Source organism: Asticcacaulis sp. (genome assembly GCF_051956075.1).
GTDB lineage: Bacteria > Pseudomonadota > Alphaproteobacteria > Caulobacterales > Caulobacteraceae > Asticcacaulis.
On record NZ_JBQCGA010000033.1, the window covers coordinates 1 to 55,178 of the forward strand.

Consider the following 55,178-nt stretch of genomic DNA (forward strand, 5'->3'; position numbering starts at 1 on the left):
AACGACCCTACTTTCCGACGGTTCTTGGAACCCAACACGAAACGGTCCGAATCCTTCCGTCGTGACTGGGGTGGCTGCCCCGGTCACGACCGTTCATGTCTAGCCAAAATGAACACACAAACCATGAGACAAGCACGGAAATATAAATCTTCTGACGCCGCGGAGCGGCGTTTCCGTGTTTTCCGTGTTTTCCGTGGTTAAAAAAAGACGTCAGGTGACCAACAGACGATAAGGCGCTTCGCGCGGATTTCGCGTCTTTTCGCAGTCAAAAACCTATCCCCGCGCCCCAAACAGCGCCGACCCCACCCGGATCTCATTCGATCCAAAGGCCAGCGCCGTCTCGAAATCGTCGCTCATCCCCATGCTCAAATGCCCGATCCCATTCCGCTCCGCGATCTTACGCAACAGCGCAAAATACGGCCCGCGCGGCCCCTCAACCGGCGGAATGCACATCAGCCCGGCGATGTTCAGCCCGTAAACCTCGCGCGCCGTTTTCAAAAACCCGTCCGCCTCGCGCGGCATAACCCCCGACTTCTGCGCTTCCTCACCGATATTGACCTGCACATAAAGCTCAGGCGCGCGCCCCTGTTTCTGCATCTCGTCAGCCAGAACGCGCGCGATCTTGTCGCGATCCACGCTCTCGATCACGTCGAAAAAGCCGACCGCCTCCGCCGCCTTATTGCTCTGCAAAGGCCCGATCAGCCGCAGCTCCAGATCGGGATAAGCCGCCCGCACCGGCCCCCAGCGCTCCATCGCCTCCTGCACCCGGTTCTCGCCAAACCGCCGCTGTCCCGCCCGCAGCACCGGCTCGATCGCGTCCCACCTCTGGGTCTTGGACACCGCCGTCAGAAAGGCGGCGTCCGGCGCCCGCCCCGCCATTTTAAGCGCCTTGTGCATCTTCGCGATCAGCCTAAGATAAGCCTGAGGGGCGTCGTTTGAGTTTTCCGGCAATGACATATGCGACCCGCTATTCCTACCTGCTCGACAAGGCCCGCCTTTTAGCCCAGGCGCGCGCAGGTTTGAACCCGTCGCCCCTGCCGCCCTTGTTTTTCTTCACCGATCCAGAGCGCACGCCGCATCCCGAAGATATCGTCGCCCACCTGCCGCAAGGCTGCGGCGTCGTCTATCGCCATTTCGGCGACCCGCACGCCCCGCAACGCGCGCGCCTCTTACGCAAAATCGCCAGCGATAACGGCCTGACCTTCCTGATCGGCGAAGACGACGTGCTGGCCGCCGAGGTCGAAGCCGACGGCGTCCACTTGGCGCAACGCAGCCTTCCCCGCGCCGCCGCTTTACGCGCCGCAAGGCCGGACACCCTCCTCACCATCGCCTGCCACGACGTCCAAACCCTGCCAAAACTCAACGAAGACATTTTCGACGCCGCCTTCATTTCGCCGATCTTCGCCAGCCGCAGCCCGTCGGCGCAAACCGCGACCGCGCTCGGCCTCAAAGGCGTACAGGCCCTGACCGCGCAAACCGGCCTGCCGCTTTATGGCCTCGGCGGGATCACCTGCGACACGATCACGCAATTAGGCGGCTCAGGCCTTGCCGGAGTCGCCGCGGTCGATGCTTTCAAATTGGATTAGAACTTAAACGTGGTTTCCAGACGCACACGCGGCTGCTTGCGCGCGTCCTGCGCCACGGCGGCATTGGCCGCTTCGGTCTTCATCGGATCGGTCTTTTCGCCGAAACCGAGGCTGCCGCCGACGCGCAAAGAGGGGGTCAGCTTATAGAAGGCGCCCGCGTCGATGTCGTTGAGGCCCGACGGGCTGGTTTCCGGCTGGTTGACGTCGAACTTGACGCCCCACCTGTTGTTGAGGTCGAACTGATACGACTTGGAGCCGTTCTTGTTGAAGCTGGTCGTCGAGTCGCTGATATAGCTGTCCTGAGAAATGGGCGCCAGGTTCAGAGAGCTGGTCTGCGACGCGCCTTGCTGGGCGTGGACCGTCTTCTGCACCGGCGTGACGGCCAGGGCATGACCCGACGTTCCGGCCGCAGCCAGAATCGTCGCGCTCAGCAACAGGGACATCACAGGTTTCATCGTCTCAACTCTAAAACGCCGCCAAAACGGCGATTACGCGCAACATGACGCTTAAACACACAATAATGCACAAGCGTCAAAAAGCGATTAAGGGCAAAGCCCGCTCCGGTCAAACATATATAGGGATGAATCGCCCGGTTACGAATTTTCCCCTCACAGATGTGGTGATTCCGCCACGCCTTACCGCAACGGGCGGCTCGGCTTATGTCGTTTCCGAAGCAAATTCCGCGCCATGGCGGGCCGCTTCGCCGCATATCCGCCCAGATTTGCTGCTGAGTTGACAAACTTGTGAGCGCCCTCTTGTCACACCCCCTGACCCCCATGCTATAGAAGCCGGGAGCCAGGCCGGGGATTTGCAGGCAGGGTCGGAAAATCAAAGGCCTTGACGGGACCGGAACGGTCCTTGCGGGTTTGGACAATGTGCGGAGCGATCCCTTGATGACAATGATGCGTAAAACGGCCCTGGCGACGGTTGCGCTCGGCGTTTGCCTGAGCTTCACGGCCTGCGCCAGCCTGGGCGGCAAGCCCGGCGGTCCTTCGGCGCCTGCATCCGCGAACACCACCGAACCGGAACAGGATCAGAAGATTCCGCTGTCGCATCTGTTCGGCGGCGGTCACTCGAAAAAGAGCGACGAGAACGCTCAGGCCGGGATCGGCGTCAACGCCTATCTGTGGCGCGCCTCGCTCGAAACCATTTCCTTCATGCCGCTGGCCTCGGCCGATCCGTGGGGCGGCACCATCATCACCGACTGGTACGCCAATCCGCAAAAGCCGGATGAGCGCTTCAAGGTCACCGTCTATATTCTCGACTCGCGCCTGCGCGCCGACGCGCTCAGCGTCTCGGTCTATAAGCAGGTGCAGCAAAACGGCCAGTGGACCAATGCCGACGTGTCGCAGCAGACTCAGATCGACATGGAAAACGCCATCCTGTCCAAGGCGCGCGAACTGCGCCTGTCGGACGTGAAATAGGCCCTAACCTCAACTTTTTTACGGATCCTCCTGACCTTAAATGGCGCGCTACAATCCGAAAGAAGCCGAACCCCGCCAACTGGCGCGGTGGGCGGCGGCGAATACGTTCCTCACCAAGGCTGATCCGCAAAAACCCAAATATTATGTGCTTGAGATGTTCCCCTATCCGTCGGGGCGCATCCATATGGGCCATGTGCGCAACTACGCCATGGGCGATCTGGTCGCCCGTTTCAAACGCGCGCGTGGCTTCAACGTCCTGCACCCGATGGGCTGGGACGCCTTCGGCATGCCGGCGGAAAACGCCGCGATGGAGCGCAAGATCCACCCCAAGGGCTGGACCTATGACAACATCAATAATATGCGCGGCGAATTGCAGCGGCTCGGCCTCTCGATCGACTGGACGCGCGAATTCGCCACCTGCGATCCGGCCTATTATGGCCAGCAGCAGAAGTGGTTCCTGAACCTTCTCAAGCACGATCTCGTCTATCGCCGCGAATCCCAGGTCAACTGGGATCCGGTCGATATGACCGTTCTGGCCAATGAACAGGTGATCGACGGACGCGGCTGGCGCTCCGGCGTCCTGGTCGAAAAGAAGAAGCTGACCCAGTGGTTTATGCGCATTACGCGCTTTGCCGACGACCTGCTGGAAGGGCTTTCGACGCTTGAGCGCTGGCCCGACAAGGTCCGCACCATGCAGGCCAACTGGATCGGCAAGTCGCGCGGCCTGAAGATGCGCTGGCTGTTCGATGGCGCGGCCCCCGAAGGCTTTGCGGACGGCGTCGAAGTCTACACCACGCGCCCCGATACGCTTTACGGCGCCTCCTTTATCGCCCTGGCCGCCGACCATCCGCTGGCGCGCGCCGCGGCGGAACACAATCCGGCCCTGGCCGACTTTATCGCGGGTCTCAACCGCGGCGGCGTCTCGCAGGCCGATATCGACACCGCCGAAAAGCAGGGCTTCGACACCGGCCTGCGCGTGAAGCATCCGTTTATCGACGGTCAGACCCTGCCCGTCTGGGTCGCCAATTTCGTGCTGATGGATTACGGCACGGGCGCCATCTTCGGCTGCCCGGCCCACGATCAGCGCGACCTCGATTTTGCGCGCAAATACGACCTGCCGGTGCGCGAAGTCGTGCTGCCGCAAGGCGCGGACGCCGACAGCTTTACCGTGGGCAAGGACGCCTATACCGGCCCCGGCCATATTTTCCGCTCCGGCTTCCTCGACGGGCTGGAGATCGAAGCGGCCAAGGACGCCGCCATCGAACGCATCGAATCCATGGGTCTTGGCGAAGGCGCGACCGTGTTCCGCCTGCGCGACTGGGGCGTGTCGCGTCAGCGCTACTGGGGCTGCCCGATCCCGGTCATCCATTGCGAAACCTGCGGCGTCGTCCCCGTGCCCGACGATCAGTTGCCGGTGACCTTACCCGAAGACGTGACCTTCGACGTCCCCGGCAATCCGCTGGAGCGCCATCCGACCTGGAAGCACGTCTCCTGTCCGCATTGCGGCAAGGATGCGCGGCGCGAGACCGACACGCTCGACACCTTCGTCGATTCCTCGTGGTATTTCGCGCGCTTCACCGACCCCAAGGCCGCTGAACCGATCAACAAACAGGCCGCCGACTACTGGCTGCCGGTCGATCAGTATATTGGCGGCATCGAGCACGCGGTCCTGCATCTTCTTTATGCGCGCTTCATCACCCGCGCCCTGAACCATTGCGGCTATCTCGACGTCAAGGAACCGTTCGCGGGCCTGTTCACGCAAGGCATGCTGACGCACGAGACCTATAAGGACGGCAAGGGCCAGTGGGTCGAGCCGGGCGATGTCGAGGTCGAAACCGTCGATGGCCAGCGCGTCGCCAAACGCCTGTCCACTGGCGAAGCCCTGAGCATCGGCGATGTCGAAAAGATGTCGAAGTCGAAGAAGAACACTGTCGCGCCAGAAGATATTTTCGACGCCTATGGCGTTGATTCGGCACGCCTTTTCGTCCTGAGCGACTCGCCGCCCGAACGCGATGTGCAATGGTCCACCTCCGGCGTCGAAGGCTCGTGGCGCTTCACCCACCGCGTCTGGGATCTGTTCGACAGCCTGCCTGAGGTTGAGGTGCCGTGCGCCAATGAGGCCGTCGCGCTCGACCTGATGAAAGCCGCGCACAAGGCGGTCAAGGCGGTCACCGAGGGCTTCGAAGGCTTCCGCTTCAACGCCGCCATCGCCAAGCTGTATGAGCTGGTGACCACCATCCGCAGCAACGACATGTCCGTCGTCGGCTCGCAGGCGCGTCGCGACGCGCTGGAGCTGCTGGCCGGGCTGATCGCGCCGGTGACGCCGCACCTGGCCGAAGAATGCTGGGCGCGTCTGGGCAAGGACGGTTTGATCGCCGAAGCGCCGTGGCCGCAATTCGATCCGGCCCTGGCGCAGGACGACGCCTATGTCATGCCGGTGCAGGTCAATGGCAAGCGCCGCGGCGAACTCCTGATCCGCGTCGGCGCGACAGAAGACGAAATCCGCGACGCCGCGCTTGCGGACGAGGCGGTTAAGCGTCATCTTGAGGGCGTCGCGATCCGCAAGATCGTCTTCGTGCCGAACCGGATTCTCAACTTCGTCGTAGGATAAGCCAAATGCGCCAGACTGCCATGCGCCAGACTATCCGCGTTCTCGGCCTCGCCGCCTGTCTGGCCGCGCTTCCCCTGCTGGCGAACTGTGGCTTTGTCCCGCTGTACGCGCAAACCGGCGTCACCTCCGGCATGGCGGCGATCGAGGTCGATGCGCCGCAGACGCGCACCGGCTATTTCCTCGAACAGGATTTGCGCAACGGGCTGGAGACCGACGCCAGCCCCAATAAGCTCTACACGCTCAAGATCACGATGAAGGAGCAGCATTTCGCCGTCGGCTATCAGGTCGATGACACCTCGCTGCGCTCCGAAATCACCGCACAGGTGTCGTACAACCTCATCGACAAATCGACCGGCAAGAGTCTCTATAAAGACAATTTCAGCGATACCGTGACCTATGACACCACGCGCTCGCCCTTTACCGGCGTGGTGGCGCAGCAGGACGCGCAAAAACGCATCGCCACCGATATTTCCGGCAAGATTCAGACCGCGCTCGCCCTCTACTTCCACGGCGACGCGCCAAAAGCGCCCTGATTACGCATGAAACTCGCCAAACGGGCCGAGATCGACGCCTTTTTCGCCAAGCCCTCGCCAGCGGTCCTCGGCGCCCTGATCTACGGCAAGGACCGCAGCCAGGTCATCGAACGCGCCACGGGGCTGGCCAGACAGATCGTCGCTGACATCAATGACCCGTTCAATGTCTCGGTCCTGACCGACAGCGACATCGAGGCCGATCCGGCGAGGCTCGAAGGCGAATTGCAGGCCCTGTCGATGATGGGCGGTCGGCGGCTGGTGCGGCTGAAATTCTTTTCCGAAAAGGCCACGCTCGACAAGGCGGTCGCGGCGACCCTGAAGGCGCATGCGGCGGGCGAGTTCAACCGCGACGCCTTTATCGTCATCGAGGCGGGCGGTCTTGGCGGCGACTCCAGCTTACGCCGTCTGGCCGATTCCGACAAAAATCTGGTCAGCATTGCCTGCTATGAAGACGAGACCGGCGATGTGGTGCGCATGGCGCGCGAGACCCTGAGCGCCAATGGCGTGGCCCTGACCTCAGCGGCGATGGACATCTTTGCGCAGCGCCTGCCGAAGGAACGCGGCATAGCGCGGCAGGAGATCGAACGGCTGGTGCTGTTTATCGGCCCCGGTTCGCACAAGACGCTGAATGAAAACGAACTTCTCGATTTTCTCGGCGTCGAGCCCGAAGCCTCGCTGTTCAAGGCCGCGCAGGACGCCTTTGGCGGTCGGATGAAACCGGCGCAGGCAGGCTTACGCCGCGCTTTTGCCGAGGGTGAAGGCGGCGCCGACGCGATGCGCGCGCTCAGCCTGCATTACAACAAGCTGAAACTGCTCAAATCGCTGCTGCAAAAAGGCATGGGAACGAAAGAGGCCGCGCGCGCCGCCGGGGTCTTCTGGAAAGATGAGAACGACTTGTTGCGGCAGGCGCAGGCCTGGCATGTCGATACGCTCGACGCCCTGGCCGCCGATCTGATCGAAGCCGACAAGCTGTGCAAATCGACCGGCATGCCCGACGCGCTGATCTCGGAGCGCCTCTATCTGCAAATCGCCGGACGGGCGGCGCGGGCGGGATTATAAGGGTTTAAAAACGAGAAAACGCGGCCATAAATCGGCTATTTTCGCGCATTTACACCCATATCTGTACGGCGCGCCCACCCAAATGCGCGCAGGACGCCGTTCTCTGAAAATATATAATTATTTCATCAACTTACGACACAGCTCATCGAGCTGTTCCAGCGTCGCATAAGCAAGACGCAGTTCGCCCTTGCCGCCCTTGTCGTCCAGCCGCACTTTCAGACCGAGCGCCTCCTGCAAGTCCTGCTCCAGCGACAGGGTGTCGGCGTCGCCGCCGCGCGCCGCCGGTTTGGCCGACTTGGTCTCCAGCTTACCGCCATCGCGCGCCAGCGCTTCGGTCTGGCGCACCGACAGGCCCTTGTCGATCACGATCTGCGCCAGCCCTTCCGGGTCGTGCGCCGTGATCAGAGCGCGGGCGTGACCGGCGCTCAAACGGCCTTGCAACACATGGTCCTGCACCGCTTCCGGCAGGTTCAGCAGGCGCAAGGCGTTGGCGATATGGCTGCGGCTCTTGCCGACCGCCTGCGCCAAAGCGTCCTGGGTGCGGCCGAAACGCTCCATCAAGACGCGATAGGCGCGCGATTCTTCGATGGCGTTGAGGTCGGAACGCTGCACATTCTCGATAATGCCGATCTCCAGCACGTCGAGATCGTCCAGTTCGCGGATGATGACCGGCACGGTATGCAGGCCCGCTTTCTGCGCCGCGCGCCAGCGGCGCTCCCCGGCGATGATCTGGTAAGACCCAGCCTGACCGGGGGCCGGGCGAACGAGAATCGGCTGCAAGACCCCCTTTTCGCGGATCGACGCGGCCAGTTCCTCGATCTCCTCGTCGCGGAACAGACGGCGCGGCTGGTCGGGGTTGCGCACCAGCAGTTCGATGGGCTGCTCCAGCCCGCGCGTCGTCTCGCCTTGTGCTTTCGGCGCTTCGTTCACCGCCGCCGCCACACCCTGATCGCCCAGCAGGGCCGACAGGCCACGGCCCAGACCTCTTTGTTTTTCCGACATAATTTCTTTTCCGTAGGTCGTGATCAGGATCAGGCCGCTTCGGCCTTCTTACGCGCCCGCTCGCGCGCCACCAGTTCGCGCGCCAGCTTGATATAGGCCTGGCTGCCCGAACATTTCATATCGTAGATCAGCGCCGGCTTGCCGAAGGACGGCGCCTCGGACACGCGCACATTACGCGGTATGACCGTGGTATAGACAAGGTCGCCAAAGTGCGAACGCACGTCGCGCTCGACATGACCGGACAGGGCGTTACGACGGTCGAACATGGTCAGCACAATGCCTTGCAGACCCAGTTTTGGGTTCAGGCTACCGCGCACCAGGTCAATCGTGCGCATCAGTTGCGTCAGCCCTTCAAGCGCGAAAAACTCACATTGCAGTGGCACCAGCACGGCGTCCGCCGCGCTCATCGCGTTGACGGTCAGCAGGTTCAGCGACGGCGGGCAGTCGATGAGGATATAGTCATAACCGTCCTTCTTGCCCGTGCTGGCCGCTTCCAGACCGTCAAGCGCGTCGCGCAGACGGTAGGAGCGGCGCTCGGCCTGTCCCAGTTCAATCTCGACGCCCGACAGGTCGGGATCGGACGGCAGCAGCCACAGACCCGGCACCGCCGTTTGAACAGCCGTATCACCAATCGGTCTTTGATCCACGATCACGTCATAGAGCGAGGAGGCGCGTTGCGATTTCGGCACGCCAAGCCCGGTCGAGGCATTGCCCTGCGGGTCAAGGTCGATCAGCAACACGCGCTTGCCGATGGCCGCCAGAGCCGTGCCAAGATTGATCGCTGTCGTCGTCTTGCCGACGCCGCCCTTTTGGTTGGCGACCGCCAGAACGCGGGCTTTCCGTTCGATTGTAGCCGGAATTTCGGTAGCGTTATCGGGCACGGCGCAGCCTTTCAACGTGGATCACGCGACCGCGGGGATCGCTGACGGACTCGTAAACACTTACGTCAAAACGCCAGTTTTTACCAGCTTCCGCCAGTTCACTTTCCACGTTTTCCCCCTTTAAAAACCACGCATCAGCGCCCGCCTTGACGAAGGTTTCGGCAAAGCCCAGCAGCTTCGTCATCGGCGCCACGGCGCGCGCGGTTACGACATCGACCTTGAGTCTGACATTCTCGGCGCGGTCATTGATCACCTGCGCGGGCAGGTCGAGCGCGATCACGACCTCCTGAAGGAAACGGCAGCGCTTGGCTAGAGATTCGACCAGATAAACAGAGGGTTCCGGCCCGTCACTATGTTTGAGCAGGATTGCGAGAACCAGGCCGGGAAAGCCTGCGCCTGCGCCCAGATCGGCCCACTTACGCGCATCGGGCCGATGATCGAGCAGTTGCGCCGAATCCAATACGTGCCGCGACCAGTAGTCCGGCAAGGTGGCCGGGCCGACAAGGTTCATCACCTCGTTCTGCTTTGACAACATCGCATAAAAGCTTTGCAGGTCGGCGATCGCGTCGTGTTTCACGTGAAACACCAGCTTTGCTGCCATCTCTTCCGGCGTCATGTGGCTCATCAGGCGATACGCTTGCTCGCATTGCGCACATGGAACAACAGGGTCGAAAGCGCGCCCTGCGTAATGCCCTCAATCCGTCCCGCTTGACCCAGGGTCGCCGGACGGATACGGCTCAGCTTCTCACGCGCCTCGTTCGACAGGCCGCCAATCGCCGCATAGTCGAGATCGTCCGGCAGGGCCAGATTTTCATCGCGACGGAAGCTTTCGATCTCGGCTTTTTGCCGCGCCATATAACCGGCATAGAGGGCGTCGATTTCGATCTGCTCGAAAAGGCCTGCATCCCATGTGGCGACTTCAGGCCACAGCGCTTCGAGCCGCTCGCGGTTGCACGTATCGTAAGCCATCAATTGCATCAGATTACGCCGCTGACCGTCGCCATTGACCTGAATGCCCTGCGCCAGCGCCTCTTTCGGCGTCGCGTTCAATTCCGCCGCCCGCACGCGCATCGCCGCCAAGGCGTCGCGCTTCTGCGTCCATGTCGCCTTACGACGCGCGCCCACCACGCCAATCGCCAGTCCGCGATCCGTCAGGCGCTGATCGGCATTGTCGGCGCGCAAGGACAGGCGAAACTCCGCCCGCGAGGTGAACATGCGATAGGGTTCGGTGACGCCGCGCGTGACCAGATCGTCAATCATCACGCCGATATAGGCTTCGTCGCGGCCCAAAATGGTCGGGCTATAGCCCCCTGCCCGCGCCGCCGCATTGATGCCGGCCATCAAGCCTTGCGCGCCCGCCTCCTCATAGCCGGTCGTGCCGTTGATCTGACCCGCCAAGAACAGGCCTGGCAATTTTTTCAGCTCAAGCGTCGGATGCAGTTCACGCGGATCGACGTAATCGTATTCGATCGCATAGGCGTAGCGTTTGACGATCACGTCTTCCAGACCGACAATGGTGCGCAGGAAGGCGTCCTGCGTCGCCTCGCCCACACTGGTCGAAATGCCGTTTGGATAGACGGTGTCGTCATCATAGCCTTCCGGCTCCAGAAAAATCTGGTGCGAGGTCTTATCGGCGAAGCGCACCACCTTGTCCTCGATGGACGGGCAGTAGCGCGGCCCGCGCCCCGATAGACGCCCGCCATAGACGGCGGATTCCTCCAGCCGCGCGGCGATGATTTCATGCGTCTTTTCGTTGGTCGCCGTAACGCCGCAGGCGATCTGCTCGCGTTCAATCGACGGCGTCAGGGTTGAAAACGGCTGGATCACCGCATCGCCCAACTGCTTTTCGACGCGATCCCAGTGGATGGAGCGGCCATCGAGCCGCGCCGGCGTGCCGGTTTTCAGCCGACCCATATCGAGCTTGAGGTCGTAAAGCCTCTGCCCCAAACCATTGGCGGGCTGATCGCCCCAACGGCCTGCGGGCATGCGCTTATCGCCGATATGGATTTCGCCGCGCAAAAAGGTGCCGGTCGTCAGCACAACGGCGCGCCCGCGATAGCTTTGCCCATTCGCGTCGATGGCGCCCAGGACAACACCCTGCGCGACGATCAAATCTTCGACGGCGGCTTCAATAATCGTCAGGTTTTCGGTCTGCGACAGCTCGGTCTGCATGGCTTCGCGGTAAAGTTTGCGGTCGATCTGGGCGCGCGGACCGCGCACCGCCGGACCTTTTGAGGCGTTCAATACCTTGAACTGCATGCCCGCCGCATCGGCCATACGGCCCATGACGCCATCGAGCGCGTCGATCTCGCGCACCAGATGGCCCTTACCGAGGCCGCCTATGGCCGGATTGCACGACATTTCGCCCAGGGTCTCGAAGCGATGGGTCAGCAAAAGGGTCTGCGCGCCCAGACGCGCCGCCGCCGTCGCGGCCTCGCTGCCCGCATGGCCGCCGCCAACCACAATCACATCCCATAGCTTTTCGGTCATGACCCACTCGCACGAAAACTGAACCGCCGCCTATAGCAGATCGGCCCGCAGCGGTCGAATCGCAATCGGTCTATTTGCCGATGCAGAAGCTGGAAAAGATCAGGTCGAGCACGCCTTCGACGTCGTAGCGACCGAACAGGGCGTCAAAGCTGGCAATGGCCGAGCGGACATTCTCAGCGGACAGCTCCGGCGCGATGCGCATGGCGTCTCTGGCCTGGATCAACTGATCACGCGCCTCGTTCAGGCGGTCGATATGACGTTGCCGCGTCGCCGCCGGGAAGGTTATATTGGCCAGGGCCTCCCCGACCCGATTTTCGATCGCATGGATCAGCTCCGCCATGCCGTCACCGAGATTGACGCTGACGCCGAACACCGATGTTTCACGTGAAACACACAAACCCGCAACGGCGCGGCGCCCGTCTTCGTTCGCTTCATCGAGTTTGTTGAACACCATCAGGTCACCATCACGCCAGTCGTTTGGCAAGGCCGGATCGCCAGCATTGATCACCCAGATACGCAGATCGGCCTCATCCGCCTTGGCGCGGGCGCGGCGGATGCCCTCGGCCTCAACCAGCTCGGATGTTTCGCGCAGACCCGCCGTGTCGTACAGCAGCACAGAATATGGCCCGATGCGCAACTGCGCTTCGATCACATCCCGCGTGGTGCCAGCGATCGGCGTCACAATGGCGGTTTCGGCTTTGAGCAATGCGTTGAACAGGCTCGACTTGCCCGCATTAGGCTCGCCAAGGATGACGATGCGATAACCCTCACGTATCTGCCGACCACGTTGCGAATCCGCGATGGCCGCGTCCAAACGGTTCGCCAGATCGTCAATCCGCACGCGAATCGCCGCCGCCAGATCGTCGGGCAGGTCTTCATCAGGAAAGTCGATAAACACTTCCAGCCGCGCCAGCAGTTCCATCAGCTCGCCACGCCATTGCTCATACTGCGCGCGCAATCCGCCGCCGAGCTGGGTCAGGGCCTGCTGTCTTTGCGCCTCGGATTCGGCGTCGACCAGATCGGCGATGGCCTCGGCCTGGGTCAGGTCAAGCTTGCCGTTCTCCAGCGCGCGGCGCGAAAACTCGCCCGGCTGCGCCAGACGCAGACCCAACTCGCCCAGAATGGCGTAAAGCCGGTCCAGAATGGCGCGCGAACCATGCACATGCAGCTCCACGCAGTCTTCACCAGTGAAACTGTGCGGACCCGCAAAGGCGATCACCACCGCCTGATCAATCAGCTCACCCTGATAGATTAGCGACGCATAGGTGGCGTGACGCGGCTTCAGTTTTTTTTCGGTCAGACGCGCGGCGGCTTCAAATGCCTGCGCCCCCGATATGCGAATGACCGAAACCCCGGCCCGACCCTGCGCGCTGGCCAGGGCGAAAATCGTGTGTTTCACGTGAAACACCTACTTGTCGGTCTTGCCGCCGAAGGTGTTGAGGCTGGCCTGCGCCGCCGATTGCATCAGCTTGAAGAACTGATCCTGCGCCGTGACGCCGAGGCTCGACCAGTTCTTAAGCATCTCTTCCGGCTGCATGGAGTGGATGTTCTGCTCCAGACGCTGCTTCATCTGCTGCATGATATAGTCGTTCAACGGCTCGACATCGGGCAGGCCCAGAAAGGCGCGCGCTTCTTCGGGCGAGCACTCGACATTGACCGTGACCTTCATGATGTCTCCTGACGAATCAACCGTTTCATAAAGCAACAACCCGATATGAGCCTGTCATATCGGGTTGGCAAGGGTTTGCGTCAAACAGCGGGTGAACCCCCGCCATTATCACGTATTCATGGATTGGAAGAACTCGGCATTGTTCTTGGTCTGACGCAGCTTGTCGATCAGGAATTCGATCGCGTCCTGCGCGCCCATCGGGTTCAGGATGCGGCGCAGCACATAGGTCTTTTGCAGATTGACCTTGTCGGTGAGCAGATCCTCTTTGCGCGTGCCGGACTTGAGAATGTCCATAGCCGGGAAGACGCGCTTGTCGGCGACCTTGCGGTCCAGCACGATTTCCGAGTTGCCGGTGCCCTTGAACTCTTCGAAAATGACTTCGTCCATGCGCGAGCCGGTGTCGATCAGGGCGGTGGCGATGATGGTCAGCGAGCCGCCCTCCTCGATATTGCGCGCGGCGCCGAAGAAGCGTTTGGGGCGTTGCAGGGCGTTGGCGTCCACGCCGCCGGTCAGCACCTTGCCCGATGACGGCACGACGGTGTTGTAGGCGCGGCCGAGGCGGGTGATCGAGTCAAGCAGGATCACGACATCGCGCTTGTGTTCGACCAGGCGCTTGGCTTTTTCGATGACCATTTCGGCGACCTGAACGTGGCGGGTAGCCGGTTCGTCGAAGGTCGAGGAGATAACCTCGCCGCGCACCGTGCGCTGCATATCGGTCACTTCTTCCGGGCGTTCGTCGATCAACAGCACGATCAGATAGCAGTCCGGGTGATTGGCGGCGACCGACTTGGCGATGTTTTGCAGCATGACCGTCTTACCAACGCGCGGCGGGGCGACGATCAGGCAGCGCTGACCCTTGCCGAGCGGCGCGACGATGTCGATGATGCGGCCCGAACGGTCCTTGATCGTCGGGTCTTCGATCTCCATCCACAGGCGCTGTTCGGGATAAAGCGGCGTCAGGTTATCGAAATGGACCTTGTGGCGGATGGTTTCCGGGTCTTCGAAATTGATCGTCTGCACCTTGGTCAGAGCGAAATAGCGTTCGCCTTCGCGCGGTGAGCGGATCAGACCTTCAACCGTGTCGCCGGTGCGCAGGCCGTGGCGGCGGATCTGCTGCGGGCTGACATAGATGTCGTCGGGGCCGGGCAGGTAATTGGCTTCGGGCGAGCGCAGGAAGCCGAAGCCGTCCTGCAAGACTTCCATCACGCCGGAACCGGTGATTTCGACGCCGTCGTCCGCCAGGGCCTTGAGCACGGCGAACAGAAGATCCTGCTTGCGCAGGTTGGAGGCGTTCTCGATGCCGAGACCTTCGGCGAAGGTGACCAGGTCGGTCGGGGTCTTGTCCTTGAGGAATTGCAGGGACATTTTCTGCCCGCTCAACGGGCGTTCGTCTTCGTCCTCGCCTTCATCCTCATCGGCCTCTTCGGCGTCGTCGCTGATCAAGTCGTTTTCGGGCAATTCGTTTTCAGGGTTTTCCGCATCGGGCAGCTCGTGCTCGGGCGTGTCGTTTTCGGTATCGCTCATGGTGCTCACATACGTCAGGTGGCGCTGCGACCTTTCGGGTCCGGCGCGAAAAAGTTGGGCTGCCGCCGATACAAGGTCTCGTGCGGCTGGGAGGTTTTTGGCTGAGGCTCTGCCGCAGAACGCGGTGGCCTTGAACTTCCCGGTGCAGATCGGATCGCACACGGGTCAAGTCAAGATGTGTGTACAGGAATGGGCGTTGCGGTCAAATAAATTTATGGGGCGTGGGGTCAATTGACCCCACATCCTGCCTTTCTTTTCCCGCATCGCCCTAAAGGGCGGTGTGGGAAAAGAACAGGGAAGGCTTGGGGCCAACCGGCCCCAAACCCCAAAATCTTTACCGCGCGCCGTATTTCAACGTCACTGACAGCACGATCACTGCCGCCAGCACGAACGGAATCTCATTGATCATGCGCCAGAACTTTTCCGAGCCGATGTCCTCGCCCCGGTCCAGTTTCTTGAAGCGGTTGGCCAGAAAGCCGTGATAGCCGCTCAGGAGCAGGACCGCTGACAATTTGACCAGTATCCACGCGCTCAGCAGACCCGCCCAGTGCTGATGGAAATAGAGCCACAACAAGCTTAAGCCGAAAAGCCAGGTCGCGATCATCGCCGGGTTGATGATCAGGCGCAACAGCTTGCGCTCCATCACCCGGAACACGCTGGTGACCTCTGGCTTCTCCTTGTTCTGGATATGATAGACGAACAGGCGCGGCAGATAGAGCATGCCCGCCATCCAGGCGATCACCGCCAGAATATGCAGGCCTTTGAGCAGATTATACCAGTCCATCACCGTTTCCTCTTGGGGCAGAAGCTGTGGCAGGCGGCGCAGTCGTGATCGCCGATCACCGCCGCCTCCGTCCCGATGGCCTTCAGCACCTCGTCATTGAGCGCCTTGATATAGTCGGGATTGACGCCCAGGGCCGGCACACGCACATAGTCCGGCACGCCCGCCTCGCGCGCCAGATGCGCATATTCGATATCCAGCTCGACCAGGGTTTCGATATGCTCGGAGACAAAGGCGATGGGTATAAGGATCACCGACTTGCCATCGCGCCCGGCCTCGCGGATCGTGTCATCGGTCGAAGGCCCGATCCATTTCAGCGGCCCGACCCGGCTCTGGTAGCAGATCGTATATTCCATATCGCTGGCCAGGCTGTCCATGATGCGTCGGACGCTGGCCTCGACCTGCTCAGAGTAAGGGTCGCCGCGCTTGACGATGGCTTCGGGCAGGCCGTGGGCGGAAAACAACAGGCGATAGGTTTGCGGATCGGCTAAGTCCTTGATCCGGCTGGCGATCATGTCGGCGTGCGCCTTGATGAAATGCGCGTTTCCGGCATAGCAGCAAACCATGTGGACCTGTCCCGGTCCCCTATAGGCCTTTTTGAACGCCTCAAACCCTGACAGGGTGGTGGTCGAGGAGAACTGTGGATAAAGCGGCAGCACAACGACGTGATCGGGCCGGTATCCGGCAATCTCGCGCGCCACATCCTCGATATAGGGCCGCCAGTAGCGCATGCCGACGAAGACGCGCGCCTCCAGACCGGGGGAGCGCGCATCGATCAGGGCCTGCAAGGCGTCAGCCTGACTTTGCGTTTCCTTCAGGATCGGCGAGCCGCCGCCCATCAGGGCGTAATTCTTCTGCGCCATCGGCGCGCGCCGCGACGAAATCATCGCCGCCACGCCCTGACGCAATCCCCAGGGCAGGTTGATAATCCGCCTGTCCACAAACAGATTGTAGAGAAAACCCTGCACATCGGCGGACTTTTCTGGTCCGCCCAGATTAAACAGCAAGACAGCTATGCGCTTCGCCATTACCCCCTGATCCTTTTCAGCGCCTGTTCGACATGCGCAATCGGCGTGTCAGGAAAGATGCCGTGGCCCAGATTGAAGATCAAGGGCCCCTGCCCCCAGGCGTCCAGGATGGTGTCGATCTGCGCATCCAGCGCCTTGCCGCCGGAACGCAGGGCGACAGGATCGAGCGCGCCCTGAATCGGCTTTTTCTTTTGCAACTCGACCCCCAATTTGAGCGGCGTCGCTGTACCGAGCGCCATCGCCGTCACATCGACCGCGTCGATATAGTCATGACAGCGCGCCTCGGCGCCGCGTGGAAAACCGATAATCGGCAGGGTTACGCCCAAGGCCCGCACCCGGTTCACCAGCTTGATATGCGGCTCGATCACCAGTTGCTCGAATAAGGGGTCCGGGAATCCCTCAGCCCAGCTTTCAAAGATTTTCAGCACCTGCGCGCCGGACTCGGCCTGCATTTTCAGATAGTGGGCCGAGGCTTCGATGACGATGTCCACCACCTGCGCCACCAGTTCCGGCTGTTCATAGACGAAGGCGCGGATCAGGCTGCGGTCGTACGCCTTCCTGCCGTTGAGCATATAGGTCATCACCGTCCACGGCCCGCCGCAAAAGCCGATCAGCGTCGTCCTGGACGGATCGAGCGCAGCGCGGACGATCTTCAGGGTTTCACCGACGTTTTTCAACGCCTCGCCCGCCTGCGCCGCCTTGTCGCGCATAGAGGACACGTCCGGCAGATCGCCGAGGACCGGACCTTCGCCCGCCGCAAAGGTCAGATCTTGGCCGAGCGCCAGAGGGATCATCAATATGTCGGAAAACAGGATGGCGGCGTCGAAACCGAAGCGCCGGATCGGCTGTAGGGTCGCTTCAGCGGCCTTTTCCGGTGTCAGGCAAAAATCGACAAAGCCCGAGGTCGAGGCGCGTAACTCCCGATATTCCGGCAGGTAGCGTCCAGCCTGACGCATGAACCAGACCGGTGGACGTTTCTGCGCCTTGCCGGATAGAACGTCCAATATAGGGGCCATAGCCGTCTGCATGAGTCAACCTGTCTGAAAAGCTCCTCTCCTCATGACCCAAACCTAAAGAAAAGAAAAGAGATAGAAGGGGTTTTTAGAGGCGGGGACAGTGCGGAAAAACGCCGCAGAATCCGCGTGATTCACGGGTTTTTCACAGTCTGCGCAAGACGGGATACGCGTTCTTACACAGGCTGGGGATTTCAGGGATAATTAACCAAGTCTTAGGAAAGTTTAACAAATCCTTAAAGCCTGTCGGGATGCCGCTGTGAAAGGTTAATGAAGTCTTAACCTACTCACACAGACGGATTTCGCGTTTATACATTTTTAACTTTTTGGCCGCCGGCGGGATAAGAACCACAGTTGTCAACCGTCGTCCACAGATCGCAGGCTTAGATGCCGTTCCCCCGGACATTGTCCATAAACCGCCCACGCTTTTTCCACCGTTTCCGCCCACAGATTTTTTTTTCGCGGCGAAAATAGGCTATGAGACGAAGCAAATCCCGTTTACGAGGACGCCAAGACAATGCCAGCTTCCAGCGCCAGGATCGGCAGCTATTTTCATGTTCACCTTTTATCGGATTCCACCGGCGAGACGCTGAACGCCCTAGCCAAGGCGGCGGCGGCGCGCTTTGAGGGCATTTTGCCGATCGAGCACATCTATGTGCTGATCCGTTCGGAAAAGCAGCTTGAGCGCGCCTTGCAGGAGATCGAAAGTTTTCCGGGCATCGTCCTGCACACCATGGTCGATCCAGATTTGCGCAATATATTGGAAATGCGTTGCCGCGAACTGGACATGCCGGCGATTGGCGTGCTCGATCCTCTGGTGGTGGCGTTTTCCCGGCACTTAGGCGCGGCTGTGTCGAAACGCGTCGGCGCGCAGCATAATCTCGACAATGAGTATTTCGAGCGCATCGAGGCGCTGAACTATGCGATCGCCCATGATGACGGCGCGATGGCGGACAAGATAAGACAGGCGGATGTTGTGCTGGTTGGGGTGTCGCGCACCTCCAAGACGCCGACCTGCATCTATCTGGCGCACCGCGGCATCAAGGCGGCCAATATTCCAATGGTGCCGGGGCGGACCCTGCCCGAAGAACTGGAGGCGCCGGACGCGCCCCTTGTGGTCGGGCTGATCGCCTCGCCGGAAAGATTGATCCAGATTCGCCGCAACCGGCTACTGACCCTGAACGACGACCGGCCGTCCTCCTATACCGACCAGGAGGCGGTGCGCGAGGAGATCATCGCGGCGCGGCGTTTGTTCGAACGCAAGGGCTGGCCGGTGATTGACGTGACGCGGCGCTCGGTCGAGGAGACGTCGGCGAACATTATCAGTCTGCTGAATGAGAAGAGGTCGGGACGGCGTGGGGGGATTTGACGAAGGGAAGGGGGCTCTGCGCTCAAGCAGCACAGCGGTAGCGCGCCTTAATGCCCCCTGCACCCCGAAAATAGCTCGGCGCTTAATTACCTATATAATCTGAAATCAAGGCTCCCAAGGGCCTTGATTTCAGATTATTCAGGGAAGTAGTCACTGATCCATTCCGGGGTGCAGGGGGCAATTGCCCCCTTCCCTTTCCCTCCAAAGTCGCTCCATGACCCACCTGACCCTCGCCTCCGCCTCCGCCTCTCGCGCCGCACTTCTGACCGGCGCCGGTCTCGTCTTCGACAAGATTCCCGCCGATCTCGATGAAGACGCCCTCAAGGACGACGCCCTTGCCCGCGCCCTCAGCCCCAAGGCGGTTGCGCTCGAACTGGCCAGAGCCAAGGCGATCCATGTCTCCCTGCGTCACCCCGGCCTCGTGCTGGGCGGCGATCAGGTGCTGCAACTCGAACAGGATCTGATCAGCAAGTCGCCGGATCGCGCCGCCGCGCGCCGACTGTTGCAGCGCATGAGTGGCAAGACGCACTATTTGCATGCGGCGCAGGCTCTGGCGGAAAACGGCGCCATCGTCTGGTCGAACGTCGAAACCGCAGACATGACCGTGCGGACTTTGAGCGACGTCGCCATCGACGCCTATCTCGACGCAGCCGGCGATAAGATACTGTCCAGCGTCGGCGCCTATCAGCTTGAAGGCCTGGGCGTAAACCTGTTCGACTCCATCCGCGGCGACTATTTCACCGTGCTGGGCCTGCCCCTGCTGCCGCTGCTGGCGCAGCTCCGTCATATGAAGGTGATACAGTGACCGACCCGATGAACCATCTCCCGACCGGCGCGGCCCTCGTCGCCGGCGTGGTCGGCCAACCGATCCACCATTCGCTCAGCCCGTTCCTGCACACGGCCTGGCTGCGGCAGATGGGGTTGAACGGCGTCTATGCCCCGTTTGCGCCGAAGGATGAACATGGCTTCGACCGGCTGATCCTGTCGTGCCGCTCGAATGGCGTCAAAGGCCTGAACATCACCGCCCCGTTCAAGGCGCAGGCCCTGGCTTTGGCCGATACGGTCAGCGACACGGCGAAAAAAGCCGGTTCCTCCAACCTGCTGTCCTTTGACGAAGACGGCTATGTCCATGCCGACTCCACCGATGGCCACGGCCTGATCCGCGCGTTCGAGCTACAGGCGCCCGATTGCGATCTGTCCTCGGCGCCGGTCGCGATCCTCGGCGCGGGCGGCGCGGCACGGGCGGTGGTCGCCGCCCTGCTCGACAAGGGCTGCCCGGAAGTGCGCATCATCAACCGCACCCTGGCGCGCGCCGAGGAGTTGGTGTTCGCATTTCAGACCGGCGTGACCGCCTTTGACCTGACCCAGACCGAACGCGCCTTCGCAGGCGCCTGCGCGGTGATCAACGCCGCGTCCGGCGGGCCGCATCCGCCGCTTGACGCCCTGCCCGATACGGCTGCGGTCATGGACATGACCTACCGCCCGCTCAAAACCGCCTTTCTGCAAAGCGCCGAGCCGCGCGGCCTCGCCACGGTCGATGGCCTGAACATGCTGATCGAACAGGCGCGCCCGTCGTTTCAGGCCTTTTACGGCGTCGAGCCGTGGCCGGGCTTCGACATCCGCGACCTGGCGCTGCGCTTTCTGGGTGAAGCATGATCCGTCTGGGTCTGACCGGCTCGATAGGCATGGGCAAATCGACCATAGCGGCCATGTTCGCGGATGAGGGCGTTCCCGTCTGGGACGCCGACGCCGCCGTGCATCGCCTCTACGCCGAGGATGAGGCGCTGAAAGCGTCCTTGACGGCGGCGTTCGGCGATGTTCTGAGCGATAACCATGTCGATCGCGTCAAACTGTCCGCCGCCCTGCATCAGGATCCGAACGGCTTTGAGCGCCTGAACGCTCTGGTGCATCCGCGCGTCATCGCGGACCGTGTCGGGTTTTTTACCCGCCATGCCGACGCGGCGATGGTGCTGGCCGATATTCCGCTGCTGTATGAGACAGCGGCGGAGCGCCAGCTTGACAAGGTGGTGGTGGTCAGCGCGCCGCACGCACATCAGCGCGCGCGCGTACTGGCCCGGCCCGGCATGACCGAAGAGTAATTCGCCGCCATTCTGGCGCGCCAGATTCCAGATGCTGAAAAACGCCGCCGCGCTGACTATGTCATCGACACGTCACAAAGCCTTGACGCCTGCCGCGAACAGGTGCGTGACATCATTGCGGAGCTGAAGGGACGGGGCGACTGATATGGCTATCGAAATCGTTCTTGACACCGAAACCACGGGGATCGACCCGCGCAAGGGTCACCGCCTGATCGAAATCGGCTGTATCGAGATCGAAGACCTTTTGCCGACCGGGCGCACCTTTCATTACTATATCGACCCGGAACGCGAGATCGAGCCGGATGCGATACGGGTCCACGGTATCACCAACGAAAAGGTGCGCGGCCAGCCGAAATTCGCCGATGTGGTCGAGGCCATGCTCGACTTTATTGGCGACAGGCGCCTGATCGCGCACAATGCGCCGTTCGACCGCGGCTTCATCAATATGGAGTTGGAGCTGCACGGGCGGATGCCGACGCCCGACCATCAATGGCTCGACACGCTCGACATGGCGCGCAAACGCTTTCCCGGCGCCGCCAATTCGCTCGACGCCCTGTGCCGCCGCTTCAACATCTCGCTGGCGGAACGCGACCTGCACGGCGCGCTGATCGACGCCCGCCTTCTGGCCTCTGTGTATCTGGAGCTGCTGGGCGGCAAGGAGCGCGGTCTCAATCTCGAAATGGCCGCCGCCGTGGCCGCCGCCGCCGAAGCCGCGGCCCATACCGGCTACGGCCCGCGCCCGCGCCCGCTCAAACCGCGCATTCACCCCGAAGAAGCCGAGGCGCACGCGCAGTTCGTCGCCAAATATCTGAAGGACAAGGCGCTGTGGGCCTCGGCAAACCCGGCCTGAACTTCGCCATAATAGGTTGCGACGGTGACAGCCGCTTTGGTTTCAAAGGGGGCCCGCCATGCGCATCGTTGCCGCTTTCACCGGACTGATCGTCGTCGTTAGCCTGGTCGGTTGCGCCGATCTGGCCCGCGTCAGCCAGCCGGCGGACGCCTACACCACACCGGAGAAACCTCTGACCCTGCCCAAATGCGCGCCGCCGCAAGCCCCTGCAAAGGCTGAAGGTCCGAATACGCCTTCTCCGATGCAGCAGGAAGCCGCCAGCAATTGCCGATAAAAAAGCCCGCCGGATTACCAGCGGGCTTCTTTTCCAGGTTTTCAGGCGAAAGGCTCAGGCGTTCCCCGCCGCTTCGCCCGCCACGGCGGCGGCGCGCTGGGCTTCGATCTGGGCGCGCTGCTGCATATAAAGCGTCGCAAAGTCGATCGGATCGAGCTGGAACGGCGGGGTGAAGCCGCCGTCGGCGGTCGCGTCAGCGATGATGCGGCGCACGAACGGGAACAGATAGCGCGGGCATTCGATCAGCAGGGTCGGCTCGACCATGGCTTCGGGAATGCTGCCGAGCTGGAACAGGCCGCCATAGACCAGTTCGATGGCGAACATCGGACCGTCTGTCGTCGAGGCCTTGACGGTCAGCTTGATATCGACCTCGAACAGACCGTCGGGACGGCCCTTGGCGCTCATCTCGACGCCGAGATCGACATCGGGGCGCGCTTCCATGCGCAGGCTTTCCGGCGCGCGCGGATTCTCGAATGAGAAATCGCGGATGAACTGCGCCAGAACCTGCATCTGCGGTTGCGGCTGCTGCGGCATGCCTTCGGGCGCGTTGGTGTCAGGTGTGTCGGTCATGAACGCATAAGCTCCGGAATAGGTTTGATCGTCGCGCGCGCAGCGCGCAAAATGAGTGTGACAAGCCTGCTAACAGATAAGAAAATTTTAAGCAATCGAACGAAGAGTCGCCTTCCAAAACTTTCTTCCTATATATTGGGCGAAGCGCGGCAGATGTTAAGGCCGCATCGAAGCCATGTGAGTCCATCGTGAACAACGTCGCCGTCCTTGTCATTTTCGCCGTGGTCGCCCTGGTCATTCTGGTGAACCTCTATAACGTGCTGGGCCGCAAGGTCGGCTTCCGCGTCGAGGACAAGGCGCTAGGCGCGCAGAAGTCCGGCGAGATCGAAACGGCGGGGCGTCCTGAACGCCTGCTGGAATCGCGTAATCCCAGCCTCGACGCGCTCAAGACGCGCGACGCCAGCTTCAATGAGCTGAATTTTCTCGACAAGGCGCGCGAAACCTATGAGCAGGTGGTCATCGCCTTTCACAAGGGCGATCTGGCCGCCGTCAAGGAACGGCTGGGCGAGCGCGTCTATCAGAGCTTCGCCGACGCCATCACGGCGCGGCCTGAACCGGCCAAAGACACGCTGAGTTTTGTCGAGCCGCCCAAGGCCGATATCGACGCCATTGATTTCAAGGACGAAACCGCGCAGGTGCGCGTGCGCTTCCTGTCGGAAATGGCGTATGAGACGCCCCCCGCCGCAGAGGGCGACAAGCCGCACATTCTTTACCGTCGCGCCGCTGAATACTGGACCTTCCAGCGCGCCTATAAGGGCGCCGCCGGACCGTGGACCCTGACCCGCGTCGAGGCGGCCAAGGCGTGAGGCTGCGGCAGGTTCTGACACTGGCGCTCGGCGGCGCCGCTCTGCTGCTGGCCGCCTGTGCGCAGACGCCTGTATCGCCGGTGGTGACGCCGCCGTCCATGGGCGTTCAGACGCCGTCGCAGACCCCTGGCCAGAACCCCGGCCAGACGCCGCCATCTGAAACCGCGCCGACTGAGACGGGCTACAATCCGGTCGCCCTGTCGAAGCGGCTGGACACCCTGCCCGGCTGGGCCGACAGCGATCCGTTTATCGCGCTCGAAGCTCTGCGCGGCGCCTGCGCCTATAAGGGGGGACGGCAATATGCGGTGGTGTGCGCGGCCATGGCGCAGCAGGATTTTGAAAGCCCGGAACAGATCCGCGCCTTTTTGAACAGCCATTTGCAGGTCGAAACCGTCGATCCGGCGCAGCAGAAGACCGGCTTGCTGACCGGCTATTTCGTGCCGGATTACGACGCGCAACTGACGCCGAGCGCCGAGTTTTCGCAGCCCGTGCGCGGCAAACCCGCCGACCTTGTCTATGTCGACGGCGCGCAGATGACGCCGCGCCAGACCGGAACCCATATCGCCGCGCGCAAGCTTGGCGGCCTCTACCTGCCCTATTACACCCGCGCCGAGATTGAAGCCCTGCCGCCGGACCCCGCGACGCAATATTACATGCGCCCCGAAGACTATTTCTTCATGCAGTTGCAGGGCTCAGGGTTTCTCGATCTGCCTGACGGTTCGCGCGTCTATGCCGCCTACGCCGCCGATAACGGCCAGCCCTTTGTTGGCGTCGCCAAGGTGATGGTTCAGCAGGGCCTTCTGGCCAGCAACGAAACGTCCGGCGACACTATCCACGCCTGGCTGGCCGCGCATCGCGGCCCGGAGGCGCAGGCGGTGATGAACGCCAATCCGCGCTACGCCTTCTTTGTCATCAAGCCTGACCAGACCGAGCCTCTGGGCGCGACCGGCCTGCCCCTGCCGCCGGGCTCGGCCATTGCGGTCGATCCGGTCTATCATGACTATGGCGACCTGTTCTGGCTCGACGCCCACGCAGGCGTCAACGGCCTCGACGACGCCTTTCCGGCCTATCAGCGCCTGACGGCGGCGCTCGACACCGGCGGCGCCATCAAGGGCGATGTGCGCGCTGACCTCTATGTCGGCCACGGCCAGCGTGCGGGCGTCGAAGCCGGGCGCATCAAGCATAATTTGCGCATGTGGCGCATCGTTCCGGCGCAGTAACTATCTGAAAATCAACAGCAAGGCCCGCACGCACAAGACGCCCAACACGCCGGAGCTGGCCAGGAACAGGCAGAAACGGATCGTGGTGATGTTCCAGGTCGATTGCACGATGGAGTGCGTGACGCGCAGGGCGACGTACAGCCACGCCATATATTCCAAATCGAGATTGCTGACCCCGCAGACATGAATGCCCAGACACAGCGCATAGAACAGGGTCGGTTGCTGCATCAGATTGTTGTAATTGTCGGCGGGCCACTGCACCTGCGGCGGCAGACGGCGCACCGCGTCGGAGCTGTTCAGCCTCACCTCGTTCAGCGCATAGCGCACAAGCAGAGGCACGCGCCGGGCATAGAGCCAGACGAGCATGACCATCGACCAGGCGATCAGGGCGAGAACGGGTTGAATCATTAGAGCATTTCCCCAAAAAGTGCTTCCACTTTTTGGATAAGGAAGAGCGAGACAACAAAGACTTAGAGCGCCGATCTGATGCCATCAGATCGAAAAGCGCTTTAATCCGAATTATGGGCGTAAATGCTAAAATAAGGTTGAATTAACCGTAAAACTTAACCTTTCCGCCCACCCATCCGTCACGCAACTGTGAAGACGTGAAACTGGCGGCGGCTCGCGCATCATGATACCTTGTTGCGATCGAAACCTGTGCCTTCTGGCCAGGTTTCAGACCTCGCCGCGCCGTAGCCCGGGTGCGATGAGCGTTTTTCTGCCCACGGGGCCGTGGTCTTTTCCCCCATGGGACTGCCGCCCCGCCTTCCCCAAACCGCCGGTCGCCGATCCACGCGCCGGCGGTTTTTTCATAATCTCATTCCAAATTATCAAACTCCCAGCGTCGCCGCATTTGTTAGATATGCCGGACATCAAACCGCGCCATAAGCGGACGCATTCCAGGGCCAGCAGGAACCGAACATGGACGAACACACTCCCAAAGCCGCCAACGACCGCGAAGCCTTAAGCCGGGGTTTTGCGCAACGACTGGGGGCGCGCGACTGGCTGCGTCTGGGCGAGGTGGAGAAGGCCTATCTGTCGCAGATTCTGGAAGATTACGACCCGGAAGAATTGCCGGGCCTTGAGGCGGCGGATATGGAGGCGGTGATCGCCGACGCCTGGAGCTATGGCGAGCGGCGCGAAGGCGGCCGCACGAACCGGCGCATTCAGACCCTGTCCGGCTATGATGTTGTCGAGATCGTGCAGGCGGATTCGCCGTTTATCGTCGAGACCGTCATGGGCGAGCTGATCGATCAGGGCGCCTCGATCCGCTCGATGTTCCACCCGCTGGTCACGGTGCGCCGCGACGCGCAGGGGCTGCGCGTCTCAGACGAAGGCGAGGCGGTGAAGGAATCCATGATGCTGGTCTTTATCGACCGGCAGCCGTCTGAGCGCCACCAAACCATCCTGCAAGGTCTTGACGACAGCCTGAACGATCTGAAGCTGGCCGTGCATGACTTTTCGCGCATGCAGGCGCTGATGGCGCAGGAGATCGCCGCGCTGGAGGCGCTGAAGGCCAATCCGGCGCTCCATATGGACCCGCAGGTAATTGAGGAGAACCTCGCCTTTCTGCGCTGGATCGACGCCAACCATTTCGTCTTTCTCGGCGCCAGGGGCTACGCCTATCCGCGCAACGCCGACGGCTCCTACGCCCGGCAGGAGCCGTTGAGCCAGTTACAGGAAGGCTACGGCGTGCTGCGCGATGCGTCGCGTCAGGTGCTGCGCCGCACCTCCGAACCGGCGGTGCTGAGCGACCAGCTCCTTAACCAGCTTGAAAATTCCGAACCGGTGACGGTCGCCAAGGCCAATCTGAAATCGCGCGTCCATCGCCGCGTCTATATGGACTATGTCGGCGTCAAGCGGTACGGCGCCGACGGTCGGCCATCGGGCGAACTGCGCTTTGTCGGCCTGTTCACCTCCGAAGCCTATGACCGCCCCGCGTTTGAAGTGCCGCTGGCGCGGCGCAAATGCCGTCATGTGCTGCATGAGGCGGCGGCGCTGGGCTTGCAGGGCGGGTATAATGAGAACCGCCTGAAGAATATTCTGGAGACCTATCCGCGCGACGAACTGTTCCAGATGAGCGAGGCCGACCTGCTGCGCATCGCGCGCGGCGTCTTGCACCTGGCCGACCGTCCGCGCGTCAAGCTGTTCGCGCGCAACGATCCGTTCGACCGCTTCGTCTCGGTGCTGCTCTATATTCCGCGCGAGGTCTGGCAGGCCCAGATGCAGAAACAGGCGGGCGAGATTCTGGCCAGCGCCTATGGCGGGCGCGTCTCGGCCAGCTATCCCTATATCAGCGAATCCCTGCTGTCCTGCGTCCATTACATTATTGGCTTTACGCCGGGCGAACATCTCGATCCGGCCATCGCCGACATCGAAGCGCAGATCGAGGACATGACGCGCTCGTGGCCGCAGAAGGTGCAGGCCCATGCTCTGAACGCGAAAGCCGAAGCCGGGATCGACTGGCTGGACTGGGCGCGCGCCTTCCCGGCCAGCTATCCGGCGCGCTATGATGTCGATGAGGCCCTGCTCGACATCGCGCAACTGGCGGCCTTGAGCGAGGCCGAGCCTCTGGCCGTGCGCGCCTATCGCCGCGAAGGCGACGCCGATAACGTCTTCCGCTATAAGCTCTACACCCGCGCTGAGCGCGCCATCGCCCTGTCCGACATCCTGCCCGTGCTCGACAATATGGGCGTGAAGACGCTGGAGGAGTACGGCCATGCGGTGCGCGCGCCGGAACGGGGCGCCTATTGGGTGCATGAATTCATTCTGCGCGCGCCAAAAGCGCATATCCTCGGTTTCGACGCCTTCCGCGAGGTCTTCGAGGCGACCCTGATGGCGCTGCGCCACGGCCTGATTGAGGATGACGGCTTCAACGCCCTGGCCCTGGCCGGGATTGGCTGGCGCGAGGTCGCCCTGTTGCGCGCCCTGGCCCGTTATCGCGTCCAGTCCGGCCTCGACCCCAGCCCCGATATCCAGCAGGCGGCTCTGCGCGACAATCCCGATGTGACGCGCGCCCTGCTGGAGCTGTTCCGCGTCAAGTTCGACCCGATGCGCGACCAGGACCGCGAGGAGCGCATCGACTGGGCGCGCGCAGGCGTGGACGACCTGTTGCAGGCCGTGGCCAGCCTCGACCATGACCGCGTGCTGCGCCGTCTCGCCGCCGTGATCAGCGCGGTGCGGCGCACCAACTTCTATCAGACCGACGAAAACGGCCAGCCCAAGCCCTATATCTCGATCAAGATCGCCAGCCGTGAACTGGCCGACCTGCCCGAACCCAAGCCCTATCGCGAAATCTTCGTCTGGGCGCCGCATGTCGAGGGCGTGCATCTGCGCTTCGGTCCGGTGGCGCGCGGCGGCCTGCGCTGGTCCGACCGGCGCGAGGATTTCCGCACCGAGGTGCTGGGGTTGGTCAAGGCGCAGCAGGTCAAGAACGCCGTCATCGTGCCGGTCGGCTCCAAGGGCGGCTTCTATCCGAAGAAACTGCCGCGCGACGGCGGGCCGGACGCGGTGCGCGAGGCGGCGATCCGCGCCTACAAGACCTTTCTGCGCGGCCTCTTGGACCTGACCGACACGATCGACGCATCCGGCAAGGTGGTTCCGCCTGCGCAGGTCGTGCGCCACGAAGACGACGATCCTTATCTGGTCGTCGCCGCCGATAAGGGGACGGCGACCTTCTCCGATATCGCCAACGGCGTCTCCGCCGAGTACGGTTTCTGGCTTGGCGACGCCTTTGCGTCGGGCGGCAGCGTCGGCTATGACCACAAGGCGATGGGCATCACCGCGCGCGGCGCCTGGGAGGCGGTCAAGCGTCACTTCCGCGAAATCGGCCCAAACCTCAGCAAGGACATTCAGACGGAAACCTTCACCGTGGCGGGGGTCGGCGATATGTCGGGCGACGTGTTCGGCAACGGCATGTTGCTGTCCGAACAGACGAAGCTGGTCGCCGCCTTCGACCACCGCGACATCTTTATCGACCCCGATCCCGATCCGGCGACCTCGTTCCGCGAGCGTCAGCGCATGTTCGCCCTGCCGCGCTCAAGCTGGCAGGACTACGACAAGGCCCTGATCTCAAAGGGCGGCGGGGTGTTTTCACGCAGCCAGAAGTCGATCCCGCTGTCCGCCGAAATTCGCGCCCTGCTCGATCTCGACGCCGAGGCGGTGACGCCGTTCGAGTTGATGCAGGCCATATTGAAGATGCGCGTCGAGCTGCTCTATTTCGGCGGCATCGGCGCCTATATCAAGGCGGCGTCGCAATCCCATCTCGATGTCGGCGACAAGGCCAATGACGCGGTCCGCATCAATGGCGACGAGGTGCGCGCGCTGGTGATCGGCGAAGGCGCCAATCTGGGCGTTACGCAGGCCGGACGCATCGCCTGCGCCGAGGCGGGGGTGCGGCTCAATACCGACGCCATCGACAATTCGGCGGGCGTGGACTGCTCGGACCACGAGGTCAATATCAAGATCCTGCTCGGATCGCTGATCGCGTCGGGCGAACTGGAGGCGGAGAAACGCACCGCCCTGCTGGCCTCGATGACCGACGATGTTGCGCAGCATGTGCTGCGGCATAATTACGATCAGACCCTCGCCCTGTCCTTGCAGGAGATGCGCGCAGGCGAGGATAATGAGGCGATTCAGGCCTTTATGACCGGGCTGGAGAAACGCGGACGGCTCGATCGCAAGGTTGAGGGCCTGCCGTCCAACGCCCTGATGGCGACGCGGCGCGCGCAGGGGCTGGGTCTTTACCGGCCTGAGCTGGCGGTGGCGACCGCCTACGCCAAGCTGACCCTGTTCGACGACATGATCGCCTCGACCGCGCCCGACGACCCGGCCTTCGGCGACGTGCTGACCAACTATTTCCCGGCAGCCCTGCATGGCTACGGGCGCGCGATCCGCGAACACCGGCTGCACCGCGAGATCATCGCCACCGTGCTGGCCAACGAGATCGTCAATATGACGGGGGCCAGTTTCGCCAGCCGCCTGATGCGCGGCGCGGGCGTCGATGCGGGCGGGCTGACCCTGGCCTTCGAGGCGACGCGCCGCCTGTTCGGCGTCAAGGCCCTGTGGGCGCAGATTGACGCGCTCGACAACCGCGTTCCGGCCTCGGAGCAATTGTCGCTGTATGCGCGCCTCGCCCGCTTCGTGCGCCATCAGACCTGGTGGATGGCGCGGCGCTTTGCGGGCGGCGCGCTGACGCTCGACGCCATGATCGCGCCCTATGCCGAAGGGCTGCAAAGCCTGCTGACAGAGGAGGGCGACATTGCGGCGCGTCTGACCCAGCTTGAGGGTCTGCACCATGCGCCGGACATTATCGACCTGGCGCAGATGCGCGGCAAGCCGCTCGACAAGACGCGCGCGCTTTATGAGCTGACCGGCGCGCATTTCGGCTTTGACTCGTTGCGCGAAGGCGCGGGCGGGCTGTCCTCCGCCGATCCGTGGGACCGGCTGGCGACGCGCCGTCTGATCGAAGACGTGCTGGCCGAGCAGAAGACGGTGGTGAAGACCATGATGGCGCGCATGAGCCTGAACGATCAGCCGCAGGATATTATCGCGGCCTGGGAGGCGGACAATGCCGACCTGATCGAACCCTTGCGCGCCATGATGGCCGATATGCAGACAGGAGGCTGGAGCTTCGCCAAGCTCAGCATCGTCAATGCGCGCCTGCGCGAATGGGCCGGACGCCTTTGACAGCGTCCGGCCCACCGCCGCCAGGTTTAGCCTCCAACCTGAGCGGCGCGGCGCGCGCGGGGGGATGAGCGCGCCGATGGCGGCTAAGATCAGGCGGCGGAATACTGCTCGAACGCCATGATGGCGTCGGCGGCGTACATCAGCGAGGGGCCGCCGCCCATATAGATGGCCATGCCCAGGCATTCCTCGACCTCGGCCCGGCTGGCGCCCAGCCGGACCAGCGCCTCGACGTGAAAACCGATGCAGCCGTCGCAGCGCGTGGCGATGCCGATGGCCAGGGCGATCAGCTCCTTGGTCTTCTTGTCCAGCGCGCCGTCCTTGCCCGCCGCCTGCGCCATGGCGGAAAAGCCCGCCATGACGTCGGGAATATCCTTGCGCAGGGTTTTGATATTGGCCGAGATGCGCCGGGTGACGTCAGGATAGGATTTGCTCATGACGCGCCTATTTGAAGCTGACGCCCGGCTTGACGCCGAGCTTTTTGAAAATCATCGCCGCCGGGCAGAAGCCGGTGAAGGCCGCCTGAAACATATTGGCCCCGGCGAACGCCGTCAGCCAGTACCACAGCGGGTTGACGAAGTGGCCGAGCGCCAGGCTCAGCAGGACGACGAAGCCGGCGAAGGCCAGCACAGCCTTATCGAGGGTCATGATTATTCACCTTTCAGCTTGTGGGCGCCCATCATGTTCAGCGCCATTTTTTCAAAGAAGAGTTCGCTCTTGCCCGCCTTGACCTTGCCGATGAAGTAGCCTTCGAAGGCCTCCTTGGCGAGGTGGACCCATTTGCCGGAGCCGGACCAGTTGATGTTGCGCGGCGGGATCTGCGGCTGGGCGAAGAAGGCGACGCCGCCGTCGCCGAAATCGGCCAGGCAGATGGCGTTCCAGGTCGCTTCGTGCGTCGGGGCTTTACTGGCCAGTTCCTCTTTCAGGTTCTGCGCCACTGCGGTGACCATGGATTCGATCATGAAGCCGGTCTTAGGCACCCCGACCGGCACGGCGGTCTTGTAGGCGGGGGCGATGGCGACGCAGACGCCGAGGCTGTAGATATTGGTGAAGCTTGGATTGCGCTGATGCTTGTCGATCAGGATAAAGCCGCGCGGATTGGTCAGGCCCTCTATGCCGCGCACCGCCGGAACGCCGCGGAAGGCGGGCAGCATCATGGAAAAGCCGAAGGGCAGTTCGTGATCGGCCTTGTGCGCGCCGTCATCGCTCAGTTCCTCGACGAACATCTTGCCCGCCTCGACGCGGCTGACCTTGGCGTTCGTGATCCATTTGATATGGCGGTTGCGCATCTCGCTTTCGAGCAGGCCCTTGGTGTCGCCGACGCCGTCGAGGCCGAGATGGCCGACATAGGGTTCGGAGGTCACGAAGGTCATCGGCACGCGGTCGCGCACCTTCCTCTTTCTGAGTTCGGTATCGACGATCATGGCGAATTCGTAGGCCGGCCCGAAGCAGGAGGCGCCCTGCACAGCGCCGATCACCACCGGCTGCGGGTTGGCGGCCAGGGCGTCGAACACCTTGCTGGCGGCTTCGGCGTGATCGACCTGACAGACCGATTGCGTGAAGCCGGTGTGCGGGCCAAGGCCCTCGATCTCGTCAAAGGCCAGCTCCGGGCCGGTGGCGATGACCAGATAGTCGTAAGCCAGCTCGGCCCCGCCGGTCAGATGCACGATATTGCGGGCCGGATCGAGGCGCGTCGCGCCTTCGGCGTGCAGTGCGATCCCCTTCTTTTTGAAGACGGGGCGCAGATCGACCTCGATGGCCTCGCGCTTGCGCCAGCCGACGGCCACCCACGGATTGGACGGCACGAACTGGTAGGTGTGGCCCTTATTGACCACGATGATCTCGGCCCTGTCGCCGAGCGCTTCCTTGATTTCGTAGGCGGCGATGGAGCCGCCAAGGCCCGCGCCCAGGATGACGATGCGCGGCTTTTGCTGTGTGGCCATAGTTTCCTCCCTAAAGTTACTGGCCTAAAAGTTACTGGCCTAAAAAATTTCCGGCCTGAAATTTTCCCGGCTGGAAATTTCCGAAAAAAACCCGGTTGACCGAGGATGACGGCGACAGTATATTAGAAATGATGAATATGCAAATATTCTTTTATACAACCGGCCACACCATTCTGAATCAAGGCGCGTCTTCGGAAAATGATCCGGAACAAGGCGGCGTCGCAAGGAGCAAGCCATGTTCGGACTTTTCGGACCCAAACCTATCAATATGACCCCTGCGGAGGTGAAGGCCGGGCTTGATTCCGGTGAGCTGATCCTGGTCGATGTGCGCGAGCCGGATGAGCATCGCGCCGAGCGCATCAAGGGCGCGGTGAGCATGCCCCTGTCGCGCTTCGACCCGAAATCCCTGCCCGATGCGAAGGGCAAAACCCTTGTCCTGCATTGCGCTGGCGGCGTGCGCTCGGCGCGCGCCTTAGGCCTGTGCAAGCAGCATAATGTCAATGTCGAACGCCATCTGGCGGGCGGCCTCTCCGCCTGGAAGGCCCACGGCCTGCCGACCCAGCGCTAGAATATAAGAGATCCCGTCATGATCACCCGCCCCCTCCTCGCCACGGTTTTGATGTTAAGCGCCGGACTCTCGGCTTGCGGCGAAAAGCCGCACGCGCCGGCGCCTGTCGCTTCCAGCCAGCCGACGCTTGCTGTCGCCTCCGCCCAGGTCGATGACCTCAAGCCGGTGGCCGCCACCGTGACCAGCTACAAGATGGCGCAGGCCACGGCGCGGCTGGCGGGCGTGCTGACCACGCTCAGCGTCAAGGAGGGCGATGAGGTCAAGGCCGGACAGCGCATTGGCTTCGTGCAGGATTCGCGCATCGCGCCGCAGACCTCGGCCTATGCGGCGGCGGCGGCGGCGGCGGACGCTCAGGCCGTGCAGGCGCAGGCGCAATATAATCGCGTCAAGACGCTTTACGATAAGGGTATTTACGCCAAGGCCGCGCTTGATCAGGCCGAAGCCGCCTGGAAGGCCGCCGAGGCCAATACCAGGGCCGCGCGCGCCCAGACGGCGGCCAACGCCGCCTATGGCGATCAGGGCGCCATCTATGCGCCCGATTCCGGCAAGGTGCTGACCGTCGATGCGCCTAAGGGGGCTGTCGTCATGATGGGTCAGTCCATCGCCACCATCACGTCCGGCGCCCCTGTGGTGCGCATCGAACTGCCCGAAGGTCAGAGCCAGGCGCTACAGGTCGGACAGAGCGTGCGTCTCGAAGCCGATGGCCGCGAAGCCACTGGTTCGATCACGCGCATCTATCCGTCGGTCACGCAAGGTCAGGTCGAGGCCGATGTCACGCCCGCCGGGTTTGAATCCCTGCCGGTCGGCGCCAAGGTGACGGCCTTCGTGTCGCTGGGCAAGCGTCAGGCGATCCTGCTGCCGCGCAGCTATGTGACCACACGCTACGGCCTCGACTATGTGAAACTGGCGCAAAAGGAGGGCGGCGTCATGGAAACCACGGTCGAGACCGCGCCTTATGACGCGCAGCATGTGGAAATTCTCGGCGGCCTGAACCCCGGCGACCGCGTCGTCTCTTATGGAGCCCGCTAATGGAACCGGCATCGAAGACAGGCAGATTAGGCCTGTCAGGGCGTCTGACCAAGGCCACCCTGAACTCTCCCCTGACGCCTCTGTTCCTGCTGGTGGCGATCCTGCTCGGCCTTTTGGCCGTCATGTCGATCCCGCGCGAGGAGGAGCCGCAGATCAGCGTGCCGATGATCGACATTTCGGTGTCCGATCCGGGCGTGCGCGCCGCCGACGGCGTCGAACTGGTCGCCAAGCCGCTGGAAGCTATCGTCAAGAGCGTGTCCGGCGTCGATCACGTCTATAGTTTTGTCGATGACGACCATGTGCTGGTGACGGCGCGCTTCAAGGTCGGCACCGATCCCGACAACGCCGCCATCCGCATCCATGAGAAGATCTCGGCCAATATGGACCGGCTGCCTGCGGGCGTGGCCGAACCGCTGATTCAGGAGCGCGGCATCAATGACGTGCCCGCCCTGGTGCTGACCCTGTTCCCGAAACCGGGCGCGGGCGACCGCGTCACCGATCAGGCGCTTTACGATCTGGCGGTCAAGCTGCGCTCAGAGGTCGCCAAGGTCGATGAGGTCGGTCTGACCTTCATTGTCGGCGGCCGCCCGGAAGAGATCCGCATCGAACCCGATCCGGCGCTGATGCGCGCCCACGGCGTCTCGCTTGAGGCCCTGACCGGCGCGATCAAGGCCGCCAACACCGCCATGCCGCTCGGCGCTGTGCGCGCTGACAACCAATCGCTGCTGGTCGGGGCGGGTAAGACCCTGCAAACCGCGCAGGATGTCGGACGCATCACCGTGCCGTCGATTTCCGGCCAGCCCGTTCTGGTGCAGGATGTCGCAAACGTGGTCGAAGCGCCGCGTCAGGACCAGAGCCAGGTCTTCCGCTATACTGAACTGAAGGGCGGTCAGTGGTCGCAGGCCCCCGCCGTCTCTCTGGCCATCGCCAAGCGTCAGGGCGCCAACGCCGTCGTCGTCACCAAGGCGATTCTGGCCCGCGTCGAGGCGCTGAAAGGCCCGCTGATTCCGGCCAGCGTCAATGTCGCCGTCACGCGCGACTATGGCGAGAGCGCCAATGAAAAGGCCAATGAGCTGTTGTTCCATCTGGCGCTGGCGACCGTCTCCATCGTCATCCTGATCGGCTTCGCTATCGGCTGGCGCGAAGCGGGCGTCACGGCGGTGGTCATCCCGACCACCATTCTTCTGACCCTGTTCGCCTCCAACCTGATGGGCTACACGATCAACCGCGTCAGCCTGTTCGCGCTGATCTTCTCGATCGGGATTCTGGTCGATGACGCCATTGTCATGATCGAGAACATCTCGCGTCACTGGGCCATGTCCGATGTCGGAACCGAACACGGGCGCACACGCGTGCAGGCCACGATCGACGCCGTGGCCGAGGTCGGCAATCCGACCGTGATCGCCACCCTCACCGTGGTCGCCGCGCTTCTGCCCATGCTGTTCGTGTCCGGCCTGATGGGGCCGTACATGGCGCCGATCCCGGTCAACGCCTCGGCGGCGATGATCTTCTCCTTCTTCGTCGCCGTCATTCTGGCGCCGTGGCTGATGATCCGCTTTGCGCGCAAGGCCCTGCCGGGGCGGCATGATGACGTTGTCACCTCGCACCATGACAGCGAAGGCTTTATCGGCAAGTTGTATCGCCGCGTCGCCGAAAAGGTGATCAAGGATAAAAAGACCGCCTGGCGTTTTCTGATCGGAGTCGGGGTCGCGACCTTGGCCGCATGCGCCATGTTCGCCACCAAGACGGTGACGGTGAAGCTGCTGCCCTTCGACAACAAGTCGGAATTGCAGGTCATCGCCGACCTGCCGGAGGGGACGACGCTGGAAACCACCCAGCGCGTCTTAGGTCAGGCCGCACGCATCGCCACCCAGCTCAAGGAGGTCGAGGCGATCGATTCCTATGCCGGAACCGCCGCGCCGTTCAATTTCAATGGTCTGGTGCGGCACTACTATTTCCGCATGAACCCCGAACAGGGCGACCTGAACGTGCAGCTACTGCCCAAGGGCAAGCGTTCGCGCGCCAGCCACGCCATCGCCATCGACCTGCGCAATCGTCTCAAGGCGATTCCGCTGCCCGCGGGCGGCGTGCTGAAGGTGGTCGAAGCCCCGCCGGGACCGCCGGTCATGGCGACCCTGCTGGCCGAAGTCTATGGCCCCGATCTGGCCACACGACGCGCTGTCGCCGAAAAGGTCAAGGGCATCTTCAAGTCGATCCCCTATATTGTCGATGTCGATGATTCCTATGGCGTGCCGCAACCGCGCGTCGATATCAATGCCGACCGCACCAAGCTGGAGGCGCTCAATGTCTCCGACGGTCAGGTCTATGCCGCCGCCAACACGCTGATGAACGGTCAGGTGCTCGGCTATTCCAACCGCGGCCAGGGGAGAGAGCCGTTGCAGATCGCTCTGCGCCTGCCGCAGTCGCAACGCACCCTGACTTCAGGCCTTCTGTCCATGCCGGTAGCGACCTCGCAGACCGCGCAAGGCGCGCGCCTTGTTTCGCTGGATGAAGTGGCGGATGTGACCCATGATCAGTCTTCGACCCACCTCTATCGCCGCGACGGCCGTAATGTCGATATGATCATGGCCGAACTGGCGGGTAAGTACGAAGCGCCGATCTATGGCATCTTCGACGTCGACGATAAGATCAAGGCCGCGAACTGGGGCGCCATCGGAACCCCCGACATCCGCATGCACGGTCAGCCTGAGAATGAGCAACATGCGACGGTTTTGTGGGACGGCGAATGGGAGATCACCTGGGTGACCTTCCGCGACATGGGCGCCGCCTTCGGCGTGGCCCTGCTGGGCATTTACGCCCTTGTCGTGGCGCAGTTCAAATCGTTTAAGCTGCCCCTGGTCATCCTGACGCCGGTGCCTCTGACCCTGATCGGCATTGTCATCGGCCACATCCTGTTCCACGCCCCGTTCACGGCGACCTCGATGATCGGCTTTATCGCCCTGGCCGGGATCATCGTGCGCAACTCGATCCTGCTGGTCGATTTCATCCGGCATCACAAATTGCCGGACGGCAGCTATGACCGGCCGCTGAAAGAGGTGCTACTCGACGCCGGAGCCACGCGCTTCAAGCCGATCCTCCTGACCGCCGTGGCGGCCATGATCGGGGCGGCGGTGATTCTGACCGATCCGATCTTTCAGGGTCTGGCCATTTCGCTGCTGTTCGGGCTGCTGTCCTCGACCCTCCTGACCGTGCTGGTCATTCCGGCCATCTATGTCGCGCTGAAATCGGACGATGAGCGGTTAAAATCATGATCTCGAAACCCAAGGGCCGCGACGCCGAGGTTGACTCTGGCGCCGGGACTGGCAAAGTCCCGGACCTTGTCCACCTTCTGCATGAGTGTTCGCATTTGTCCGCCGCGCCCGCCACAATCTCGGAACTGGAAGAGAGCGCCCATTCCGCCGCCCGCCTGTTGAAGCTTCTGGCCAGCGAACAGCGCCTGTTGATCCTGTGCAAGCTGATCGATCAGGAATGCAGCGTCGGCGAGCTGTCCGAGCATATCCATCTGACCCAGTCGGCGACCTCGCAGCACTTGGCCAAGATGCGCGCCGAAGGGCTGGTCGATACGCGCCGCGACGCCCAGACCATCTATTACAGCCTGAAAGACCCCGCAGCGATCCGCATCATCAAGACCCTGTCGGAAATCTACTGCTGAACGGGTTTCAGGCGATAATGCCCGACCTGCCATGCGCGACCCTTATCGTGGCCGAACAGGCCCGCCGTGGCGAGAAAGAACAGCCGCCAGCGCCGCCGCCACAGTTCGGCGTCCGCGCCATAGACCTTGCGCAGAATCGGGCGGATAGCATCCATGCGGCTGTCGTAGTTTTTCAGCCAGTCGAGCGCGGTGAGCCGATACTGCGTCCCTGACCAGCGCCATTCGTCCTCGACCGCAAACAGGTCGGGGAAGCGGTGCGGCAGGTCCTGCGCAGGCATGACGCCGCCGGTGAAGAAATATTGCGCGATCCAGTCGTTCCGGTCGGTGTGATCGAAGCGGTAGGAGCCCATCGTGCTGACGAAAACGTGCAGGAAAAGGCGCCCGTCGGCCTTCAGCCAGCCGCGCGCGCGCTCCAGCAGGGCGCGCCAGTTCGACATATGCTCGAACATCTCGACCGAGACGATGCGGTCGAAACGCTGATCGGTGGTGAAATCGTTCATGTCGGCGGTGACGACGCTGAGATTGTCGAGCCCGCGCTTTTGCGCTTCCGACAGGATGAAGGCGCGCTGCGGCGCGGAGTTGGACACGCTGATGATGCGGCTGTTCGGATAATGCGCCGCCATCCACAGCGACAAAGACCCCCAGCCGCAGCCCAGCTCCAGCACGCTCTGGCCGTCACGCAGGTCCGCATGGGCGCAGGTTTCGCTCAAGGCGTGCGCCTCGGCCTCGGCCAGAGTCGCATCCTTGTGCGGATAGAGGCAGCACGAATATTTGCGGTGCGGCCCCAATATATGTGCGAAAAACTCCGGCGGCAGCTCGTAATGCTGGCGGTTGGCGGCGTCGGCGTGGGCGGCGATCGGGTAGTCGCGCATGGCGCTGACAAAGGCCGCCTCATCCGTCCCGGCCTTTTGCAGCGCCTTACGCGTCTGGCCGGTGAGGAGGTCGATTGCGCCCAAAGTTATGGCGTTGGGCAGGGGGGTGCGCTCGGCGGCGCTGACCAGAAGGCTCATGACGGTCTCCGTAACGGCAGGAAGGGGGGAACGCGGTTTTGGTAGGCGCGGAAGGCGTCGCCGCGCGTCGCCAGCATGTGCGCCTCCAGCGGCGGCACGCCGGAGGCGCGCGTCAAAAGCAGGTACATCATGACGGGCGCGATCAGGGCGCTCAGCGCCATCCAGGACATATCGAAGGCGATGATGGCGACGCCGCACCAGACCAGCCATTCGCACAGATAGTTGGGGTGGCGCGACCACGCCCACAGGCCCTGATCGCACACCCCGCCCTTATGGGTTTTGGCGAAGCGGCGCAGTTGCGCGTCGGCCAGATGCTCGCCCGCAATGGCCAGCAGAGTCACACATGCGCCGATCAGGTCGCTGACAGCCGGAAACGGCGCCGGGTTGAGCGCGGCCGAGCGCACCGAGACGGCCAGGGCGATAATCACGGCGGCCTGAATTTGCAGGAAGCCGAAGAGATAAAGCGGAAATTTATCGCCCCACTGACGCGCCAGCTCGGCGTAGCGCGGATCTTCGCCGCCGCCGTGGGTGCGTCCGGCGATATGCCCGGCCAGACGCAGCGACCAGATCAGGATCAACCCGGCCAGCAGCCAGCGGCGCGGCGTCATGGCGTCCAGCGGCCAGACCGCCGCCATAAGCCCGCACAGGCCGACGCCCAGCGACCAGATGGTGTCCACCCAGCCGCTCATGCCGGTCAGGCGCTGCGCCAGCCAGGCGCCGCTCATGATCAGGACGGCGACAAGCGCCAGAGTAAGAAGGAAGGCGACGGTCATGGGTCTTTTTCCACCAGCAACTGCAAAAGGTACGCCGGGCGCCGCCGTCTGGTTCAGCGGGCGGCGATATTGCGCGCGGCTGATCCGAAACCGGTTGGCGGGCGTAAGGCTTCTCGTTAGGGGACGTTTCGACAAGGATGACCGATGAAGCCGTTGCTCGCCTCCGCCGCCCTCACCCTTTTGCTATCCGCGCCTGCTGTGGCGCAGGACTCATCTGCCAGAAGCGTCGTCTCGCCGCAGGGCGTATGGATGCGCGGCGACGGCAAGGCGCGGGTGCGCATCGCGCCGTGCGGCGACGATCTGTGCGCGGTGAATCTGTGGATTCGCCCTGGGGTGAAGAATGAAAAGGTCGGCGACAAGCTGGTCATGAGCGTGCGTCAGGACAGCGACGCTCAGTGGACCGGCAAGGCCTATGATCCGCAGCGCAAACTCACCTACAAGCTCACCATGACGATTTCAGATGCGCGCCGCATGACCACCACCGGCTGCGTGCTGGGCGGTTTGATCTGCAAGGACGCGTACTGGACGCGGCTTGAGAATGACGGTCGCGGTCAGGGTTGACGGCCCGGAACCAGGCTGCCCGCCAGGCTGGCGACGGCGGTGATGACCATGCCCCAGCCCATGTCGAGCAGGCTTAAGGACAGCGGCCAGTCGCGGATCACCGCCAAGGCGGTCAGATCGTAGGTCGCATAGGCGACGAGCCCGAACAGCGCGCCTCTGAGCATGGTGGTCAGTCGCGACGCTCCCGGCAGGACGATCAGCACGGTGACGCCCAGCGCATAGAGCGCGTAAAAAGCGCCCGCGGCGGCGAAATTGACCCGCTCGGCCAGCAGGCTCGCCATGGCGTCATGGTAGATGGGCGAGGTGGTGGACAGCCACACCCCGTCCAGCGCCAGCAGGGCGGCCAGCACCGCCGCATAGGTCAGAACGCTTCGCATCAGATGCGCGCCAGCGGTTGCAGGATGCGGCCCAGCCAGGTTTTCGGGATGATGGTCCCGGCCTGCGCGACCAGACACAGGCAGTCCTCGGCGCTGGCTATGGCGGGCGAATGGCTGTCGTTTTCGTCGCGGATGGCCAGATCGCCGCGTTCATAGGTTCCGAAGGAATCGCTGAACGAACCTTTCAGCACCAGCGTCGCCTCAAAACCTCTGTGGCTGTGTTCGGGCATGACCATGCCGCCCTTGACGAACATCAGATAGGTCTTGACGTCGTCCTCCCCGCCGATGTCGATGGGCGCCATCCACACGCCGGGCGCCGCCCAGTAGCGGTTGCGGATCGCCGCGTCGCGTAAAGATTCGGGCAGTTCGAAGCCCTGCAGGAAGGCCCGATGGGGTTTCGCCTTCGCCGGCGCCCTCCCCGCTTCAGAGCGTTCGATGTCAGGGCGTTCGATGCGCGCCAGAGCCAGATCGAGCGCCGAAGACGACATATCGACGCCGTCAACCGTGCTGAGCAACGCGCCGCCGATGGCGTCATACAGGGCCAGGTCTTCGCGGCAACGCGCGCAGGCCTCGATATGGGCGCGGGCGACAAGCGCCATGCCTGCAGGCAGGCGACCGCGATGATAATCCCACAGAACCGCTTCATCGGGATGGTGATGCGGGGTCGTCATGAACGCTCTCCAGATACAGTCGCCGTGAACCCGTTACGCAGACGGGTCAGGCCTAGACGCAGCCGCGACTTCACGGTGCCCAGCGGAATCGACAGGGTGCGGGCGATGTCGCCATGCGACAGGTCTTCAAAAAAGGACAGGCGCAGAATCGTCTTCTGCTCGTCCGGTAAATCTTCGATCAAAGCCGCCAGCACGCCGGAGGACTGCGAGATGGCTATCTGCTCGTCCGCCGGTTTGTCGGCTTCGGGCGCCCACAGATCTTCGGGCAGATCCTTGGCGCGGCTGGCCTTGCGCGCGCGGTCGATGCGCAGATTGCGCGCAATCGAATAGAGCCAGGTCGCGCCCGACGCCTTGTCAGGGTTGAACAGGTGCGCCTTGCGCCACACGTTCAGCAGGGCGTCCTGCGCCAGATCCTCGGCCTCGGCGGCGTTCAGGCCCTGCCCCATGACGAAGGCTTTCAACCTCGGCGCATAAAGACTAAACAGGCGCGCATAGGCGTCGCGGTCGCGATGCTCCGCAATCCGCAGGATCAACGCCTCCGCCGAAATATCGGGTCGGCGGGCGATGGGGTCTGTCCTCTCGTCCATAAGCGCAGAAGACCTGATTGTCAGGGCGCGGTCAAAGGTCATTTTCCGTAACGGGCCGCTAGGCTGGAATGAAATATGCTTTGAATACGCGGCGGATGGCTTTGTGGATCACCGACAGGCGCAAGGCGCATGAGGTGATCCGCAGGCGGCGGGGTCGCGTACTCAATGGGTAAGCCGCCAACCGGGACGTATATAATGCACGACACCCCATCTTCGTCTCGCCGCCGTATCGCCGTGGTCGGAACCGGCATAGCCGGTCTGTCGGCGGCCTGGAGCCTGCGCGATCATGCCGAACTGACGGTGTTCGAGTCCGAGGCGTGCGTCGGCGGGCACAGCCACAGCGTCAATGTCGGGACCAAGGAAGCGCCTCTGTGGGTCGATATGGGCTTCATCGTGTTCAATGAGCCGTGCTACCCCAATCTGGTGCAGTTGTTCCGTGCGCTGGATGTCCCGCATCAATTGTCGGATATGTCCTTCGGCGTTTCGATCGACCGCGGGCGGCTGGAATATTCGTCTCTGGGTCTGCGCGGCCTGTTCGCCCAGACGCGCAACCTGTTCCGCCCGCGCTTTTTATCGCTGCTGCTCGACATTGTGCGCTTCTACCGCGAGGCGCCGCGCGACCTGGCAGCGCGCAGCCGCCCCGGCTACCGGCTCGGCGACTATCTGAAGGATCGTAACTATGGCCGCGCCTTTATCGACGACCATCTGCTGCCGCAGGCCGCGGCCATCTGGTCCACCTCGGCGGCGCAGATCATGGACTATCCGTTCCGCGCCTTTATCGCCTTTTTCGAGAATCACGGCCTGCTGAAAATCCTCGACCGCATCCTGTGGCGCAGCGTGATCGGCGGCGCTCAGGCCTATGTCGGGAAGCTGATCGCGCCTTTTAGCGACCGTATCCGCACCTCGACCGCCGTCGTCGCGGTCGAACGCCACGCCAGGGGCGTCACCCTGCGCGACAGCCATGGTCAGTCGTATGAGTTCGACGAGGTGATCTTCGCCACCCACGCCGACGTCGCTTTACGCATTCTCGGCGAGGCGGCGACCGCGCAGGAGCGCGCCGTTCTCGGCGCCTTCTCCTACACGCGCAACGAGGTCGTGCTGCACACCGATGCGAGCCTGATGCCGCGTCGCCGCGCCGCCTGGTCGAGTTGGAACTATATCGGCGAGCGCACCGGCGACGCGGACCGCCAGCTCTGCGTCACCTACTGGATGAACCTGTTGCAGGTCTTGCAGACGCAGCAGGACTATTTCGTCACGCTCAATCCGACCCATGCGCCCGATCCGGCTAAGGTGATCAAGCGCATCGACTTCGAGCATCCTTTGTTCGACGCCGCCGCCATCGCCGCGCAAGGCGCTCTGGCCGATTTGCAGGGCCAGCGTCATAGCTGGTTCTGCGGCGCCTATTTCGGCTCCGGCTTCCATGAGGACGGGCTTCAGGCCGGTCTGGCGGTCGCCGAGGCGATTTCAGGCGTGCGCCGTCCGTGGGATTTCGACTGGTCGCTGAGCCGCATCCGTTACAATCCGTGGGAGGCCGCAGACGCCTTCGCCGTGGCGGCGGAATAGGCATGGATCAGGCGCTCTATGTCGGTGAGGTCGTGCATCAGCGCTTTGCGCCGAAGCGGCACCGGCTGGCCTATCGCGTCTTTCAGACCCTGCTTGATCTCGACGCGCCGCAAAGCCTCGACCGGTTGCGGTTTTTTTCGCGCAACCACTTCAATCTGTTCAGCTTCTATGACCGCGATCATGGGCCGGACAAGGCGGATACGGCCTCGCCGCTACGCGAGCGCATGACGGCTCTGCTGCGCCGCCACGGTCTTTATGAGCCGGGCGACCATTTGTTTCTCATGGCCATGCCGCGCGTGCTGGGCTTTGTGTTCAATCCAATCAGCCTCTATTTCGCGCAAGCGCAAGACGGTTCGATGCGCGCTGTTATCTATGAGGTCAACAACACCTTTGGCGATCGCCATTCCTATGTCTTGCCGGTGCGGGTGAGCGAACCGCATATCCGCCAGAGCAGCGACAAGCGGCTGCATGTCTCGCCCTTTATGGATATGGACATGGCCTATCGCTTCGACCTGACCGCGCCGGAGGAGCGTTTTGTGTTGCAGATCCGGCTGAATCGCGCCGAGACGCCGATGCTGTTCGCCGGGTTTACCGCGCAGCGACGGACGCTTGACGACGCGCAGCTTCTGCGTCTGTTTTTCGTCATGCCGTTTCTGACCCTGAAGGTGGTGCTGGGCATCCACTGGGAGGCGCTGCTGTTGTTCGCCAAGGGGCTGCGGCTGAAGCCGAAGCCGCCGACGCAGAAGTCGAGCGTCAGCGCCGCATCATGAGCGGGCTGAACCTGATAAGCCTGTTCAATCGTCTGACGCCGAAAGAGGCGTCGGTGCGCCGCGTGGCGCACGACGTCGCCTATGGCGCGCATGAACGCCATCATTATGACGTTTATGCGCCGAGGGCGGCGACCGATCCTCTGCCGGTGCTGATCTTCTTCTATGGCGGCGGCTGGTATTCCGGGTCGAAGGACGACTATGTCTGGATGGGGCATGCGCTGGCGGCGATGGGCTATGTCGTCGCCATACCCGACTACCGCGTCGCGCCGGAAGCGGTCTATCCGACCTTTTTGCAGGACAACGCCGCCGCCATCGCGCACCTGATCGCGCATGTCGGCGGCTGGGGCGGCGATGCGGCGCGGCTGGGCGTATGCGGCCATTCGGCGGGCGGCTATGCGGCGGCGATGATGGCGCTGGATCGGCTCTATTTCGGCCCCATACGGGGAAGCTCCGTGATCCGCGCCTGCGCCGGCATTTCCGGTCCCTATGACTTTTATCCGTTCGATGTGCCGGAATCGCGCAACGCCTTCGGCCACTGGCCGCGCCCGGTCGAAACCCAGCCGGTCAGCCATGTTGCGCGCACCAACACCGCCTTTTTGCTGCAACAGAGCCGCGCCGATACGGTGGTGGGGACGCACAATGCTGTCAATCTCAAGGCCTGTCTCGATGTCGCCAGGGCCGATGTGACGCTGAAACTCTATGACGGTCTCAGCCATCAGGACATGGCGGCGGCCCTGTCGATCCCGTTCCGCTGGAAGGGGTCGGTCTATCGTGATCTGCGGGCGTTTCTGAAGCGGGCTCTGTAACGGGGGACGCCAGGCGGCCTTAAGCGGAGTGATGCGCCGCGATTTACGCGGCTTAACCCTTCGGGGCGGCTTCGCCGTTGCGGGCCCTTTCGGGTCGCGCCGAACCTGCGGTTCGACACATAATACCCACCATTAAAAAACCCCACCTTACGGCGGGGTTTTTTAATGGTGGAGCTAAGCGGAGTCGAACCGCTGACCTCTTGAATGCCATTCAAGCGCTCTACCAACTGAGCTATAGCCCCATCTTTAGAACTTCATGCCAAAAAGTGGACGCCACTTTTTGGAAATACATGAGGTGTCGTAAATTCAGAGCGCGTCGCGCTCTGAGATGGTCCCGGAGGCCGTGGCCCGCCGAGGCCGCGACTTCTATTTCAAGGCTTGATCGTGCGCAAGTCCTTTTGCGCACTTTTTCGCACTTTTTCGCGACACGCTCAAAAGCCCAATTGTAACGGGCGGTTATCGCCAAGAAAAAAGCCGCCGGAGCGTTCCGGCGGCTGATTTTTAGATATTGTCCTCATCGTCATCGTCGGGCAGGCCCTCGATGTCGTCTTCGAAATCGTCATCATCATCGTCTTCGAGGAACGGCACATCGTCGCCGTCGTCATCGTCAAGATCGGCGTCTTCGATATCCATATCGACATTGTCGCCGCCGCCGCCAACGCGGGCCGGGTCGGCGGGGTCGAGGTCTTCGTCCTCGTCGATGACGATCGGATCGTCCGCGACCACTTCGTCGATTTCGGGCGCGGAGACATCGGCCTCTTCGTCCTCGTCGTCGTCTTCGCCCTTGGTCTTGGCCTTGACCTGATCTTCGGCTTCCTCGTCCGTATCCTCATAGTCCGGCTCGGTGGCGCGGACGCGGGTGCGGCGGGTGCGCACGATTTCTTCCTGGTCGAACTCGAAGTCGCAGCGCGGGCAGTGCGCCGGATGCTTGTTCAGGTCGTAAAATTTCGCCGTGCAGTTCGGGCAGACTTGCTTGGCGCCTAATGCGGGATCAGCCACGATAAATCCTCTGGCAGAAAATAGCTGTTGCGTTCGCCCCCCTTGCCACTAGATAAGCCTCCTGTCAAAAGCTTAAATCCGCCCCGGACGCAATTTTTCGCAAGCTGATTTGCGCTGAAAAGGCCGGGCCTCATCCCGACCACATCATGTCCAAACCTTACGCTTCCGTCAGATTGTCGCCGCCGAAAACCCCTGTTGGCGGCAGGATCGTCCTGCCCGGCTCCAAATCCATCACCAATCGCGTGCTGCTGATCGCGGCGCTGGCGAAGGGAAGGAGCCATATTTCCGGCGCGCTCAAGAGCGACGACACCACCTATATGGCGCAGGCCCTGCGCCAGTTGGGCGTGACGGTGACCGAAAACGGCGAGACGGATTTTGTCGTCGAAAGCTCCGGCGTTCTGAGCGCGTCGCAAGCGCCTTTGTTCCTCGGCAATGCGGGCACCGCCGTGCGCTTCCTGACCGCTGCCGCCGCCCTGATCGAGGGCGAGACGGTGCTGACCGGCGATGCGCATATGCAGAAGCGACCGATTGCGCCTTTGGTGACGGCGCTGAACGCGGCGGGCGTTCGCGCCGTGGCGCCGAGCGGCTGCCCACCGGTGACGGTGTCGAGCCGCGGCGGTTTCGCCAACCGCGACCTCGTCGTGGACGCCAGCCTGTCCAGTCAGTACGTTTCAGCCCTTTTGATGGCGGGCGTAGCGGGCGATGCGCCCCTGCGTCTGGGCGTCAAGGGCGACGATATCGGCGCGCGCGGTTATATCGACATTACGCTGACCTGCATGCGCGCCTTTGGCGCCGAGATCGCGCCGACCGGGCCGTTGAGCTGGGAGATCGCCAACACGCCCTATGCGGCGCGCGATTACTGGGTCGAGCCGGACGCCAGCGCGGCGACCTATCCGTGGGGGATCAACGCCCTTCTGGGCGCGCAGATCGACATCGGCATCGCGCCTGGCGACATGATGCAGCCGGACGCGCGGGCCTATGACTATATTGCGCAGTTTCCGAACCTGCCCGAGGTGATCGACGGCAGTCAGATGCAGGACGCGATCCCGACGATCGCCGTGCTGGCGGCGTTCAATTCCCGCCCGGTGCGCTTTGTCGGCATCGCTAACTTGCGCGTCAAGGAGTGCGACCGCATCAACGCTGTGGCGACCGAATTGAATCGCATCCAGCCGGGTCTGGCGCAGGAGATCGGCGACGATCTGCTGATTACGCCCGACCGCAGCCTGATCGGTCGGCGCGTCGAGGTCGATATTCACACCTATCATGACCACCGCATCGCTATGGCGTTCGCCCAGGCCGCTCTGGTGATCGAAGGTCTGCGCATTCTCGATCCGGGCTGCACCGCCAAGACCTGGCCGAACTACTGGCGCGATCTGCAAAGCGTCGGCGTCGAGATGGCGTTTGAGTGACAGACGGTCTTGGTTGTGCTAATATGACCATGACTTGTGACTATGGGCATATGATTATGGACGACGCATCGCATTCCATCGGCGCCGGCGAATTCAAGGCGCGTTGCCTGAAGCTACTCGACGAGGTGGCGCAGACGCGTCAACCGCTGATCATCACCAAGCACGGCAAGCCGGTCGCGCAGCTCACGCCCCTGCCGCCGAAGAAAAGCCCGTTCGGCTTGATGGCGGGCAGCGTTCTTTATGAAGGCGACATTATCTCGCCGATTGACGTCGAATGGAACGCCAATAAATGAGTCTTATCCTGCTGGACACGCACGTCCTGATCTGGATGACCGACAATTCACCGCGTATCGGCCCGCAAACGCGCTCATTGATCGAACGGGCTTCGATGGCGGGTGAGCTGTGCATTTCGGCCATGACCGTATGGGAAATCGCCATGCTGGATTCGAAAGGCCGTCTCAATCTGGACCGGGATATTCAGGTCTGGATCGACACGGTCCTGGATGAGGGCGGTTTGTCTCTGATGCCTCTGGCTCCCAAAATCGCTTTCGCCAGCACACGTTTGCCTGACGGCTTTCACAGCGATCCGGCAGATCGGGTCATTGTCGCAACGGCGCGGCATCTTCATGCGCAATTGATAACCGAAGACCGCCTGATCCTGTCCTATGCGGGTTTGGGTCATGTCAACGCCCAAGGCTCCAGTTCGTGAAAACGCCATTCATCATCGCCGTTGATGGTCCCGCCGCTTCCGGCAAGGGCACACTAGCCGCCATTCTCGCTGACGATTACGGACTGCCTTGTCTGGACACCGGGCTTTTGTACCGTGCGGTCGGGCATCTGGCGCGGGGCGCTGATCTTGACGACCATGCGGGCGTCGCCGCTTTGGCGCAGGGTATCGACGCCGGGCTGCTGGCCGACGAGGCCTTACGCGGGCGCATGGCGGGCGAGATGGCGTCGCGCGTGGCGGCGATCCCTGAGGTGCGCGCCGCGTTAAAATCCTTTCAGGTCGCCTTCGCCAACCAGCCGGGCGGCGCCGTGCTCGATGGACGCGACATCGGTACGGTCATTGCCCCGCACGCCCCGGTCAAGCTGTTTGTCACCGCCGAGCCGGAGACGCGCGCGCGCCGCCGCTGGCTTCAATTGTCGGCGCACGATCCTGAGCTGGCCTATGAGACGGTGCTGAACGATATCCGCGTGCGCGACGCGCGCGATTCCGGCCGGGCCGACGCGCCTTTGGAAAAAGCGGCGGACGCGCTCTTGCTTGATACGACCGACTTGGATATAGAAGCCTCCATCGCGGCCGCGCGATCCCTTGTGAAAAGCCGTTGTGGCGCCTGAACGGGCGTCAAATCTCAACAGCGGCGGTTAAGAGGCAGCACAAAGGGTCCGCCTTCGGGACTTGCTTGTCAGGTCCGGTCCACCCCTTGGGGCCTGCCGATTATGGCCGCCTCCCAAACATCTGAAAACCCATTCAAAGCCGCACCCCGCGCCCCGCCCGCCGCAGATCGCCCGCCCGGCCTCTTGCGGATCGACCGGCATTTGGCGGACACGGACACGCGCCAACCCAAGAAGTGCTTATTTATGAGCGAATTTAATCCCTCCCGCGACGATTTCGCCGCCCTGCTCGACGAGTCGATGCATGGCCGCGACATGCTCGAAGGCCAGGTCATTCACGGCGTCGTCGTCGGCGTTGAAAAGGACTATGTGACGGTCGATGTCGGTCTGAAGACCGAAGGCCGCATCCCCTTGAAGGAGTTCGGCTCCGAAGGCGGCAATCTGAAGACCGGCGACCATGTCGAGGTCTATCTGGAGCGCGTCGAGAACGCGATGGGCGAAGCGGTCATCAGCCGCGACAAGGCCCGCCGCGAAGAAGCCTGGACGCGCCTCGAAGCCATCTTCAACCGCGGCGAGCCGGTCATGGGTTCGATCGTCGGCCGCGTCAAGGGCGGCTTCACCGTCGATATGGACGGCGCTTCGGGCTTCCTGCCGGGTTCGCAGGTCGATATCCGTCCGGTGCGCGACGTCGCCCCGCTGATGGGTAAGGAACAACCCTTCGCCATCCTGAAGATGGACCGTCCGCGCGGCAATATCGTCGTGTCGCGTCGCGCCATCCTCGAAGAAGCCCGCGCCGAGCAGCGCACCGAACTGGTCGGCCAACTGGCCGAGGGCGAGATCCGTGAAGGCGTGGTCAAGAACATCACCGATTACGGCGCGTTCGTGGACCTGGGCGGCATCGACGGCCTTCTGCACGTCACCGATATGAGCTGGAAGCGCGTTTCGCACCCGTCGCAGGTGCTGAACGTCGGCGATACGGTGAAAGTCCAGATCATCAAGATCAACCCGGACACGCAACGCATCTCGCTGGGCATGAAGCAGCTTCAGTCCGACCCGTGGGAAAACGTCGATGTGAAATACCCGGTCGGCGGCAAGTTCACCGGTCGCATCACCAACATCACCGACTACGGCGCCTTTGTGGAGCTGGAATCGGGCGTCGAGGGTCTGGTCCACGTTTCGGAAATGTCCTGGACCAAGAAGAACGTCCATCCGGGCAAGATCGTCTCCACCTCGCAGGAGGTTGAGGTCGTGGTTCTGGAAGTTGACGCCGCCAAGCGCCGCGTCTCGCTGGGCCTGAAGCAGGCGCAGAACAATCCGTGGGACGACTTCCTGGCCGCCCATCCGATCGGTTCGACCATCGAAGGCGAAGTCAAGAACGCGACCGAATTCGGTCTGTTCGTCGGCTTCGAAAACGACATCGACGGCATGGTCCACCTGTCCGACCTCGACTGGAACCTGCCGGGCGAAGAAGCCATCGCCAAGTATAAGAAGGGCGATGTCGTCAAGACCAAGGTTCTGGACGTCGACGTCGATAAGGAGCGCATCTCGCTCGGCGTCAAGCAGCTCGGCGGCGATCCGATGAGCGGCGATACCTTCCGCAAGGGCCAGACCGTCACCGTCACCGTCACCGAAGTCACCTCGGGCGGCATCGAAGTCCGTTTCGGCGACGACGACGCGCCGATGTCGGCCTTCATTCGCAAGTCGGACCTGTCGCGCGACCGCAACGAGCAGCGCGTTGAGCGCTTCGCCGTCGGCGACCGCATCGACGCCCAGGTCACCAATGTCGACAAGGCGGCCCGCAAGGTCTCCGTGTCGATCAAGGCTCTGGAAATGGCCGCCGAAAAGGAAGCCATCGAACAGTACGGCTCGCAGGATTCGGGCGCTTCGCTCGGCGACATCCTGGGCGCCGCCCTGCGCGACAAGCAAAGCTCGTAAGGGCTCTGCGGCTCGCTGATACTTTAAGAAGCCGGAGCGGAAACGCTCCGGCTTTTTTCGTTCGGGCCGATCATGCGGCCAGACCTTATGCCGCACAGCGAAAAAACTTGGGCATGTTACCGCTATCAATGCGTTAATTAATGTCCAAGCCCTTGAACTGTTTTTCTTTTTCCATCATGCTCGCCCCTCAGGTTTACCAGCCGGGGGAAACGATGCTGAAATCCGAACTGATTGAGCGTCTGGCGTCCGAATATCCGCACCTGACTCAGAAGGACGTCGAGCGCGTCGTCAATCTGATCCTGGATTCGATGGTCAGCACGCTGGAAAAGGGCGGTCGCGTGGAATTGCGCGGCTTCGGCGCCTTTTCCGTGCGCTCGCGCCCGGCGCGCGCGGGGCGCAATCCGCGCACCGGCGAGGCGGTCAGCGTTCCGGCCAAGCACGTCCCTTTCTTCAAGAGCGGCAAGGAATTGCGCGAACGCCTCAATCTCAGCGGCGACGACAACGCCTGATATCAGGAGCTACAGATGAGCATCGCCTCCGAATTCAAAACCTTCATGATGCGCGGCAATGTCGTCGATCTGGCGGTCGGCGTCGTCATCGGCGGCGCCTTCGGCAAGATCGTCACCTCGCTGGTCAATGACATCATCATGCCGCCGATCGGTTATGTGACCGGCGGCGTCGATTTTTCCGAGCTGAAATGGATACTGGTTCCGGCGGACGCGGCGACCAAGACGGCGGAAGTCGCCATCTCCTACGGCGCCTTCATCAACACCATCATCCAGTTTGTGATCATCGGCGCGGCGATCTTTCTGGTGGTCAAGGCGATCAACAAGCTGATGCCGCCGCCCCCGCCGCCGCCGCCCGCGAATACGCCCAGTCAGGAAGAATTGCTGGCCAATATTCTTGACGAGCTGAAAAAGCAGAACGCCAAATAAACCAAAGGCCGGTGGAGCGACCCACCGGCCTTTTTTCGTTCTGTCGGTCCGTCTTAATCGAACAGGGTCGCCAGACCGATAACCTCCATATCCTGCGCCGCCGCGCGGAAGACGGGGATTTCACCTACATAGCCGCTCAGGCGCCCCTTATCGGTATAGCGCCGGACGAAGGCGTCAACGTCAAACAGGTCGCCGATCATGTCGAGCAGGTCGCCCGCCAGATAGACGCCGCCGCGCGCGCCGAGGATCAGCGCCACATCGGCGGCCATGGCGGCGAACCAGCCCATTGAGAGGTCGATGACCTGATGGGCGCGGGTGTCGTCCGCCATAGCGCGGGCGATGATCTCCTCCGGTCCCGGCACGTCGATCTCGTCGCCGTCGATCTCGGCCAGGGCGCGCCAGATATCGACCAGGCCGGGAATCGAAATCACCCGTTCACGCGACACATGGCCATATTTCTTGATCAGAATGCGCAGGACCTGCGCTTCGAGATCATTGGTCGCCGCCAGATCGGAATGCCCGCCTTCGGTCGGCATGGCGGTCCACGCGCCCATGCCGTCAGGCGCCAGCGCCGCGACGCCCAGGCCGTTATGCGGGCCCAGCACGGCGATCACCTGCTCCTCCATCGCCTCGCCACCGCAAATCTGTTCGCGCTCGGACGGTTTCAGCCGGGGTATGGCCAGCGCCTTGGCGACGAAATCATTGACCAGATTCACGCGCTGGACGTGGAGAAAGTCGCGCATTTCGCTGCGGCTGATCGAAAAGCCGTGATTGGGCAGCTTGATCACGCCGCCGCGCTCCCAACCGGCGGCGGACACCGCCGCCCCCGTCAGGTTCGGCCCGCCCTTGTCGCTCAGAAAATCCGAGATGGCGTCGCGAAAGGCGTTAAGATCATTGCATGCGTATTGTGTGGTCTTTTCCGGTCGCGAACCGGGACGCGCCAGTGCGAGTTTAAGAGACGCGCCATTACTGATATCGCTCAACAGAACGTAATCGTTCATTTTATTTGCCTGCCCATGTTTATTATTATGGTATTTTCTTACTCGCGTCTGTGACGTGACGCGGTGTGTTTAGACATGAAACTAGAATTAAAATCTTGATTTTTGTTAAAGGCTTCTCCACCTATGCGGCGAAATCGAGGTGATTTTGTGCAAGTGGATATAAAGATTTGCGGCCTTTCGACCGCGGAGGCCATAAGGGCGGCGTTAAAAAGCGGCGCCGATTACCTTGGCTTTATTCATTTCCCTAAAAGTCCGCGCCATCTCGACCTGCCGGACATGGCGGTCTTGATGCGGCAGGCGCGCGATGTGACCCCGGATGCGCGCCTGGTCAGCGTGGTGGTCGATCCCGACGATGCGCTGATCGACGCGCTGCGCGATAAGGTGAAGCCCGGCCTGATTCAGTTGCACGGCAAGGAGACGCCGCAGCGCGTCGCCGCCATTCGCGCGCGCGCCGGATTGCCGGTGATCAAGGCGATCAGCGTGTCCGAAGCCGCCGATCTTGACGCTGGCGTAGCCTATGAGGCGGTCGCCGATTATCTTTTGTTCGACGCCAAAACGCCGAAGGACGCAGCCTTGCCCGGCGGCATGGGGCTCAGCTTCGACTGGACAATCATGCGCGGCTGGGTAGGGGAAAAACCCTGGTTTCTGGCGGGCGGGCTGGATGTGGGCAATATCGCGGAGGCCGCCCGCATCAGCGGCGCGCGCGCCTTTGACATATCCTCAGGGGTTGAATCTGCGCCGGGGGTCAAAGACCCCGCCCTGATTTCGGACTTTCTTCGCGTCGCAAAATCGCTATAAGGCCAGTCTCTTTTGTGCGCTGTGGCGTATAAGGGAGGCGCGCAAGGCCACCGTATGATGCGGTCGCCGCGCCGAGGAGAAGGAGCCAAATTCCGTGAACGACAGCGTTCTGCGATCCAATGCCTACAACCTGCCGGACGCCAAGGGCCGGTTTGGTCAGTTCGGCGGTCTCTATGTGCCCGAGACCCTGATGCCGCTGGTGCTGGAGCTGAACGAAGCGTGGCAAAGCGCGCGCAACGATCCGGAATTCTGGGCCGAATATCACTCGCTTTTAAAGTTTTTTGTCGGCCGCCCCTCGCCGCTCTATTTCGCCGAACGGCTGACCGAGCATTTCGGTGGGGCCAAGATTTATCTGAAGCGCGAGGAGCTGAACCACACCGGCGCGCACAAGATCAATAACTGCATCGGCCAGATCCTGCTGGCCAAGCGCATGGGCCGTACGCGCATCATCGCCGAGACCGGCGCGGGCCAGCATGGCGTCGCTTCGGCCACGGTCTGCGCGCGTTTCGACCTGCCGTGCGTCGTCTATATGGGCGCGCTCGATGTCGAGCGGCAAAAGCCCAATGTCTTCCGCATGCGCCTTCTGGGCACGGAGGTGGTGCCGGTCACCAATGGCAACGGCACACTGAAAGACGCGATGAACGAGGCCCTGCGCGACTGGGTGACGAATGTTCACGACACCTATTACATGATCGGCACGGCGGCGGGCATGCACCCCTATCCCGAAATGGTGCGTGAATTCCAGACCGTGATCGGCAAGGAAACCAAGGCGCAGATCATGGAGCTGGAAGGCCGCCTGCCGGACGCGGTCATCGCCTGCGTCGGCGGCGGGTCGAACGCCATCGGCATGTTCCACCCGTTCCTCGACGATGAGGGCGTGAAGATTGTCGGCGTCGAGGCCGCAGGCCACGGGCTTGAGGTCTATAACGGCCATGCCGCCTCGATGAATGGCGGGCGTCCGGGCGTGCTGCACGGCAACCGCACCTATCTGTTGCAGGACGAGGACGGTCAGATTCTCGAAGGCCATTCGATCTCGGCTGGGCTCGACTATCCGGGCGTCGGTCCTGAACATGCGCACCTGTTCGATTCAGGCCGCGCGCGCTATGTCACCGCCACCGACAAGGAGGCGCTGGAGGCGTTTCAACTGACCTCGAAGCTGGAAGGCATTATTCCTGCGCTGGAATCCTCGCACGCCCTGGCGCGCGTCGGCGATCTGGCCAGGGAGGTCGGCAAGGGCGGCATCGTCGTGCTCAACCTGTCCGGTCGCGGCGACAAGGACATTTTCACGGTCGCCAATGCGCTTGGGGAGGGTATGTAATGGGCGTTTCTCGCATAGATGCGCGCTTTGCCGAGTTGCAGCGCGCCGACAAGGCCGCCTTCGTCGCCTATATTATGGCGGGCGATCCTGACCTTGAGACATCGTTCCAGACCCTGAAAGGCCTGCCTGCCGCCGGGGCCGACCTGATCGAGCTGGGCTTTCCGTTCTCGGACCCGATGGCCGAAGGCCCGACCATCCAGCGCGCCGCTGAACGATCCTTGAAGAACGGCACGAAGATCGCGCACGTTTTTGAACTGGTGAAGCGCTTTCGCGAAAGCGATCAGACGACGCCGATCATCCTGATGGGCTATATGAATCCGGTCGAAAACCGCGGCTATGAGGGCTGGGCCGCCGCCATGGCCGACTGCGGCGCCGATGGCCTGATCGTGGTCGATTGCCCACCTGAAGAAGCCGGAGAGCTGACCGATGCGCTCGACGCGCACGATCTGGCGCTGATCCGGCTGGCGACCCCGACCACGGACGCATCAAGGCTTGAGACGGTGGTGCGGCGCACGCGCGGCTTTATCTATTACGTCTCGGTCACCGGCGTTACCGGCGTCAAGGAGGCTGATGCGGCAGGCGTCGCCGATCAGGTGCAGCGCGTGCGCGAAGCGGCGAAACTGCCGGTTGCTGTCGGTTTCGG

General features: G+C 62.5%; 56 protein-coding genes and 1 tRNA gene (1 of these 57 running past the window's edge). 32 read left to right on the plus strand and 25 right to left on the minus strand.

Annotation, left to right across the window (positions count from 1 at the left end; all coding sequences use genetic code 11):
• Nucleotides 1–273: 273 nt before the first annotated feature.
• The gene (locus ACTHLA_RS08865) at nt 274–897 is read right to left on the minus strand and encodes a YggS family pyridoxal phosphate-dependent enzyme (protein ID WP_440187536.1); all 624 of its coding nucleotides are present in this window, start codon (nt 895–897) and stop codon (nt 274–276) included.
• A 53-nt stretch (nt 898–950) separates the two neighbouring features.
• On the opposite strand from ACTHLA_RS08865, the gene ACTHLA_RS08870 reads away from it, so the two are divergent.
• A complete protein-coding gene (locus tag ACTHLA_RS08870) occupies nt 951–1,586 on the plus strand; it encodes a thiamine phosphate synthase (RefSeq protein ID WP_440187539.1) in 636 nt (211 codons plus the stop codon).
• On the opposite strand, the gene ACTHLA_RS08875 is transcribed toward ACTHLA_RS08870, so the two are convergent.
• Nucleotides 1,583–2,029, minus strand: coding sequence for an NtrZ family periplasmic regulatory protein (locus ACTHLA_RS08875; RefSeq protein ID WP_440187542.1), 447 nt, complete (start codon nt 2,027–2,029; stop codon nt 1,583–1,585). The genes ACTHLA_RS08870 and ACTHLA_RS08875 overlap by 4 nt on opposite strands.
• Nucleotides 2,030–2,479: 450 nt before the next feature.
• Between ACTHLA_RS08875 and ACTHLA_RS08880 the strand changes: the two genes are divergently transcribed.
• From ACTHLA_RS08880 to holA, 4 genes are read left to right on the plus strand one after another with little or no spacing between them, the layout of a single operon-like run.
• Nucleotides 2,480–3,010 carry a DUF3576 domain-containing protein gene (locus ACTHLA_RS08880; protein ID WP_440187769.1) on the plus strand — a complete coding sequence of 177 codons (531 nt, stop codon included), beginning with the start codon at nt 2,480–2,482 and terminating at the stop codon, nt 3,008–3,010.
• Nucleotides 3,011–3,050: 40 nt separating this feature from the next.
• Nucleotides 3,051–5,621, plus strand: a complete 2,571-nt coding sequence (gene leuS, locus ACTHLA_RS08885) for a leucine--tRNA ligase (protein WP_440187545.1) — start codon at nt 3,051–3,053, stop codon at nt 5,619–5,621.
• Nucleotides 5,622–5,626: 5 nt separating this feature from the next.
• On the plus strand, nt 5,627–6,154 hold the full coding sequence (lptE, locus tag ACTHLA_RS08890; protein WP_440187548.1) for an LPS assembly lipoprotein LptE: 528 nt from the start codon (nt 5,627–5,629) through the stop codon (nt 6,152–6,154).
• 6 nt (nt 6,155–6,160) lie between these two features.
• Nucleotides 6,161–7,213: a DNA polymerase III subunit delta gene (gene holA / locus ACTHLA_RS08895; RefSeq protein WP_440187551.1), complete on the plus strand. Its 1,053-nt coding sequence runs from the start codon at nt 6,161–6,163 to the stop codon at nt 7,211–7,213.
• A 117-nt stretch (nt 7,214–7,330) separates the two neighbouring features.
• On the opposite strand, the gene ACTHLA_RS08900 is transcribed toward holA, so the two are convergent.
• The 10 genes from ACTHLA_RS08900 to hemE form a co-directional block, all read right to left on the minus strand.
• Complete coding sequence (locus ACTHLA_RS08900; protein WP_440187554.1) at nt 7,331–8,215, minus strand: ParB/RepB/Spo0J family partition protein; 885 nt, start codon at nt 8,213–8,215, stop codon at nt 7,331–7,333.
• A gap of 29 nt (nt 8,216–8,244) precedes the next feature.
• Nucleotides 8,245–9,096 carry a ParA family protein gene (locus tag ACTHLA_RS08905; RefSeq protein WP_440187557.1) on the minus strand — a complete coding sequence of 284 codons (852 nt, stop codon included), beginning with the start codon at nt 9,094–9,096 and terminating at the stop codon, nt 8,245–8,247.
• Nucleotides 9,086–9,712, minus strand: a complete 627-nt coding sequence (rsmG, locus tag ACTHLA_RS08910) for a 16S rRNA (guanine(527)-N(7))-methyltransferase RsmG (protein WP_440187772.1) — start codon at nt 9,710–9,712, stop codon at nt 9,086–9,088. Before rsmG ends, ACTHLA_RS08905 begins: the two co-directional genes overlap by 11 nt.
• Before the next feature lie 8 nt (nt 9,713–9,720).
• Entirely contained in the window at nt 9,721–11,586 is a 1,866-nt protein-coding gene (mnmG, locus tag ACTHLA_RS08915; RefSeq protein WP_440187560.1) for a tRNA uridine-5-carboxymethylaminomethyl(34) synthesis enzyme MnmG, read from the minus strand.
• 70 nt (nt 11,587–11,656) lie between these two features.
• Nucleotides 11,657–12,985 (minus strand): tRNA uridine-5-carboxymethylaminomethyl(34) synthesis GTPase MnmE, encoded by a 1,329-nt coding sequence (mnmE, locus tag ACTHLA_RS08920; RefSeq protein ID WP_440187563.1) that lies wholly within the window; start codon nt 12,983–12,985, stop codon nt 11,657–11,659.
• Nucleotides 12,986–12,994: 9 nt separating this feature from the next.
• Nucleotides 12,995–13,255 (minus strand): DUF6489 family protein, encoded by a 261-nt coding sequence (locus ACTHLA_RS08925; protein WP_440187566.1) that lies wholly within the window; start codon nt 13,253–13,255, stop codon nt 12,995–12,997.
• A gap of 108 nt (nt 13,256–13,363) precedes the next feature.
• Nucleotides 13,364–14,779 carry a transcription termination factor Rho gene (gene rho / locus ACTHLA_RS08930; RefSeq protein ID WP_440187569.1) on the minus strand — a complete coding sequence of 472 codons (1,416 nt, stop codon included), beginning with the start codon at nt 14,777–14,779 and terminating at the stop codon, nt 13,364–13,366.
• A 334-nt stretch (nt 14,780–15,113) separates the two neighbouring features.
• Nucleotides 15,114–15,563 (minus strand): CopD family protein, encoded by a 450-nt coding sequence (locus ACTHLA_RS08935; protein WP_440187572.1) that lies wholly within the window; start codon nt 15,561–15,563, stop codon nt 15,114–15,116.
• Nucleotides 15,563–16,588: a ferrochelatase gene (gene hemH / locus ACTHLA_RS08940; protein ID WP_440187575.1), complete on the minus strand. Its 1,026-nt coding sequence runs from the start codon at nt 16,586–16,588 to the stop codon at nt 15,563–15,565. The genes ACTHLA_RS08935 and hemH overlap by 1 nt, the downstream gene beginning before the upstream one ends.
• Nucleotides 16,588–17,604 carry a uroporphyrinogen decarboxylase gene (gene hemE, locus ACTHLA_RS08945; protein ID WP_440187578.1) on the minus strand — a complete coding sequence of 339 codons (1,017 nt, stop codon included), beginning with the start codon at nt 17,602–17,604 and terminating at the stop codon, nt 16,588–16,590. The genes hemH and hemE overlap by 1 nt, the downstream gene beginning before the upstream one ends.
• Before the next feature lie 514 nt (nt 17,605–18,118).
• Between hemE and ACTHLA_RS08950 the strand changes: the two genes are divergently transcribed.
• The 6 genes from ACTHLA_RS08950 (at nt 18,119) to ACTHLA_RS08975 (ending at nt 22,193) form a co-directional block, all read left to right on the plus strand.
• Entirely contained in the window at nt 18,119–18,970 is an 852-nt protein-coding gene (locus tag ACTHLA_RS08950; protein ID WP_440187581.1) for a pyruvate, water dikinase regulatory protein, read from the plus strand.
• A gap of 214 nt (nt 18,971–19,184) precedes the next feature.
• Nucleotides 19,185–19,775: a Maf family protein gene (locus ACTHLA_RS08955; protein ID WP_440187584.1), complete on the plus strand. Its 591-nt coding sequence runs from the start codon at nt 19,185–19,187 to the stop codon at nt 19,773–19,775.
• Between the two features lie 8 nt (nt 19,776–19,783).
• Nucleotides 19,784–20,626 (plus strand): shikimate dehydrogenase family protein, encoded by an 843-nt coding sequence (locus tag ACTHLA_RS08960; RefSeq protein ID WP_440187775.1) that lies wholly within the window; start codon nt 19,784–19,786, stop codon nt 20,624–20,626.
• Entirely contained in the window at nt 20,623–21,069 is a 447-nt protein-coding gene (gene coaE, locus ACTHLA_RS08965) for a dephospho-CoA kinase (protein WP_440187587.1), read from the plus strand. The genes ACTHLA_RS08960 and coaE overlap by 4 nt, the downstream gene beginning before the upstream one ends.
• 145 nt (nt 21,070–21,214) lie before the next feature.
• Nucleotides 21,215–21,919: a DNA polymerase III subunit epsilon gene (gene dnaQ, locus ACTHLA_RS08970; RefSeq protein ID WP_440187590.1), complete on the plus strand. Its 705-nt coding sequence runs from the start codon at nt 21,215–21,217 to the stop codon at nt 21,917–21,919.
• Between the two features lie 58 nt (nt 21,920–21,977).
• The gene (locus ACTHLA_RS08975) at nt 21,978–22,193 is read left to right on the plus strand and encodes a hypothetical protein (protein WP_440187593.1); all 216 of its coding nucleotides are present in this window, start codon (nt 21,978–21,980) and stop codon (nt 22,191–22,193) included.
• A 54-nt stretch (nt 22,194–22,247) separates the two neighbouring features.
• Here ACTHLA_RS08975 and secB read toward each other — a convergent pair whose 3' ends face one another.
• A complete protein-coding gene (gene secB, locus ACTHLA_RS08980) occupies nt 22,248–22,763 on the minus strand; it encodes a protein-export chaperone SecB (protein WP_440187596.1) in 516 nt (171 codons plus the stop codon).
• Nucleotides 22,764–22,951: 188 nt separating this feature from the next.
• On the opposite strand from secB, the gene ACTHLA_RS08985 reads away from it, so the two are divergent.
• Both ACTHLA_RS08985 and ACTHLA_RS08990 read left to right on the plus strand, forming a co-directional pair.
• Nucleotides 22,952–23,569 (plus strand): Tim44/TimA family putative adaptor protein, encoded by a 618-nt coding sequence (locus ACTHLA_RS08985; RefSeq protein ID WP_440187599.1) that lies wholly within the window; start codon nt 22,952–22,954, stop codon nt 23,567–23,569.
• The gene (locus ACTHLA_RS08990) at nt 23,566–24,789 is read left to right on the plus strand and encodes an MltA domain-containing protein (RefSeq protein ID WP_440187602.1); all 1,224 of its coding nucleotides are present in this window, start codon (nt 23,566–23,568) and stop codon (nt 24,787–24,789) included. The genes ACTHLA_RS08985 and ACTHLA_RS08990 overlap by 4 nt, the downstream gene beginning before the upstream one ends.
• Here the strand turns inward: ACTHLA_RS08990 and ACTHLA_RS08995 are convergent, their stop codons facing one another.
• Nucleotides 24,790–25,197: an MAPEG family protein gene (locus ACTHLA_RS08995; RefSeq protein ID WP_440187605.1), complete on the minus strand. Its 408-nt coding sequence runs from the start codon at nt 25,195–25,197 to the stop codon at nt 24,790–24,792. It lies immediately after the preceding gene.
• A 513-nt stretch (nt 25,198–25,710) separates the two neighbouring features.
• Between ACTHLA_RS08995 and ACTHLA_RS09000 the strand changes: the two genes are divergently transcribed.
• Nucleotides 25,711–30,477, plus strand: a complete 4,767-nt coding sequence (locus ACTHLA_RS09000) for an NAD-glutamate dehydrogenase (protein ID WP_440187608.1) — start codon at nt 25,711–25,713, stop codon at nt 30,475–30,477.
• Between the two features lie 89 nt (nt 30,478–30,566).
• On the opposite strand, the gene ACTHLA_RS09005 is transcribed toward ACTHLA_RS09000, so the two are convergent.
• Genes ACTHLA_RS09005 through ACTHLA_RS09015 form a run of 3 tightly spaced genes read right to left on the minus strand, consistent with a single transcriptional unit; the run spans nt 30,567 to nt 32,417 of the window.
• On the minus strand, nt 30,567–30,911 hold the full coding sequence (locus ACTHLA_RS09005; protein ID WP_440187611.1) for a carboxymuconolactone decarboxylase family protein: 345 nt from the start codon (nt 30,909–30,911) through the stop codon (nt 30,567–30,569).
• Nucleotides 30,912–30,918: 7 nt separating this feature from the next.
• Nucleotides 30,919–31,122 carry a YgaP family membrane protein gene (locus ACTHLA_RS09010; RefSeq protein ID WP_440187614.1) on the minus strand — a complete coding sequence of 68 codons (204 nt, stop codon included), beginning with the start codon at nt 31,120–31,122 and terminating at the stop codon, nt 30,919–30,921.
• A gap of 2 nt (nt 31,123–31,124) precedes the next feature.
• Nucleotides 31,125–32,417, minus strand: a complete 1,293-nt coding sequence (locus ACTHLA_RS09015) for an NAD(P)/FAD-dependent oxidoreductase (RefSeq protein WP_440187616.1) — start codon at nt 32,415–32,417, stop codon at nt 31,125–31,127.
• A gap of 235 nt (nt 32,418–32,652) precedes the next feature.
• Here ACTHLA_RS09015 and ACTHLA_RS09020 point away from each other — a divergent pair, with 235 nt between their 5' ends.
• Genes ACTHLA_RS09020 through ACTHLA_RS09035 form a run of 4 tightly spaced genes read left to right on the plus strand, consistent with a single transcriptional unit; the run spans nt 32,653 to nt 37,687 of the window.
• Nucleotides 32,653–32,985, plus strand: a complete 333-nt coding sequence (locus ACTHLA_RS09020; RefSeq protein ID WP_440187619.1) for a rhodanese-like domain-containing protein — start codon at nt 32,653–32,655, stop codon at nt 32,983–32,985.
• An 18-nt stretch (nt 32,986–33,003) separates the two neighbouring features.
• Nucleotides 33,004–34,014 carry an efflux RND transporter periplasmic adaptor subunit gene (locus ACTHLA_RS09025; protein ID WP_440187622.1) on the plus strand — a complete coding sequence of 337 codons (1,011 nt, stop codon included), beginning with the start codon at nt 33,004–33,006 and terminating at the stop codon, nt 34,012–34,014.
• Nucleotides 34,014–37,286, plus strand: a complete 3,273-nt coding sequence (locus ACTHLA_RS09030) for an efflux RND transporter permease subunit (protein ID WP_440187625.1) — start codon at nt 34,014–34,016, stop codon at nt 37,284–37,286. The genes ACTHLA_RS09025 and ACTHLA_RS09030 overlap by 1 nt, the downstream gene beginning before the upstream one ends.
• Nucleotides 37,283–37,687, plus strand: a complete 405-nt coding sequence (locus ACTHLA_RS09035) for an ArsR/SmtB family transcription factor (RefSeq protein ID WP_440187628.1) — start codon at nt 37,283–37,285, stop codon at nt 37,685–37,687. The genes ACTHLA_RS09030 and ACTHLA_RS09035 overlap by 4 nt, the downstream gene beginning before the upstream one ends.
• On the opposite strand, the gene ACTHLA_RS09040 is transcribed toward ACTHLA_RS09035, so the two are convergent.
• On the minus strand, nt 37,678–38,697 hold the full coding sequence (locus ACTHLA_RS09040; protein WP_440187631.1) for an SAM-dependent methyltransferase: 1,020 nt from the start codon (nt 38,695–38,697) through the stop codon (nt 37,678–37,680). The two genes, ACTHLA_RS09035 and ACTHLA_RS09040, sit on opposite strands and share 10 nt — an antisense overlap.
• Complete coding sequence (locus ACTHLA_RS09045; RefSeq protein WP_440187634.1) at nt 38,694–39,470, minus strand: DUF1295 domain-containing protein; 777 nt, start codon at nt 39,468–39,470, stop codon at nt 38,694–38,696. The genes ACTHLA_RS09040 and ACTHLA_RS09045 overlap by 4 nt, the downstream gene beginning before the upstream one ends.
• A gap of 144 nt (nt 39,471–39,614) precedes the next feature.
• Between ACTHLA_RS09045 and ACTHLA_RS09050 the strand changes: the two genes are divergently transcribed.
• Complete coding sequence (locus tag ACTHLA_RS09050) at nt 39,615–40,031, plus strand: DUF2147 domain-containing protein (RefSeq protein WP_440187637.1); 417 nt, start codon at nt 39,615–39,617, stop codon at nt 40,029–40,031.
• Here ACTHLA_RS09050 and ACTHLA_RS09055 read toward each other — a convergent pair.
• From ACTHLA_RS09055 to ACTHLA_RS09065, 3 genes are read right to left on the minus strand one after another with little or no spacing between them, the layout of a single operon-like run.
• Nucleotides 40,022–40,408, minus strand: coding sequence for a DUF2177 family protein (locus tag ACTHLA_RS09055; RefSeq protein ID WP_440187640.1), 387 nt, complete (start codon nt 40,406–40,408; stop codon nt 40,022–40,024). The genes ACTHLA_RS09050 and ACTHLA_RS09055 overlap by 10 nt on opposite strands.
• Entirely contained in the window at nt 40,408–41,079 is a 672-nt protein-coding gene (locus ACTHLA_RS09060) for a ChrR family anti-sigma-E factor (RefSeq protein ID WP_440187643.1), read from the minus strand. Before ACTHLA_RS09060 ends, ACTHLA_RS09055 begins: the two co-directional genes overlap by 1 nt.
• Nucleotides 41,076–41,666: a sigma-70 family RNA polymerase sigma factor gene (locus ACTHLA_RS09065; protein ID WP_440187646.1), complete on the minus strand. Its 591-nt coding sequence runs from the start codon at nt 41,664–41,666 to the stop codon at nt 41,076–41,078. Before ACTHLA_RS09065 ends, ACTHLA_RS09060 begins: the two co-directional genes overlap by 4 nt.
• 195 nt (nt 41,667–41,861) lie before the next feature.
• Here ACTHLA_RS09065 and ACTHLA_RS09070 point away from each other — a divergent pair, with 195 nt between their 5' ends.
• From ACTHLA_RS09070 to ACTHLA_RS09080, 3 genes are read left to right on the plus strand one after another with little or no spacing between them, the layout of a single operon-like run.
• Nucleotides 41,862–43,229 (plus strand): NAD(P)/FAD-dependent oxidoreductase, encoded by a 1,368-nt coding sequence (locus ACTHLA_RS09070; RefSeq protein ID WP_440187649.1) that lies wholly within the window; start codon nt 41,862–41,864, stop codon nt 43,227–43,229.
• Between the two features lie 2 nt (nt 43,230–43,231).
• A complete protein-coding gene (locus ACTHLA_RS09075; RefSeq protein WP_440187652.1) occupies nt 43,232–43,999 on the plus strand; it encodes a DUF1365 domain-containing protein in 768 nt (255 codons plus the stop codon).
• Nucleotides 43,996–44,805, plus strand: a complete 810-nt coding sequence (locus tag ACTHLA_RS09080) for an alpha/beta hydrolase (RefSeq protein WP_440187655.1) — start codon at nt 43,996–43,998, stop codon at nt 44,803–44,805. Before ACTHLA_RS09075 ends, ACTHLA_RS09080 begins: the two co-directional genes overlap by 4 nt.
• Before the next feature lie 166 nt (nt 44,806–44,971).
• Here ACTHLA_RS09080 and ACTHLA_RS09085 read toward each other — a convergent pair.
• Together ACTHLA_RS09085 and ACTHLA_RS09090 are read right to left on the minus strand one after the other, a co-directional pair.
• Nucleotides 44,972–45,047: transfer RNA gene (locus ACTHLA_RS09085), tRNA-Ala, on the minus strand.
• 259 nt (nt 45,048–45,306) lie between these two features.
• Nucleotides 45,307–45,804, minus strand: coding sequence for a TIGR02300 family protein (locus ACTHLA_RS09090; protein WP_440187658.1), 498 nt, complete (start codon nt 45,802–45,804; stop codon nt 45,307–45,309).
• 146 nt (nt 45,805–45,950) lie between these two features.
• On the opposite strand from ACTHLA_RS09090, the gene ACTHLA_RS09095 reads away from it, so the two are divergent.
• The 7 genes from ACTHLA_RS09095 (at nt 45,951) to mscL (ending at nt 51,418) form a co-directional block, all read left to right on the plus strand.
• On the plus strand, nt 45,951–47,213 hold the full coding sequence (locus ACTHLA_RS09095; RefSeq protein WP_440187661.1) for a 3-phosphoshikimate 1-carboxyvinyltransferase: 1,263 nt from the start codon (nt 45,951–45,953) through the stop codon (nt 47,211–47,213).
• 56 nt (nt 47,214–47,269) lie between these two features.
• Complete coding sequence (locus ACTHLA_RS09100) at nt 47,270–47,506, plus strand: type II toxin-antitoxin system Phd/YefM family antitoxin (RefSeq protein ID WP_440187664.1); 237 nt, start codon at nt 47,270–47,272, stop codon at nt 47,504–47,506.
• A complete protein-coding gene (locus ACTHLA_RS09105; protein WP_440187667.1) occupies nt 47,503–47,922 on the plus strand; it encodes a type II toxin-antitoxin system VapC family toxin in 420 nt (139 codons plus the stop codon). Before ACTHLA_RS09100 ends, ACTHLA_RS09105 begins: the two co-directional genes overlap by 4 nt.
• Nucleotides 47,919–48,551, plus strand: a complete 633-nt coding sequence (cmk, locus tag ACTHLA_RS09110) for a (d)CMP kinase (protein WP_440187670.1) — start codon at nt 47,919–47,921, stop codon at nt 48,549–48,551. Before ACTHLA_RS09105 ends, cmk begins: the two co-directional genes overlap by 4 nt.
• A 243-nt stretch (nt 48,552–48,794) precedes the next feature.
• On the plus strand, nt 48,795–50,483 hold the full coding sequence (rpsA, locus tag ACTHLA_RS09115; RefSeq protein WP_440187673.1) for a 30S ribosomal protein S1: 1,689 nt from the start codon (nt 48,795–48,797) through the stop codon (nt 50,481–50,483).
• A gap of 212 nt (nt 50,484–50,695) precedes the next feature.
• Nucleotides 50,696–50,992, plus strand: coding sequence for an integration host factor subunit beta (locus ACTHLA_RS09120; protein ID WP_440187676.1), 297 nt, complete (start codon nt 50,696–50,698; stop codon nt 50,990–50,992).
• A 15-nt stretch (nt 50,993–51,007) separates the two neighbouring features.
• Nucleotides 51,008–51,418 carry a large-conductance mechanosensitive channel protein MscL gene (gene mscL, locus ACTHLA_RS09125; RefSeq protein ID WP_440187679.1) on the plus strand — a complete coding sequence of 137 codons (411 nt, stop codon included), beginning with the start codon at nt 51,008–51,010 and terminating at the stop codon, nt 51,416–51,418.
• A 53-nt stretch (nt 51,419–51,471) separates the two neighbouring features.
• Here mscL and ACTHLA_RS09130 read toward each other — a convergent pair whose 3' ends face one another.
• Nucleotides 51,472–52,419 carry a glucokinase gene (locus ACTHLA_RS09130; protein WP_440187682.1) on the minus strand — a complete coding sequence of 316 codons (948 nt, stop codon included), beginning with the start codon at nt 52,417–52,419 and terminating at the stop codon, nt 51,472–51,474.
• A 123-nt stretch (nt 52,420–52,542) separates the two neighbouring features.
• On the opposite strand from ACTHLA_RS09130, the gene ACTHLA_RS09135 reads away from it, so the two are divergent.
• From ACTHLA_RS09135 to trpA, 3 genes are all read left to right on the plus strand, one after another.
• On the plus strand, nt 52,543–53,217 hold the full coding sequence (locus ACTHLA_RS09135) for a phosphoribosylanthranilate isomerase (protein WP_440187685.1): 675 nt from the start codon (nt 52,543–52,545) through the stop codon (nt 53,215–53,217).
• Between the two features lie 94 nt (nt 53,218–53,311).
• Entirely contained in the window at nt 53,312–54,535 is a 1,224-nt protein-coding gene (trpB, locus tag ACTHLA_RS09140; RefSeq protein ID WP_440187688.1) for a tryptophan synthase subunit beta, read from the plus strand.
• A protein-coding gene (gene trpA / locus ACTHLA_RS09145; RefSeq protein WP_440187691.1) for a tryptophan synthase subunit alpha crosses the window boundary here: on the plus strand, nt 54,535–55,178 show its 5' portion. It continues 175 nt past the right edge of the window; 644 of the gene's 819 nt are visible here — the first part of the coding sequence; its start codon is at nt 54,535–54,537; its stop codon lies beyond the right edge, outside the window. The genes trpB and trpA overlap by 1 nt, the downstream gene beginning before the upstream one ends.

Excerpts from the sequence above, each read along its gene's own strand:
- ACTHLA_RS08865 (WP_440187536.1), bottom strand. The coding sequence starts at position 897 with ATGCACAAGGCGCTTAAAATGGCGGGGCGGGCGCCGGACGCCGCCTTT.
- ACTHLA_RS08870 (WP_440187539.1), top strand. The coding sequence starts at position 951 with ATGACATATGCGACCCGCTATTCCTACCTGCTCGACAAGGCCCGCCTT.
- ACTHLA_RS08875 (WP_440187542.1), bottom strand. The coding sequence starts at position 2,029 with ATGTCCCTGTTGCTGAGCGCGACGATTCTGGCTGCGGCCGGAACGTCG.
- ACTHLA_RS08880 (WP_440187769.1), top strand. The coding sequence starts at position 2,480 with ATGACAATGATGCGTAAAACGGCCCTGGCGACGGTTGCGCTCGGCGTT.
- leuS (WP_440187545.1), top strand. The coding sequence starts at position 3,051 with ATGGCGCGCTACAATCCGAAAGAAGCCGAACCCCGCCAACTGGCGCGG.
- lptE (WP_440187548.1), top strand. The coding sequence starts at position 5,627 with ATGCGCCAGACTGCCATGCGCCAGACTATCCGCGTTCTCGGCCTCGCC.
- holA (WP_440187551.1), top strand. The coding sequence starts at position 6,161 with ATGAAACTCGCCAAACGGGCCGAGATCGACGCCTTTTTCGCCAAGCCC.
- ACTHLA_RS08900 (WP_440187554.1), bottom strand. The coding sequence starts at position 8,215 with ATGTCGGAAAAACAAAGAGGTCTGGGCCGTGGCCTGTCGGCCCTGCTG.
- rsmG (WP_440187772.1), bottom strand. The coding sequence starts at position 9,712 with ATGACGCCGGAAGAGATGGCAGCAAAGCTGGTGTTTCACGTGAAACAC.
- mnmG (WP_440187560.1), bottom strand. The coding sequence starts at position 11,586 with ATGACCGAAAAGCTATGGGATGTGATTGTGGTTGGCGGCGGCCATGCG.
- ACTHLA_RS08925 (WP_440187566.1), bottom strand. The coding sequence starts at position 13,255 with ATGAAGGTCACGGTCAATGTCGAGTGCTCGCCCGAAGAAGCGCGCGCC.
- rho (WP_440187569.1), bottom strand. The coding sequence starts at position 14,779 with ATGAGCGATACCGAAAACGACACGCCCGAGCACGAGCTGCCCGATGCG.
- ACTHLA_RS08935 (WP_440187572.1), bottom strand. The coding sequence starts at position 15,563 with ATGGACTGGTATAATCTGCTCAAAGGCCTGCATATTCTGGCGGTGATC.
- hemH (WP_440187575.1), bottom strand. The coding sequence starts at position 16,588 with ATGGCGAAGCGCATAGCTGTCTTGCTGTTTAATCTGGGCGGACCAGAA.
- hemE (WP_440187578.1), bottom strand. The coding sequence starts at position 17,604 with ATGGCCCCTATATTGGACGTTCTATCCGGCAAGGCGCAGAAACGTCCA.
- ACTHLA_RS08950 (WP_440187581.1), top strand. The coding sequence starts at position 18,119 with ATGCCAGCTTCCAGCGCCAGGATCGGCAGCTATTTTCATGTTCACCTT.
- ACTHLA_RS08955 (WP_440187584.1), top strand. The coding sequence starts at position 19,185 with ATGACCCACCTGACCCTCGCCTCCGCCTCCGCCTCTCGCGCCGCACTT.
- ACTHLA_RS08960 (WP_440187775.1), top strand. The coding sequence starts at position 19,784 with ATGAACCATCTCCCGACCGGCGCGGCCCTCGTCGCCGGCGTGGTCGGC.
- coaE (WP_440187587.1), top strand. The coding sequence starts at position 20,623 with ATGATCCGTCTGGGTCTGACCGGCTCGATAGGCATGGGCAAATCGACC.
- dnaQ (WP_440187590.1), top strand. The coding sequence starts at position 21,215 with ATGGCTATCGAAATCGTTCTTGACACCGAAACCACGGGGATCGACCCG.
- ACTHLA_RS08975 (WP_440187593.1), top strand. The coding sequence starts at position 21,978 with ATGCGCATCGTTGCCGCTTTCACCGGACTGATCGTCGTCGTTAGCCTG.
- secB (WP_440187596.1), bottom strand. The coding sequence starts at position 22,763 with ATGACCGACACACCTGACACCAACGCGCCCGAAGGCATGCCGCAGCAG.
- ACTHLA_RS08995 (WP_440187605.1), bottom strand. The coding sequence starts at position 25,197 with ATGATTCAACCCGTTCTCGCCCTGATCGCCTGGTCGATGGTCATGCTC.
- ACTHLA_RS09000 (WP_440187608.1), top strand. The coding sequence starts at position 25,711 with ATGGACGAACACACTCCCAAAGCCGCCAACGACCGCGAAGCCTTAAGC.
- ACTHLA_RS09005 (WP_440187611.1), bottom strand. The coding sequence starts at position 30,911 with ATGAGCAAATCCTATCCTGACGTCACCCGGCGCATCTCGGCCAATATC.
- ACTHLA_RS09010 (WP_440187614.1), bottom strand. The coding sequence starts at position 31,122 with ATGACCCTCGATAAGGCTGTGCTGGCCTTCGCCGGCTTCGTCGTCCTG.
- ACTHLA_RS09015 (WP_440187616.1), bottom strand. The coding sequence starts at position 32,417 with ATGGCCACACAGCAAAAGCCGCGCATCGTCATCCTGGGCGCGGGCCTT.
- ACTHLA_RS09020 (WP_440187619.1), top strand. The coding sequence starts at position 32,653 with ATGTTCGGACTTTTCGGACCCAAACCTATCAATATGACCCCTGCGGAG.
- ACTHLA_RS09025 (WP_440187622.1), top strand. The coding sequence starts at position 33,004 with ATGATCACCCGCCCCCTCCTCGCCACGGTTTTGATGTTAAGCGCCGGA.
- ACTHLA_RS09030 (WP_440187625.1), top strand. The coding sequence starts at position 34,014 with ATGGAACCGGCATCGAAGACAGGCAGATTAGGCCTGTCAGGGCGTCTG.
- ACTHLA_RS09035 (WP_440187628.1), top strand. The coding sequence starts at position 37,283 with ATGATCTCGAAACCCAAGGGCCGCGACGCCGAGGTTGACTCTGGCGCC.
- ACTHLA_RS09040 (WP_440187631.1), bottom strand. The coding sequence starts at position 38,697 with ATGAGCCTTCTGGTCAGCGCCGCCGAGCGCACCCCCCTGCCCAACGCC.
- ACTHLA_RS09045 (WP_440187634.1), bottom strand. The coding sequence starts at position 39,470 with ATGACCGTCGCCTTCCTTCTTACTCTGGCGCTTGTCGCCGTCCTGATC.
- ACTHLA_RS09050 (WP_440187637.1), top strand. The coding sequence starts at position 39,615 with ATGAAGCCGTTGCTCGCCTCCGCCGCCCTCACCCTTTTGCTATCCGCG.
- ACTHLA_RS09055 (WP_440187640.1), bottom strand. The coding sequence starts at position 40,408 with ATGCGAAGCGTTCTGACCTATGCGGCGGTGCTGGCCGCCCTGCTGGCG.
- ACTHLA_RS09060 (WP_440187643.1), bottom strand. The coding sequence starts at position 41,079 with ATGACGACCCCGCATCACCATCCCGATGAAGCGGTTCTGTGGGATTAT.
- ACTHLA_RS09065 (WP_440187646.1), bottom strand. The coding sequence starts at position 41,666 with ATGGACGAGAGGACAGACCCCATCGCCCGCCGACCCGATATTTCGGCG.
- ACTHLA_RS09070 (WP_440187649.1), top strand. The coding sequence starts at position 41,862 with ATGCACGACACCCCATCTTCGTCTCGCCGCCGTATCGCCGTGGTCGGA.
- ACTHLA_RS09075 (WP_440187652.1), top strand. The coding sequence starts at position 43,232 with ATGGATCAGGCGCTCTATGTCGGTGAGGTCGTGCATCAGCGCTTTGCG.
- ACTHLA_RS09080 (WP_440187655.1), top strand. The coding sequence starts at position 43,996 with ATGAGCGGGCTGAACCTGATAAGCCTGTTCAATCGTCTGACGCCGAAA.
- ACTHLA_RS09095 (WP_440187661.1), top strand. The coding sequence starts at position 45,951 with ATGTCCAAACCTTACGCTTCCGTCAGATTGTCGCCGCCGAAAACCCCT.
- ACTHLA_RS09100 (WP_440187664.1), top strand. The coding sequence starts at position 47,270 with ATGGACGACGCATCGCATTCCATCGGCGCCGGCGAATTCAAGGCGCGT.
- ACTHLA_RS09105 (WP_440187667.1), top strand. The coding sequence starts at position 47,503 with ATGAGTCTTATCCTGCTGGACACGCACGTCCTGATCTGGATGACCGAC.
- rpsA (WP_440187673.1), top strand. The coding sequence starts at position 48,795 with ATGAGCGAATTTAATCCCTCCCGCGACGATTTCGCCGCCCTGCTCGAC.
- ACTHLA_RS09120 (WP_440187676.1), top strand. The coding sequence starts at position 50,696 with ATGCTGAAATCCGAACTGATTGAGCGTCTGGCGTCCGAATATCCGCAC.
- mscL (WP_440187679.1), top strand. The coding sequence starts at position 51,008 with ATGAGCATCGCCTCCGAATTCAAAACCTTCATGATGCGCGGCAATGTC.
- ACTHLA_RS09130 (WP_440187682.1), bottom strand. The coding sequence starts at position 52,419 with ATGAACGATTACGTTCTGTTGAGCGATATCAGTAATGGCGCGTCTCTT.
- ACTHLA_RS09135 (WP_440187685.1), top strand. The coding sequence starts at position 52,543 with ATGCGGCGAAATCGAGGTGATTTTGTGCAAGTGGATATAAAGATTTGC.